The organism is Pantoea sp. Pa-EAmG (genome assembly GCF_030024295.1).
Taxonomy (GTDB): Bacteria; Pseudomonadota; Gammaproteobacteria; order Enterobacterales; family Enterobacteriaceae; genus Pantoea; species Pantoea dispersa.
Genome location: NZ_JASEWO010000005.1, coordinates 1 through 55715 on the forward strand (window position 1 = coordinate 1; position 55715 = coordinate 55715).

56 protein-coding genes and 1 pseudogene (1 of these 57 running past the window's edge) are annotated in these 55715 nt (G+C 59.0%); 36 read left to right on the forward strand and 21 right to left on the reverse strand.

The annotated features are described in order from the left end of the window. On the forward strand, positions 1 to 451 hold a 451-nt coding region (locus QMM04_RS01465), incomplete at its 5' end, for a hypothetical protein (RefSeq protein WP_282995509.1). A gap of 19 nt (positions 452 to 470) precedes the next feature. Further along, positions 471 to 1760, forward strand: coding sequence for an HAAAP family serine/threonine permease (locus QMM04_RS01470; RefSeq protein ID WP_282995510.1), 1290 nt, complete (start codon positions 471 to 473; stop codon positions 1758 to 1760). 99 nt (positions 1761 to 1859) lie between these two features. Here QMM04_RS01470 and QMM04_RS01475 read toward each other — a convergent pair whose 3' ends face one another. The 3 genes from QMM04_RS01475 to dbpA all read right to left on the reverse strand — a co-directional run bounded on the left by QMM04_RS01475 (position 1860) and on the right by dbpA (position 6472). After that, complete coding sequence (locus QMM04_RS01475) at positions 1860 to 3416, reverse strand: methyl-accepting chemotaxis protein (protein WP_058758001.1); 1557 nt, start codon at positions 3414 to 3416, stop codon at positions 1860 to 1862. A gap of 572 nt (positions 3417 to 3988) precedes the next feature. Continuing rightward, a complete protein-coding gene (locus QMM04_RS01480) occupies positions 3989 to 4951 on the reverse strand; it encodes a chemotaxis protein (RefSeq protein WP_021507259.1) in 963 nt (320 codons plus the stop codon). Positions 4952 to 5092: 141 nt separating this feature from the next. Further along, positions 5093 to 6472: an ATP-dependent RNA helicase DbpA gene (dbpA, locus tag QMM04_RS01485; RefSeq protein WP_058758000.1), complete on the reverse strand. Its 1380-nt coding sequence runs from the start codon at positions 6470 to 6472 to the stop codon at positions 5093 to 5095. A gap of 391 nt (positions 6473 to 6863) precedes the next feature. Between dbpA and QMM04_RS01490 the strand changes: the two genes are divergently transcribed. Further along, positions 6864 to 7061: a hypothetical protein gene (locus QMM04_RS01490; protein WP_010618157.1), complete on the forward strand. Its 198-nt coding sequence runs from the start codon at positions 6864 to 6866 to the stop codon at positions 7059 to 7061. 109 nt (positions 7062 to 7170) lie between these two features. On the opposite strand, the gene QMM04_RS01495 is transcribed toward QMM04_RS01490, so the two are convergent. Then, positions 7171 to 8532 carry an amidohydrolase family protein gene (locus QMM04_RS01495; RefSeq protein ID WP_058775189.1) on the reverse strand — a complete coding sequence of 454 codons (1362 nt, stop codon included), beginning with the start codon at positions 8530 to 8532 and terminating at the stop codon, positions 7171 to 7173. Between the two features lie 89 nt (positions 8533 to 8621). Then, positions 8622 to 9482: a LysR substrate-binding domain-containing protein gene (locus QMM04_RS01500; RefSeq protein ID WP_031279666.1), complete on the reverse strand. Its 861-nt coding sequence runs from the start codon at positions 9480 to 9482 to the stop codon at positions 8622 to 8624. An 87-nt stretch (positions 9483 to 9569) separates the two neighbouring features. Here QMM04_RS01500 and QMM04_RS01505 point away from each other — a divergent pair, with 87 nt between their 5' ends. From QMM04_RS01505 to yniD, 6 genes are all read left to right on the forward strand, one after another. Then, positions 9570 to 10742: a cyanate transporter gene (locus QMM04_RS01505; RefSeq protein ID WP_282995511.1), complete on the forward strand. Its 1173-nt coding sequence runs from the start codon at positions 9570 to 9572 to the stop codon at positions 10740 to 10742. Between the two features lie 227 nt (positions 10743 to 10969). Next, a complete protein-coding gene (gene lldP, locus QMM04_RS01510; protein ID WP_282995512.1) occupies positions 10970 to 12619 on the forward strand; it encodes an L-lactate permease in 1650 nt (549 codons plus the stop codon). Further along, positions 12616 to 13401 carry a transcriptional regulator LldR gene (lldR, locus tag QMM04_RS01515; RefSeq protein WP_282995513.1) on the forward strand — a complete coding sequence of 262 codons (786 nt, stop codon included), beginning with the start codon at positions 12616 to 12618 and terminating at the stop codon, positions 13399 to 13401. Before lldP ends, lldR begins: the two co-directional genes overlap by 4 nt. Then, on the forward strand, positions 13401 to 14591 hold the full coding sequence (gene lldD / locus QMM04_RS01520; protein ID WP_088516211.1) for an FMN-dependent L-lactate dehydrogenase LldD: 1191 nt from the start codon (positions 13401 to 13403) through the stop codon (positions 14589 to 14591). Before lldR ends, lldD begins: the two co-directional genes overlap by 1 nt. A 62-nt stretch (positions 14592 to 14653) precedes the next feature. Next, the gene (locus tag QMM04_RS01525; RefSeq protein ID WP_141496676.1) at positions 14654 to 15082 is read left to right on the forward strand and encodes an OsmC family protein; all 429 of its coding nucleotides are present in this window, start codon (positions 14654 to 14656) and stop codon (positions 15080 to 15082) included. A 79-nt stretch (positions 15083 to 15161) separates the two neighbouring features. Continuing rightward, entirely contained in the window at positions 15162 to 15269 is a 108-nt protein-coding gene (gene yniD / locus QMM04_RS01530; protein ID WP_021507251.1) for a small membrane protein YniD, read from the forward strand. Between the two features lie 111 nt (positions 15270 to 15380). Here the strand turns inward: yniD and QMM04_RS01535 are convergent, their stop codons facing one another. Next, positions 15381 to 15620, reverse strand: a complete 240-nt coding sequence (locus QMM04_RS01535; RefSeq protein ID WP_021507249.1) for a hypothetical protein — start codon at positions 15618 to 15620, stop codon at positions 15381 to 15383. 111 nt (positions 15621 to 15731) lie between these two features. Then, positions 15732 to 16055, reverse strand: a complete 324-nt coding sequence (locus QMM04_RS01540; RefSeq protein ID WP_127833729.1) for a hypothetical protein — start codon at positions 16053 to 16055, stop codon at positions 15732 to 15734. 58 nt (positions 16056 to 16113) lie between these two features. Here QMM04_RS01540 and QMM04_RS01545 point away from each other — a divergent pair, with 58 nt between their 5' ends. From QMM04_RS01545 to QMM04_RS01565, 5 genes are all read left to right on the forward strand, one after another. Then, positions 16114 to 16299 (forward strand): hypothetical protein, encoded by a 186-nt coding sequence (locus QMM04_RS01545; RefSeq protein ID WP_021507248.1) that lies wholly within the window; start codon positions 16114 to 16116, stop codon positions 16297 to 16299. Positions 16300 to 16506: 207 nt separating this feature from the next. After that, complete coding sequence (locus QMM04_RS01550) at positions 16507 to 16815, forward strand: PTS sugar transporter subunit IIB (RefSeq protein WP_031279665.1); 309 nt, start codon at positions 16507 to 16509, stop codon at positions 16813 to 16815. An 88-nt stretch (positions 16816 to 16903) separates the two neighbouring features. Beyond that, the gene (locus QMM04_RS01555) at positions 16904 to 18220 is read left to right on the forward strand and encodes a PTS sugar transporter subunit IIC (RefSeq protein ID WP_021507246.1); all 1317 of its coding nucleotides are present in this window, start codon (positions 16904 to 16906) and stop codon (positions 18218 to 18220) included. Continuing rightward, a complete protein-coding gene (locus QMM04_RS01560) occupies positions 18220 to 18534 on the forward strand; it encodes a PTS lactose/cellobiose transporter subunit IIA (protein WP_010618140.1) in 315 nt (104 codons plus the stop codon). Before QMM04_RS01555 ends, QMM04_RS01560 begins: the two co-directional genes overlap by 1 nt. Positions 18535 to 18546: 12 nt before the next feature. Continuing rightward, complete coding sequence (locus tag QMM04_RS01565; protein WP_215480055.1) at positions 18547 to 19986, forward strand: glycoside hydrolase family 1 protein; 1440 nt, start codon at positions 18547 to 18549, stop codon at positions 19984 to 19986. A gap of 51 nt (positions 19987 to 20037) precedes the next feature. On the opposite strand, the gene QMM04_RS01570 is transcribed toward QMM04_RS01565, so the two are convergent. Further along, entirely contained in the window at positions 20038 to 21417 is a 1380-nt protein-coding gene (locus tag QMM04_RS01570) for an NAD-dependent succinate-semialdehyde dehydrogenase (RefSeq protein ID WP_021507244.1), read from the reverse strand. A 152-nt stretch (positions 21418 to 21569) separates the two neighbouring features. On the opposite strand from QMM04_RS01570, the gene QMM04_RS01575 reads away from it, so the two are divergent. Next, complete coding sequence (locus QMM04_RS01575; protein ID WP_127833733.1) at positions 21570 to 22457, forward strand: LysR substrate-binding domain-containing protein; 888 nt, start codon at positions 21570 to 21572, stop codon at positions 22455 to 22457. Here QMM04_RS01575 and QMM04_RS01580 read toward each other — a convergent pair. Both QMM04_RS01580 and QMM04_RS01585 read right to left on the reverse strand, forming a co-directional pair. Further along, complete coding sequence (locus QMM04_RS01580; RefSeq protein ID WP_262258096.1) at positions 22452 to 23471, reverse strand: LacI family DNA-binding transcriptional regulator; 1020 nt, start codon at positions 23469 to 23471, stop codon at positions 22452 to 22454. The genes QMM04_RS01575 and QMM04_RS01580 overlap by 6 nt on opposite strands. 93 nt (positions 23472 to 23564) lie before the next feature. Next, the gene (locus QMM04_RS01585; protein ID WP_021507241.1) at positions 23565 to 24212 is read right to left on the reverse strand and encodes a type II CAAX endopeptidase family protein; all 648 of its coding nucleotides are present in this window, start codon (positions 24210 to 24212) and stop codon (positions 23565 to 23567) included. A gap of 535 nt (positions 24213 to 24747) precedes the next feature. On the opposite strand from QMM04_RS01585, the gene QMM04_RS01590 reads away from it, so the two are divergent. Together QMM04_RS01590 and QMM04_RS01595 are read left to right on the forward strand one after the other, a co-directional pair. Continuing rightward, positions 24748 to 25047 (forward strand): I78 family peptidase inhibitor, encoded by a 300-nt coding sequence (locus QMM04_RS01590; RefSeq protein ID WP_211726364.1) that lies wholly within the window; start codon positions 24748 to 24750, stop codon positions 25045 to 25047. 250 nt (positions 25048 to 25297) lie between these two features. Continuing rightward, a complete protein-coding gene (locus QMM04_RS01595) occupies positions 25298 to 25615 on the forward strand; it encodes a hypothetical protein (protein WP_021507239.1) in 318 nt (105 codons plus the stop codon). A 12-nt stretch (positions 25616 to 25627) separates the two neighbouring features. Here the strand turns inward: QMM04_RS01595 and QMM04_RS01600 are convergent, their stop codons facing one another. Then, positions 25628 to 25879: a biofilm development regulator YmgB/AriR family protein gene (locus tag QMM04_RS01600; protein WP_021313231.1), complete on the reverse strand. Its 252-nt coding sequence runs from the start codon at positions 25877 to 25879 to the stop codon at positions 25628 to 25630. A 393-nt stretch (positions 25880 to 26272) separates the two neighbouring features. Here QMM04_RS01600 and QMM04_RS01605 point away from each other — a divergent pair, with 393 nt between their 5' ends. Further along, entirely contained in the window at positions 26273 to 27571 is a 1299-nt protein-coding gene (locus QMM04_RS01605) for a multidrug efflux MFS transporter (protein ID WP_058757990.1), read from the forward strand. Here QMM04_RS01605 and QMM04_RS01610 read toward each other — a convergent pair. Next, positions 27504 to 30590, reverse strand: a complete 3087-nt coding sequence (locus tag QMM04_RS01610) for a beta-galactosidase (RefSeq protein WP_282995515.1) — start codon at positions 30588 to 30590, stop codon at positions 27504 to 27506. The two genes, QMM04_RS01605 and QMM04_RS01610, sit on opposite strands and share 68 nt — an antisense overlap. Positions 30591 to 31079: 489 nt before the next feature. Continuing rightward, entirely contained in the window at positions 31080 to 31232 is a 153-nt protein-coding gene (locus QMM04_RS01615; RefSeq protein ID WP_193750246.1) for a hypothetical protein, read from the reverse strand. Positions 31233 to 31250: 18 nt separating this feature from the next. On the opposite strand from QMM04_RS01615, the gene iraP reads away from it, so the two are divergent. The 4 genes from iraP (at position 31251) to QMM04_RS01635 (ending at position 34680) form a co-directional block, all read left to right on the forward strand. Beyond that, entirely contained in the window at positions 31251 to 31505 is a 255-nt protein-coding gene (gene iraP, locus QMM04_RS01620) for an anti-adapter protein IraP (protein WP_021507236.1), read from the forward strand. Positions 31506 to 31590: 85 nt separating this feature from the next. Then, positions 31591 to 31896 (forward strand): PsiF family protein, encoded by a 306-nt coding sequence (locus tag QMM04_RS01625; protein ID WP_058757988.1) that lies wholly within the window; start codon positions 31591 to 31593, stop codon positions 31894 to 31896. A 199-nt stretch (positions 31897 to 32095) separates the two neighbouring features. Further along, positions 32096 to 33007, forward strand: a complete 912-nt coding sequence (gene lpxO, locus QMM04_RS01630) for a lipid A hydroxylase LpxO (RefSeq protein WP_282995516.1) — start codon at positions 32096 to 32098, stop codon at positions 33005 to 33007. A 146-nt stretch (positions 33008 to 33153) separates the two neighbouring features. Then, the gene (locus tag QMM04_RS01635) at positions 33154 to 34680 is read left to right on the forward strand and encodes an FAD-dependent oxidoreductase (RefSeq protein WP_282995517.1); all 1527 of its coding nucleotides are present in this window, start codon (positions 33154 to 33156) and stop codon (positions 34678 to 34680) included. 73 nt (positions 34681 to 34753) lie between these two features. Here the strand turns inward: QMM04_RS01635 and proC are convergent, their stop codons facing one another. Next, a complete protein-coding gene (proC, locus tag QMM04_RS01640) occupies positions 34754 to 35566 on the reverse strand; it encodes a pyrroline-5-carboxylate reductase (RefSeq protein WP_021507232.1) in 813 nt (270 codons plus the stop codon). 144 nt (positions 35567 to 35710) lie between these two features. Between proC and QMM04_RS01645 the strand changes: the two genes are divergently transcribed. Further along, positions 35711 to 36154, forward strand: a complete 444-nt coding sequence (locus QMM04_RS01645; protein ID WP_010616571.1) for a YaiI/YqxD family protein — start codon at positions 35711 to 35713, stop codon at positions 36152 to 36154. On the opposite strand, the gene QMM04_RS01650 is transcribed toward QMM04_RS01645, so the two are convergent. Next, the gene (locus QMM04_RS01650; protein ID WP_058775202.1) at positions 36155 to 36841 is read right to left on the reverse strand and encodes a DUF2076 domain-containing protein; all 687 of its coding nucleotides are present in this window, start codon (positions 36839 to 36841) and stop codon (positions 36155 to 36157) included. A 332-nt stretch (positions 36842 to 37173) separates the two neighbouring features. On the opposite strand from QMM04_RS01650, the gene aroL reads away from it, so the two are divergent. The 7 genes and pseudogenes from aroL (at position 37174) to ppnP (ending at position 42805) form a co-directional block, all read left to right on the forward strand. Beyond that, on the forward strand, positions 37174 to 37698 hold the full coding sequence (aroL, locus tag QMM04_RS01655) for a shikimate kinase AroL (protein WP_021507230.1): 525 nt from the start codon (positions 37174 to 37176) through the stop codon (positions 37696 to 37698). Positions 37699 to 37808: 110 nt separating this feature from the next. Further along, positions 37809 to 38000, forward strand: coding sequence for a YaiA family protein (locus tag QMM04_RS01660; protein ID WP_021507229.1), 192 nt, complete (start codon positions 37809 to 37811; stop codon positions 37998 to 38000). Positions 38001 to 38288: 288 nt separating this feature from the next. Next, on the forward strand, positions 38289 to 39047 hold the full coding sequence (locus QMM04_RS01665) for an IclR family transcriptional regulator (protein ID WP_058757986.1): 759 nt from the start codon (positions 38289 to 38291) through the stop codon (positions 39045 to 39047). A gap of 182 nt (positions 39048 to 39229) precedes the next feature. After that, entirely contained in the window at positions 39230 to 40789 is a 1560-nt protein-coding gene (locus QMM04_RS01670; RefSeq protein ID WP_282995518.1) for an OPT/YSL family transporter, read from the forward strand. Positions 40790 to 40804: 15 nt separating this feature from the next. Then, positions 40805 to 41737: a DUF1177 domain-containing protein gene (locus QMM04_RS01675; protein WP_021507226.1), complete on the forward strand. Its 933-nt coding sequence runs from the start codon at positions 40805 to 40807 to the stop codon at positions 41735 to 41737. A gap of 2 nt (positions 41738 to 41739) precedes the next feature. Continuing rightward, positions 41740 to 42416, forward strand: a pseudogene (locus tag QMM04_RS01680) (AroM family protein). A 104-nt stretch (positions 42417 to 42520) separates the two neighbouring features. Beyond that, positions 42521 to 42805 (forward strand): pyrimidine/purine nucleoside phosphorylase, encoded by a 285-nt coding sequence (ppnP, locus tag QMM04_RS01685; RefSeq protein ID WP_010616577.1) that lies wholly within the window; start codon positions 42521 to 42523, stop codon positions 42803 to 42805. Positions 42806 to 42969: 164 nt separating this feature from the next. Here ppnP and rdgC read toward each other — a convergent pair whose 3' ends face one another. Next, positions 42970 to 43881 (reverse strand): recombination-associated protein RdgC, encoded by a 912-nt coding sequence (gene rdgC, locus QMM04_RS01690; protein WP_021507129.1) that lies wholly within the window; start codon positions 43879 to 43881, stop codon positions 42970 to 42972. Between the two features lie 147 nt (positions 43882 to 44028). On the opposite strand from rdgC, the gene mak reads away from it, so the two are divergent. Next, positions 44029 to 44940, forward strand: a complete 912-nt coding sequence (mak, locus tag QMM04_RS01695) for a fructokinase (RefSeq protein ID WP_058781197.1) — start codon at positions 44029 to 44031, stop codon at positions 44938 to 44940. A gap of 60 nt (positions 44941 to 45000) precedes the next feature. On the opposite strand, the gene QMM04_RS01700 is transcribed toward mak, so the two are convergent. The 3 genes from QMM04_RS01700 to eat form a co-directional block, all read right to left on the reverse strand. Next, a complete protein-coding gene (locus QMM04_RS01700) occupies positions 45001 to 45933 on the reverse strand; it encodes a LysR family transcriptional regulator (RefSeq protein ID WP_282995519.1) in 933 nt (310 codons plus the stop codon). Positions 45934 to 46070: 137 nt separating this feature from the next. Next, complete coding sequence (locus QMM04_RS01705; protein ID WP_282995520.1) at positions 46071 to 47069, reverse strand: aldo/keto reductase; 999 nt, start codon at positions 47067 to 47069, stop codon at positions 46071 to 46073. 210 nt (positions 47070 to 47279) lie between these two features. Then, positions 47280 to 48644 carry an ethanolamine permease gene (eat, locus tag QMM04_RS01710; RefSeq protein WP_058758051.1) on the reverse strand — a complete coding sequence of 455 codons (1365 nt, stop codon included), beginning with the start codon at positions 48642 to 48644 and terminating at the stop codon, positions 47280 to 47282. Positions 48645 to 48911: 267 nt separating this feature from the next. Here eat and QMM04_RS01715 point away from each other — a divergent pair, with 267 nt between their 5' ends. Both QMM04_RS01715 and QMM04_RS01720 read left to right on the forward strand, forming a co-directional pair. Further along, the gene (locus tag QMM04_RS01715) at positions 48912 to 49916 is read left to right on the forward strand and encodes a phosphotransferase (protein WP_058775209.1); all 1005 of its coding nucleotides are present in this window, start codon (positions 48912 to 48914) and stop codon (positions 49914 to 49916) included. 164 nt (positions 49917 to 50080) lie between these two features. Then, a complete protein-coding gene (locus QMM04_RS01720; protein WP_282995521.1) occupies positions 50081 to 51151 on the forward strand; it encodes an AraC family transcriptional regulator in 1071 nt (356 codons plus the stop codon). Here the strand turns inward: QMM04_RS01720 and QMM04_RS01725 are convergent. After that, on the reverse strand, positions 51102 to 51482 hold the full coding sequence (locus tag QMM04_RS01725; protein WP_282995522.1) for a cell envelope integrity TolA C-terminal domain-containing protein: 381 nt from the start codon (positions 51480 to 51482) through the stop codon (positions 51102 to 51104). The two genes, QMM04_RS01720 and QMM04_RS01725, sit on opposite strands and share 50 nt — an antisense overlap. A 200-nt stretch (positions 51483 to 51682) precedes the next feature. On the opposite strand from QMM04_RS01725, the gene QMM04_RS01730 reads away from it, so the two are divergent. From QMM04_RS01730 to QMM04_RS01740, 3 genes are read left to right on the forward strand one after another with little or no spacing between them, the layout of a single operon-like run. Then, positions 51683 to 52360, forward strand: coding sequence for a CsgG/HfaB family protein (locus tag QMM04_RS01730; RefSeq protein WP_021507138.1), 678 nt, complete (start codon positions 51683 to 51685; stop codon positions 52358 to 52360). Positions 52361 to 52371: 11 nt separating this feature from the next. Then, a complete protein-coding gene (locus QMM04_RS01735; RefSeq protein ID WP_021507139.1) occupies positions 52372 to 52728 on the forward strand; it encodes a DUF4810 domain-containing protein in 357 nt (118 codons plus the stop codon). After that, positions 52725 to 53381: a DUF799 domain-containing protein gene (locus QMM04_RS01740; protein ID WP_021507140.1), complete on the forward strand. Its 657-nt coding sequence runs from the start codon at positions 52725 to 52727 to the stop codon at positions 53379 to 53381. Before QMM04_RS01735 ends, QMM04_RS01740 begins: the two co-directional genes overlap by 4 nt. Positions 53382 to 53426: 45 nt before the next feature. Here the strand turns inward: QMM04_RS01740 and QMM04_RS01745 are convergent, their stop codons facing one another. Then, positions 53427 to 55715, reverse strand: partial view of an AAA family ATPase gene (locus tag QMM04_RS01745; RefSeq protein WP_282995523.1) — the 3' portion only. The gene runs 1389 nt beyond the window's last position; only the last 2289 of its 3678 coding nucleotides appear in the window; its start codon lies off the right edge, out of view — the gene reads right to left on this strand; the stop codon is at positions 53427 to 53429.

Below are 55715 nucleotides of genomic sequence, written 5' to 3' on the forward strand. Positions count from 1 at the left end.
TGATTATGAATTTAAATACTATCACAGCGTACTATTTCCTTTATGCCCTCTACAGAATGCGGGCGTTCTGATTTTCAATTCTCCCGGCGTTATCCTCTGGCGACGTGCTGCGTTGCCCGAGGCTAGCTGCCGGGGGAGTTTCCTCCTCAGCGCTCTGCTGCTGGCAACATCCCCGCGCTTCATTCTCCCGCTCACGTCCACTTCGCGCTGTGTCTTGCACTCCTGGCGCTTCTCAGGTCAAATAGCGCCCCAGGCAATCGATTGCGTGCGTGTTTCGTGCGTTATTGTTGCTTTTATCGCCATCTCGCGCATTTTTACCGCCTTTGTGATGCATGTCTTGCGTTGCGGCAATCCACGCCGGGCAAAAACGGGTAGCATAGGCGCGTTTTGTGAAGCGACCGCACGCTGCAGGCCGCCGCGAATTTTTAGCCGTCGTTCCGGCTGCATTTGAGACAATTTTGGAGAGACAGATGGATAACTCACAAACCGGTACCCTCGGTACGGTGGAGGCGGCAGCTACCGGCTGGCGCAAGAGTGATACGGTGTGGATGCTGGGCCTGTACGGCACCGCGATTGGCGCAGGGGTGCTGTTTCTGCCGATTAACGCCGGCGCGGGCGGGTTGATTCCATTACTCATCATGGCGATTCTCGCCTTCCCGATGACCTTCTTTGCGCACCGTGCGCTGACGCGTTTTGTGCTCTCCGGCAAAAATCCCAATGCGGATATCACGGACGTAGTGGAAGAGCATTTCGGTGTCGGCGCCGGTAAGATCATCACGCTGCTCTACTTCTTTGCCATCTACCCGATCCTGCTGATGTACAGCGTAGCGATCACCAATACCGTGGACAGCTTTATTGTGCACCAGCTCGGGCTGGTATCGCCGCCGCGTGCGCTGCTGTCGCTGATTTTGATCGCTGGCATGATGACGGTGGTGCGCTTCGGCGAGCAGATGATTGTCAAAGCGATGAGCGTGCTGGTGTTTCCGTTTGTGGCAGTGCTGATGTTGCTGGCTGCGTATCTGGTGCCGCACTGGCACGGTGCGGCGCTGGAGACCTTATCGTTTGCGCAAAGCGGTAGCGACAGCAGTATCTGGATGACGCTGTGGCTGGCGATTCCGGTGATGGTGTTCTCCTTCAACCATTCGCCGATTATCTCGTCTTTTGCCGTGGCGAAACGCGCCGAGTACGGTGCCGGCGCGGAGAAGAAGTGTTCACGCATTCTCGCCAGCGCCCATCTGATGATGGTGGTGACCGTGATGTTCTTTGTGTTCAGCTGCGTGCTGAGCCTGTCGCCCGCCGATTTACAGGCAGCAAAGGCGCAGAACATCACCATTCTCTCCTATCTGGCGAACCACTTTAACGTGCCGATGATTGCCTGGATGGGGCCGATTGTCGCCATCGTGGCGATCACCAAATCGTTCCTCGGCCACTATCTGGGCGCGCGTGAAGGCTTTAACGGCATGGTGGCGAAGTCGCTGCGCAGCCGCGGCAAAACCATCACACCGCAGAAAATGAATCGCCTGACCACGCTGTTTATGCTGCTGACCACCTGGCTGGTTGCCACTCTGAACCCGAGCATTCTCGGCATGATTGAGACGCTGGGCGGGCCGGTGATTGCGATGATTCTGTTCCTGATGCCGATGTACGCTATTCATAAAGTCCCGGCGATGCGCCAGTACAGCGGCAAAATCAGCAACCTGTTTGTGGTGCTGGTGGGGATTCTGGCGATTTCATCCATCGCTTATTCGCTGATGAATTAACAGCAGGACGCGGTGCGCCGGACCCGATGCGCACCGCCATGACAACGCCAGCGACACTGAACGGCCCCGTCTGACGCATGCAGAACGGGGCTGTCTGTTTTAAACCGCAGCGGTTTTAAACACGCTCATCGACTGCGCCAGACGGTCGGCCTGCTCCTGCAGCGCCTGAGACGCAGCAGACGCTTCCTGCACCAGCGCGGCGTTCTGCTGCGTCACCGCTTCCATCTGCGTAATGGCCTGATTGATTTCACTGATGCCGCTGCTCTGTTCGCTGCTGGCAATGGTGATTTCGCTCATGATCTCCGCCACGCTGCTTACGCTATTGACCACTTCACCAATGGTTGAACCGGCGTGCGTCACCAGACGGCTGCCTTCATCCACCTTCGCCACCGAGTCTTCAATCAGCACTTTGATCTCTTTCGCCGCGGAGGCAGAACGCTGCGCCAGGTTACGCACTTCGGTAGCGACGACGGCAAATCCGCGACCCTGTTCACCGGCGCGCGCCGCTTCCACCGCCGCGTTGAGCGACAGGATGTTGGTCTGGAAGGCGATAGAGTCGATCACGCTGATGATGTCGACAATCTTCTTCGAGGAGAGGGCAATCGCCTCCATCTTCACAATCACCTGCTCCATCACTTCACCGCCTTCTTTGGCGACGCCGGAGGTTTTCGCCACCAGCGAGTTGGCTTCGCGCGCATTGTCGGCGTTGTGCTTCACGGTAGCGGTCATTTGCTCCATCGCGGACGCCGTCTCTTCCAGCGAGCTGGCCTGCTGTTCAGTGCGCGAAGAGAGATCGATGTTGCCGCTGGAGATCTGGTTGGACGCCACGGCGATGGTGTCGGATCCAGCGCGTACGTCGGAAACAATGGTCAGCAGGTTATCGTTCATCGCCTGCAGCGCCTGCATCAGCGCGCCAGTTTCATCTTTGCTGCGTATTTCAATGCGCGAGCTGAGATCGCCGGCAGCCACTTTGCTGGCGATGGTCACCGCTTCATTCAGCGGATGCACAATCGAACGGGTTAGCAGCCAGCCCATCACCACGGCAGCGAGAATGGCGAGCGCGGAGAACACCAGCGTGACTTCAATCGCCGTGGTGCCATCGTCGATAATGCCGGCGCCTTCCTGCTGGAGCTGTGAGGACTGGGAATCAGCAAACGCCACCGCCAGGTCGAGGTAGGCATTCTGCACGGCGGTAATTTTTTTCAGCACGTAGTAGCTGGCGTCATCGGCTTTACCGGCCCGCACCAGATCCAGCACCTCATTTTTCTGCTGTTCAAACTGCTGACTGGCAGCCAGCAGGCTGGCAATTTTCTTCTTGCCTACGGCGGTAATCTGAATTGCTTCGATCTTCTTCATCGCCGCGTTGGTACGGGCGGTGGCGTCTGCCAGCTGCTGAAAGCGCTGCACGTTGAACTGCGGTCGGGTGGTATCGATGACGATGCCGCGCAGGTATTTGATCTGATCGTTGACGCCATCGCGCACGTCAAAGCCGAGCCGCACTTTTACATAGCGATCTTCCACAATCGAAGTAATGCCGCTCTTGATGTTGTTGATCTTCATGATTGAGGTAATACCAATCACCACCAGTAGTGCCACCACTAAACCAAAGGCGATGCCCAGGCGGACGCCGACCTTCATATTCTTTAAGCTCAACATTGGATCTCCCCGCAATGCCAGAATGCTGTTGTATTAAAACGGAAACGCAGACGATGGGCCTGCAATATGTCGATGATGTGTAAAGGAAAGATTTTTTGCCATTGCGACGAGACGGGTCTGGCGCCACCAGCGCAGGCGCTAAAGTTATCGGTTGCTAATGTTTTAACTTTAATTTTTTAGGGATTTGTCACAAAACGGTTAAGAGGGCTTAAGGTTGATTAATCACTGGTCGTAATTAGCTGGCATCACGGCCTGTGCCGGTGCGCAAAATTGCGCACCCTACAAAAACGCGCAGAGGCGGATGCGATATCTGCATTATCCCGTCGCACAAACCGTAGCGGCGCGATTCATCGCGCATTTCATTTTCCGCACCGTGGCGGAATGCGCAATAAACTGCACCCTGCAAAAAACACGCAGAGGCCCTGTAGGGTCACCATTCATGGTGACCTCAGACGATTAATAGATCAGTAAGACAGGATAAATACGCCGTTACGGTAATGCTGCTGAAGGCAGGCGAGCGGGCACAAAAAAGGCGCGAACATCGCGCCTGAAGGGATAATCGGGGTAAGCGCTTAGCGCTTCTTCTCCAGCACGCGATAAATCACGCTGGAAAGCTCGTTGATTTCAAACTTAGCGACGTAACCGTCAGCGCCCACTTTGCGCACGTGATCTTCGTTGGCGCTGCCGGACAGCGAAGAGTGAATCACCACCGGAATCTGCCGCAGCGCGTCGTCGCGCTTGATGTTGCGCGTCAGGGTAAAGCCGTCCATCTCCGGCATTTCGAGGTCGGTCAGCACCAGCGCGATTTTGTCGTGAATCGACTCGCCGTTAGCCTGCGCTTCTTTCTGCATCTCGCTGATTTTAATCCACGCTTCAAGCCCGGTATTGTGCATGATGGCCGGAATGCCCATGCTTTTCAGCCCCTGTTCCAGCAGCTGACGCGCCACTTTGGAGTCTTCAGCAACAATCGCTACCTGGCCGGGTTTAAGGTTGAAATTCTTCGCCGTCTCTTCGCTCGGCTCAACACCACGCACCGACGGAATGATGTCATACAGAATCTGCTCGACGTCGAGCACCAGTGCCAGATTGTTGCTCTGACCGTCGGTGTCCAGACAGGCGATGCTGGTGATGTTACGGCTGCCGATGCCCGCTTCCGCCGTGTGCACCTGATTCCAGTCGAGACGCACAATGTTCTCCACCGATTCCACGGCAAATGCCTGGGTGCTGCGCGCGTACTCGGTCACCAGCAGCAGGTTGAGGCCGGTTTCCGGTTTGCAGCCAGTTACTGCCGGCAGGTCGATCACCGGAATAAACTGGCCGCGAATACTGGCCATGCCGAGCAGCGGTGAATTCATGCCGGCGGCGCGGGTAATCGTCGGCATCGGCACAATTTCACGCAGTTTAAATACGTTGATGCCGTACAGCTCAGACTTGCCTTTCAGCCGATCGGAACCCAGCCGGAACAGCAGCAGTTCGAATTTGTTAGAAAGCGCAAGGTTGGCGCGTTCATCGATCTCTTTCTGAAAATTATCCATTGTGGCCTCGGGGCAGAATCTGGGCGGAGTAAAGGGCAGGGCAATAGCGCCATGATTAACTTATCGGCAGCGGAGGAAAAAAATGAAGGGAAGGGCGATGAAAATTTAGCGTAAGGGCGATCGCCCTCACGCTCACGACAGTTACTTCAGCAGAATCGCGCGCACGCTTTTGCCTTTGATCTTGCCCTCTTTCAGCTTGATCAGCGCTTTCTTCGCCTGTGCGGCGTCAATGGCGACATACGCATGGGTCGGCGTAAGATCGATTTTACCGATCTGATCGCCGCTGAAGCCGGCTTCACCGGTCAGGGCGCCCAGAATATCGCCGGGACGCATCTTGGCTTTACGCCCACCGTCAATGCACAGCGTCATCATCGCCGCCGGCAGCGGCTGTGCGCCTTTGCCTTTCAGCGTGCTGGCCGGCTGCCAGTTGAGCTTCTGCTGCAGGTAATCTTCCAGCGCATGAGCGCGCACCATTTCGTCGGCCGCCACAAAGCTGACCGCCAGCCCCTGTTCGCCGGCGCGGCCGGTACGGCCAATGCGGTGAATGTGCACTTCCGGATCCCACGCCAGCTGGAAGTTAACCACCAGCGCCAGCGATTTAATGTCGAGGCCGCGCGCGGCGACGTCGGTGGCGATCAGCACGCGGATGCTGCCGTTGGCAAAGCGAATCAGCACGCGTTCGCGATCGCGCTGTTCCAGATCGCCGTGCAGCGCCAGCGCGCTGATCTGGCGATCGTTGAGCGCGGCCGCAATCTCATCGCATTCCCGTTTGGTGTTACAGAACACCACGCAGGAAGCCGGTTGCTGCTGGCTGAGCAGGGCGCTGAGCAGGTTGATACGCTCGCTGGCGCTGGCTTCAATAAACTGCTGCTCAATTGCCGGCAGTTCCGACTGCGCTTCGGTCGCTACTGCCAGCGCATCGCGCTGAAAGCGCTGACTCAGGCTGGCAATGGTATCGGGCCAGGTGGCGGAGAACAGCAGCGTCTGACGCGAATCCGGCGTAAAGCCAATGATGGCTTCCATATCGTCGCGGAAACCCATCTCCAGCATGCGATCGGCTTCGTCCAGCACCAGGCTCTGCAACTGACTTAAATCGAGATTGTCACGCTTGAGATGATCGAGGATGCGCCCCGGCGTGCCGACCACAATATGCGGCGCATGCACCAGCGAGTCGCGCTGCGCACTCATTGGCTGGCCGCCGCACAGCGTCAGGATCTTGATATTGCGGGTAAAGCGCGCCAGCTGACGCAGCACGTTGCTGACCTGGTCGGCCAGTTCACGCGTCGGGCACAGCACCAGCGCCTGGGTATGAAAACGCCCGCTGTCGATGCGGTTCAGCACGCCAATACCGAAGGCGGCGGTTTTGCCGCTGCCGGTTTGCGCCTGCGCCCGCACATCGCGTCCGCTAAGGATGGCCGGCAGGGAAGCGGCCTGAATCGGCGTCATGGCGTCGAAGCCCATCTCGCGCAGGTTGTCGAGCTGGCTGGCAGGCAGTTGCGTCAGGGTAGAAAAAGCAGTCACAGGAGCATCTCAGGTAGTAGCAGGAATAGCGGCGGCCAGTCTGGCAGAAAGGCGGGCTATCGGCAACGGCAATTGCGGTAATAATCACGCAGAGAAATTAGTCAGCCGTTGCGCTTTGTCAGGTCAATGATGAGGTGCAACTATCGCAAAGTTTTAATGAATGTTCCGAATTTCACACGAGGCAGCACGAACGGTAAAAACGCTTTTTCGAGGGAAAAAATGATATTAGCGGCAGGTAAGCGGCAATATCGCGGCATGTTACGGCTATTTTCAGTAAGATTTCGCTTATATGTTACCTGTTATGCGGAAAATCTGAGTAAAAATCCTAACCGCTTTGCTTTATATTTAGCGCGCCATTTGGCAATTAATAATTACTTCAGAGGTCACCTCATTGAGTCACTATGTCCAGGGACAAAACGAAGACGTTCTGAAAATCGTCGGCCGCGCCGTGCTAACGCTGCATCTGCATGGAGAGACGTTATCCTCCGATAAAGTCAGCTCCATGATTGCCTGTTATGCGGAAGAAGAGCCTGTTAATGACGATGAGCACCAGCGCCTGTATGCGCTGGCGATTCAGATGTTGTCTTAAATCCAGCATTATCATCGGGCTTGCCGCGCCGGTGTCATCTTCCAAAGCCTCCTGCGGGAGGCTTTTTTGTGGCCGGAACTGGCGTGCTGATGCTGGCTGCAATGCGCCTTCAGGCGCTGAATACCGGCGTGCCGCGCTGGAACGTAGCGCGCACCGGCGCAATGCGCGCCACGGCTTCCGCCGAGCAGCTGGCGTCGACCAGCATCATACTGGCTTCATCCTGCAGCTGCGGCCACTGGCGCTCACCGCTATTGGCGAGCGGCAGAATGCCGCCGGTGGCGATATGCAGCGCGCGGCTCAGGCCAAACTCATCCGATCCGCGATACAGCTGGGCATACAGATTGGCTTTCTCCAGCATGCTGCCGGTGCCGAATGGCGACCAGTGATCGATCACGCTGTCGGTGCCGGTCATCACCGTCACGCCCGCTGCCTGCAGCTGCGGCAATGGCATCGTCAGCTTGCCAATCGGAATCGTTGACGCCACGCTCATCTGCTGTTCGGCCATGCCGGCGATAATCTCATCCAGCGCCTTACCTTCCAGCGTGGCGAGCGCGAAACCGTGGCTCAGCGTCACTTTGCCTTTCAGCTGCGGGTTACGGGCGATAGTGGCGATCATGTACTGAATGGCTGCCACGCCGGCGGCGCTGGTCTCATGCAGGTGAATATCCACGCCGCGATCGTAATCCAGCGCGATGCGGAACATCGCATCAAGTGAAGCCTGCATGGCACCGTCCACGTTAGTGGGATCCAGCCCACCGACATACTGCACGCCGAGCTGCATCGCCTCACGCATCAGACCATCGACCTGCGAATGCAGCAAACCATGCTGCGGAAAGGCGACGATCTCACAGCGAAACGCCGGATGGTTGGCCAGCGCCAGCTGCAGATGTTCGAGACTTTTCAGGCCACTGACTGGATCGATGTTGCAGTGGCTGCGCGCTTCGGTGCTGCCTTTACTTTGCAGCAGGCCAATCAGCGCTTCGGCGCGCGCCTGCGAGGTTGGCAGCAGCTGGGGAATCAGCACCTGCTCGCGCGCAATCATATCCATGATGGTCTTGCCCTGCCGCGGGCGCGGTGCCTGCCACGGTCCGCCGTAGAAGGTTTTATCCAGATGGATGTGCATGTCCCGCGTGCGCGGTAACAGCAGCGCACCGCCGGCATCCCACTGCGGCAGGGCAGGCTGGCGCGCCTGGCCGGCGGCGCTAATGGCGCTGAACTTGCCTTCTTTAATGGTGATGTCGTACAGCGCAGTGCGGGTGGCGACTATCTCCGCGCCGTCGCGCTCAAATCCCTCTTCGAGGCGCACATTCAGCAGCTGATAGTGCGCCACGGCAGGCGGCGGGGTGGACGAGACCGGTGGTGTGTCGGGACGGGCGGCGCTGCTCATGCCAGCCATCATCAGGCTGCCTGCGGCAGTAAGGCGCACGCCGTGGCTGAGGAAATCACGGCGGCTGGAAGCGGTCAGAGGCATCGGAAACTCCAGGCAAAAGGAAAAAACCTAATCTGGCAAAACCGACGCCGCCGCGCTGCGATATTTCCCACTGCCAGGCAGTGGAAAAATCACTGCCACTGTAGCTGGCAGAATTGCACCAGCGCAGCGGCCAGCGCCTGTTGCAGCGCATCCTGCGGCTTACGGCAGAACAGCGCCAGCTCAAAATGGCTGATCACCGGTAAACCCTCAGCGCTGCCCAGCACGCGGTGACCGGGCAGGCGGCAGCTGGCGGGCAGCAGCGTCAGGCCGAGACCAGCGGCGCTGGCGCTGGCGAGGGCCACGAGACTGGCGCTGCTGTAGCTGATGCGCCAGCTGCGGCCGAGCGCATCCAGTGTCTGACACATCTCTTCGCGATACAGCCCCTGCTGCGGAAACACCACCAGCGGCAGCGGCGTCTGGTCAAAGCAGGGGTGTTCGGCACTGTCCAGCCACAGCAGTGGCTCGGGCCGGGCGGCCAGCGGGCGATCGCCGCCCGGCTGCTTGATCAGCATCAGATCCAGCTCTTCGCGCTGCCATGCGCGATGCAGATCGACGTACATGCCGCTCATCACGTCAAGACGCAGTTGCGGATGCTGTCGGCTGAATCCGGCCAGCAGGCTGGCGGTCGGGGCGGCAAAATCCTCCGGCACGCCAATGCGCACAATGCCGTCGCGCCACTTATCGCTCAGCACATCGTGCGCTTCGCCGTTAAGGGCGATGATGCGCCGCGCGTAGCCGAGCAATTTTTCTCCCTCTTCGGTCAGCGCCACCTGATGTGAGGTGCGCTGTAACAGCGCTTTACCCACCATCTCTTCCAGCCGCCGCACCTGCTGACTGACCGTCGACTGCGACAGGTGCACACGCTCGGCGGCGCGGGTAAAGCTGGCGGTCTCGCACACCGCCACAAAGCTTAATAGCTGCTGCGGCGTAAACATTGGCTGACGATTCATTTATCCACTGCCCATCATGGTGTTATTTCATTTCCAAATAGTACTGTCTGCTGCGATGCTGACAACCTTTTCACTGCAGGATGGGTTATGAACCGACATGCCAATACGTTAACGCTGGCTGCGCTGGTGCTGGCCGGGCTGAACATGCGCCCGCTGCTGACCTCGGTCAGTCCACTGCTGGGCCAGCTGCGCCACAGCCTGCATCTGTCAGGGCTGGCCGCCTCGCTGCTGCCGGCGGTGCCGATGGTAATGATGGGCGCGGTGGCGCTGTTCAGCGCCACGCTGATGCAGCGCGTGGCCTTAAAGCCCTTACTGCTGGCCGGGCTGACGCTGCTGCTGCTGGCGCTGGCGGCGCGCGGCGTAATCGACAGCGGCAGCGGGCTGGTGCTCAGCGCGCTGTTTGCTGGCATCGGCGTCGGCGTGGTGCAGATGGCGATGCCGGGACTGATTCGTCAGCGTTTTAGCCGGCGCAGCGCGGCGGTCACCGGGCTGTGGGCGGGCGCGCTGATGGGCGGCGGCGGACTGGGCGCGACGCTGTCGCCATGGCTCAGCGCGCAGCTTGGCGTACCGCTGGCGCTCAGCGGCTGGGCGCTGCCGGTGCTGCTGGCTATCCTGCTGTGGCTACTGGTGCGCGTGCCTGTCGCGCCGGATGCCGCGCAGGTAACGCTGCCGCCGCTGTGGCGTAAGCCGCGCGCCTGGTCGCTGGCGCTGAGCTTTGGCCTGGTCAATGGCGGCTATGCCACCTGCGTGGCCTGGCTGCCGGATGCGTATCACCGGCTGGGCTGGTCGGCGCAGGCCGGCGGCTCGCTGCTGGGCGTGATGATTCTGAGCCAGGTTGCCGGCGCGCTGCTGATGCCGCTGCTGGCGCGCGGTGCCGATCGCCGTCCGCAGCTGATTGTCAGTCTGCTGTGCCAGCTGGCCGGGATGAGCGGGTTTCTTTTTGCGCCACTGCTGGCGCCGTGGCTGTGGGCCGCCATCGCCGGCTTCGGTCTCGGTGCCGCGTTCCCGCTGGCGATGGTGCTGGCGCTCGATCATCTGCCGCAGCCGCAGGCAGGCGCGCGGCTGGTGGCCTTCATGCAGGGCGCAGGATTCATCATCGCTGGCTGCATGCCGTTTATTGCCGGTCAGTTGCAGGTGCTCACCCACAGCTTTGCCAGCGTATGGCTGATGCAGGGCGTCGTGACGCTGGGGCTGATCGGACTCAATCTGCGTTTTCATCCGCGCAGCTATGCGCGCGCCTTTGGTGCGGCTGCGCGCTGATTGGTCCTACCAATGTTATAAAAATGTAGCCACATGGTCACATAACACGAAAAATCACGCCTGCCGCGTTGCTTTGGGTTAACAATGCATTAACTATCTGGAGCCAGAAAGCCCGTCAGCCGCAATTTGGTCCTACCAATTGTGGTGCGGAACCGGGCAACAATCTGCGGCGCACGCCTGCTTTTGCCGATGCGCCGCATCCCTCTGGTGACCTCTGGAGAAACGGCATGCAGGTGTGGCAACAAGACTACGATCCGCTCAACAATTTGTGGCTATCCAGCCTGGTGGCGGTGATCCCGATTGTTTTTTTCTTCTTCGCGCTGATTAAGCTCAAGCTGAAGGGCTATCAGGCCGGTACGATCACCGTGGTGCTGGCGCTGCTGGTGGCGCTGTTGCTGTACGGCATGCCTGTGCCCCAGGCGCTGGCGTCGGTGGCGTATGGTTTTTTATACGGTCTATGGCCGATTGCCTGGATCATCGTGGCGGCGGTGTTTGTCTACAAGATCTCGGTGAAAACCGGCCAGTTCGATATCATTCGCGCCTCGATTCTCTCCATCACGCCAGATCAGCGTTTGCAGATGCTGATCGTCGGCTTTTCGTTTGGCGCGTTTTTAGAGGGCGCGGCAGGCTTTGGGGCACCGGTGGCGATCACCGCCGCACTGCTGGTCGGGCTGGGCTTTAATCCGCTCTATGCCGCCGGCCTGTGCCTGATCGTCAACACCGCGCCGGTGGCATTCGGCGCGATGGGAATTCCGATCATCGTCGCCGGTCAGGTCACCGGGCTGGACAGCTTCCAGATTGGCCAGATGGCGGGACGCCAGCTGCCGTTTCTCACCCTCATCGTGCTGTTCTGGATCATGGCGATCATGGATGGCTGGCGCGGCATCAAAGAGACCTGGCCGGCGGTGATGGTGGCCGGCGGCTCGTTTGCCATCGCCCAGTACCTCAGCTCTAACTTCCTTGGCCCGGAGCTGCCGGATATCATTTCGTCGCTGGCTTCGCTGATCTGCCTGACGCTGTTTCTGCGCCGCTGGCAGCCGGTGCGCATCTTCCGCTTTAAAGAGCCCGCGCCAGAGGCTGCGCCCTCAGAGACACAACGCTACACGCTGGGGCAGATTGTGCGTGCCTGGATGCCGTTCCTGTTCCTGACCGCGACCGTTACGCTGTGGAGTATTCCGCCGTTTAAAGCGCTGTTCGCCAAAGGCGGCGCGCTGTATGAGTGGGTATTTAGCGTACCGGTGCCGCTGCTGCACGAGCTGGTGGCACGCATGCCGCCGGTGGTGAGCGCAGCAACGCCGTATGCGGCGCTGTTCAAATTTGACGTGGTTTCCGCTACCGGCACTGCGATTTTGCTGGCGGCGGTGATTTCGGTGATTTTCCTGCGTATGAAGCCGGCGGCGACGCTGCGCACCTTTGGCGAAACCCTGAAGGAACTGGCGCTGCCGATCTATTCCATCGGCATGGTGCTGGCCTTTGCGTTCATCTCAAACTACTCCGGGCTGTCGGCCACGCTGGCCCTGGCGCTGGCGCACACCGGCCAGGCCTTCACCTTCTTCTCGCCGTTCCTCGGCTGGCTGGGCGTCTTTCTGACCGGCTCCGATACCTCTTCTAACGCGCTGTTCGCCGCGCTGCAGGCGACCACCGCGCAGCAGATTGGTGTGTCGGATGTGCTGCTGGTGGCCGCCAATACCACCGGTGGCGTCACCGGTAAAATGATTTCGCCGCAGTCGATCGCCATCGCCTGCGCCGCCGTGGGGCTGGTGGGGCGCGAGTCCGATCTGTTCCGGTTTACCGTTAAACACAGCCTGATTTTTACCTGTATGGTCGGCGTGATCACCACGCTGCAGGCGTATGTCTTTACCTGGATGATTCCATGACTGAACCCACACCGCGGCTGGCGGATACGCTGCGCGCGCGTCTTAGCGCCTGGATTGAAGAGCATCAGCTGAAACCCGGCATGCGTTTACCTTCGGAGCGTGCGCTGGCCGCCAGCTTCGGTGCGTCGCGCTCGTCGGTGCGTGAGGCCATCCAGCAGCTGATCAGCAGTGGCGTGCTGATCAGTAAACGCGGCGGTGGCACCTGGCTGTGCGAGCCGCAGGAGCCGTGGTCAGAACAGCGCATCGTCGAGCCGATTCGCCAGCTGCTGGCCGCCGATCCTGACTACCGCTGGGATATTCTTGAGGCGCGCCACGCGATTGAGGCCAGCACCGCCTGGCACGCCGCGCAGCGCGCCACCGAGGCGGATAAAGAGCGGCTGCGCTATGCCTTTGACGCGCTGATACAAATGAACGACTGCGACGATCCCGAACTGGCCGCGCAGGCGGATCTGCGCTTCCACCTCGCCATTGCCGAAGCCTCGCATAATCTGGTGCTGCTGCAGACCATGCGCGGATTTTTCGATCTGCTGCAATCCTCCGTGCTGCACAGCCGCCAGCGTATGTACACCCAGCCGGTGATTTTCAACCAGCTCAACGCCCAGCATCAGGCGATGTTCGATGCGGTGATGGCGGGCGACGCCGACGCGGCGCGCCAGGCGGCGATGGATCACCTCGGCTTTGTTCACACCACCATGAAAACGCTGCATGAAGACGAAGCGCGCCAGGCCCGCATCACGCGGTTACCGGGCGCCACGCAGGCTACCCGTAAGGAAGACAACTGATGATTATTTCTGCTGCCAGTGACTATCGCGCCGCGGCGCAACGTATCCTGCCGCCATTCCTGTTTCACTATCTGGACGGCGGGGCCTACGCAGAACATACCCTGAAGCGCAACGTGGCCGATCTCTCTGACGTGGCGCTGCGTCAGCGCGTGCTGAAAAACATGGCTGAGCTGAGCCTGGAAACGCGGCTGTTCAATGAAACGCTGTCGATGCCGGTGGCGCTGGCGCCGGTCGGCCTGTGCGGCATGTACGCGCGACGCGGTGAAGTGCAGGCGGCGCGTGCGGCAGCGAATCGCGGCATTCCGTTTACCCTGTCGACCGTGTCGCTGTGCCCGATAGAAGAGGTGGCACCGGCGATTAACCGTCCGATGTGGTTTCAGTTGTATGTGCTGCGCGATCGCGGCTTTATGCGCAACGCGCTGGAGCGGGCCAAAGCGGCAGGCTGTTCGACGCTGGTGTTTACCGTCGATATGCCGACGCCGGGCGCGCGCTACCGCGATGCGCACTCCGGCATGAGCGGCCCGCATGCCGCGCTGCGCCGTTACTGGCAGGCGGTCACCCATCCGCAGTGGGCGTGGGATGTCGGGCTGCACGGGCGTCCGCACGATCTCGGCAATATCTCCACGTACCTCGGTAACCCTACCGGGCTGGAAGATTATATCGGCTGGCTGGCGAAAAATTTCGACCCGTCGATCTCGTGGCAGGATCTGGAGTGGATTCGCGAATTCTGGGAAGGGCCGATGGTGATCAAAGGCATTCTCGACCCGGAAGATGCGCGCGATGCGGTGCGTTTTGGCGCCGATGGCATCGTGGTCTCCAACCACGGCGGACGTCAGCTGGATGGCGTGCTGTCGTCGGCGCGCGCGCTGCCGGCCATCGCCGACGCGGTAAAGGGCGACATCACCATTCTGGCCGACAGCGGCATTCGTAACGGGCTGGATGTGGTGCGCATGATTGCGCTGGGGGCTGACAGCGTGCTGCTGGGACGCGCGTTTATCTATGCGCTGGCGACGCACGGCCAGCGCGGCGTGGAGAATCTGCTGAGCCTGGTTGAGAAAGAGATGAGGGTGGCGATGACGCTGACCGGCGCGAAAACCATTGCGGACATCACGCAGGATTCGCTGGTGCAGGCGAATGCGCTGCTGAGCGAAGCCGGGCTCAGCCCGGCGCGCCCGCACGCGGTGCGCTAAGCCAGGCAAAGCGCCGGCTCTTGTCTATACTGAATAGCTGTCTGACTAACAGGAGGAATGACATGACCATTCATAAGAAAGGATCGGCCCATTGGGAAGGCGACATCAAAGGCAAAGGCACGGTTAGCACTGAAAGCGGCGTGCTCAGCAACCAGCCATACGGTTTTAACACCCGTTTTGAAGGCGAGAAGGGCACCAATCCGGAAGAGCTGATTGGCGCGGCACACGCCGCCTGCTTCTCCATGGCGCTGTCGCTGATGCTGGGCCAGGCCGGTCATCCACCGAAAAGCATCGACACCACCGCCGATGTTTCACTGGACAAAAAGGGCGACGGCTTCGCCATCACCAAAATTGCCCTCAACAGCACCATTGCGCTGCCGGGCATCGATAATGCCAAATTTGATGAAATCATTCAGAAAGCCAAAGCCGGCTGCCCGGTGTCTCAGGTGCTGAATGCCGAAATCACCCTCGACTATACGCTGAATAATTAATCGCCCTCACGGGTGACCAGCGGTAGACTATGCGATGCGCCTGCGGGCGCATCGTTGCTTTCTGCTGTCTGGAGGAGACGTGGCAAAAAAACTGGCTGCGACAAAACACTGGAAGATGATTGTGGTGTTGCTGTGCATCTGCGGCGCGCTGATGCTGATTCGCTGGGCGGCGATGATATGGGGCTAAAGGATTGGGTATGCCGCCACAAGCTCGGGGTGCTGGTGATGATTATTCTGGTGCTGGAACTGGTGCACTACCTGCTGACAGCCTCGTGGCTGCCGTGGCAGTTCTGACGCCTCAGGCATATTCGCCGTCATGCTCATGCTGGCGCAGATTGCGCACGCTGCTGCGCGCAATGCGGTAGGCCTTGCGCGGATCGCCCGCGACAAATTCAAAGGTGGGCGAATAGTAAAACGGCAGCCAGCCGCCGAAGCCGCTCTCCCACTCCCAGCGCACCGGACAGGGCCAGAGAATGCCGTCATACAAAATGTAATAAACCCAGCGTCCGTTGGGACGACGGGGGCGAGTTTTTTTCATGGGATTCACAACTGTAATAGTGTAAAGCAGCTTATATTTTGAACGCTGCGGGCCCAGGTTGCAATGCCGTCTGGCTGTTTTTTATGCAATTGATGACGCACTGGCACCGAATTAACGGTGCACTTCCCCACAAAGCAGCACCACGTTCGGCCGGACTTTATGGATGCGATCGGCCATCTGTTCGCAGGCCACTTTCGTGGGGTAAATCCGCTCCGACACCGGCAGGGCATCACAGGCATCGTGGCCGCAGGCGCTCACTAACAAGACAAAACCAATCAACATAACCGCCTCCTTCTGCACCATTCCCGTGGTACGGAATGCGTGGCTGTGTGTTCCTTTTTTTGATCCAGTATAGCTAAACGCCTCAGGCGTCAATGAACAGCCTGAGCGGCTTTTTTGTCCGAACAGGATGATGATAACCAGCGCCGCGCCCATTAGCAGCACAATCTGGGCTAAACTGTGCGGCACTGACAACAATAAGGAGTGATATCTGATGTCTCATGAAATTGCCCATCCGGCCAGCAGCCCAAAACAGGCCGCCCTGCAACTGGTCATCGAACTGGTGCGCGCCGGTAAACTGAGCCCGCTGCACGGCGATGCCTCCAATATGATCTCCATCTACGAACAGTTCAAGGCACACTTCGAAGCCGACAAGCAAAAAGATTCCGCCATCTCCTGACGTTCTGCCCCGGTGGCGCGCTGTGTCTGGCCGCGCCACTGTTCCCCGACTTTCACATAATCTCTTCCGTTTATTATTGCATCCCGATTAAATTTGCAGCGCGCTTTTTGATATTTCTCACAGATCCGTAACGCAAATCTGAAACCGGTTGCAGAAAATCTTTAGCGCGGGTATTCGTTAATTAAACCCCACACTGAGGATTGAATGATGCCAAAGATTTTACTCTGCTGCGCCGCCGGGATGTCCACCAGCATGGTGGTGCAGAAAATGGAGAAGGCCGCCAAAGAGAAGGGCGTCGAGGTTGAGATAAAAGCCGTTGGCATTGAAGAGTTTAACGATCAGATCGCGAACTTTGACTGTTGCCTGCTCGGGCCGCAGATTAAATACAAACTGGCGGACTTCCAGCCGCTGGCGCAGCAGCTAAATAAGCCTATCACTGTGATTAATAGCATGGATTACGGCATGATGAATGGCGCGAAAATATTAGATGATTCGCTAAAGCTGATTCACGCCTGACGATTGTTGCGAAAATAAAATAATTGTTTACGCCTGTGCGCCAATGCACAGGCTTATTCTGTTGTTGCCTGATGCAAGGAGCTCGCCGATGAGCAGCATAAGCGAATCGTTATTTGGTGTGATTGAAAACCGCATCAGCCCGCTGGCCGGACGCCTCTCCAGCCAGCGCCATGTGATTGCCATCCGCGATGGATTTATTGCCTCGATGCCGTTTCTGATTGTGGGCTCGTTTATGCTGCTGTTTGCCCATCCGCCGTTCTCAGCTGACAGCTCATGGGCGTTTGCCCAGTGGTGGCTCGGTATGGTGCGCGCGCATGAAGCGCAAATCATGATGCCATATAACATGACCATGGGCATCATGGCGCTATATATCGCCAGCGCCATCGCCTATAACCTGGCGAACAGCTACAAAATGAACGGCTTTATGGCGGCCAGCCTGGCGCTGATGGCGTTTCTGGTGGTGGCCGCGCCACAGAGCAACGGCACGCTGCCGGTTGGCTCACTCGGCGGCGAGGGCATTTTCACCGCGATTCTGGTGGCGCTGTTCGCCACTGAGCTGATGCACTTCCTGCAAAAGCACAACATCGGCTTTAAGCTGCCGGAGCAGGTGCCGCCCAAAATTCGTCAGTCGTTCGATCTGCTGATCCCGATCATCGCCATCTTCATCACGCTGTTTCCGCTCAGCCTGTGGGTGCAGGCGCAGTTTGGCCTGCTGCTGCCGCAGGCGATCATGGCGCTGTTCGCACCGATTATCTCCGCCTCGGATTCGTTACCGGCGGTGCTGGTGGCGGTGCTGCTGTGCCACATGCTGTGGTTCGCTGGCATTCACGGTGCGGTGATTGTCGGCGGCATTCTGCAGGCGTTCTGGCTGACTAACCTTGGCCTCAACCAGCAGGCGCTCAACGCCGGTGAGCCGATCACGCACGTGTTTATCGAGCCGTTCTGGCAGTTTTTCATCGTTATTGGCGGCTCCGGTTCCACCATGGGACTGGTGCTGCTCTACCTGCGCAGCCGCTCGGCGCATCTGCGCTCGATTGGCAAGCTGAGCATTGTGCCCAGCATGTTCAACATCAACGAGCCGGTCATCTTCGGTTCGCCGGTGGTGATGAATCCGATTCTGTTCATTCCGTTTATCTGCGCGCCGTTAGTCAACGCCACGCTCGCCTGGACAGCCACCAAAACCCACCTGATTAACCACGTGGTGTCGCTGGCCCCCTGGACCACGCCGGCACCGATCGGGGCGGCCTGGTCGACCGGCTGGGACTGGCGCGTCATCGTGCTGATTGCCGTGCTGGTAACCATCGCCACGCTGATTTACTACCCGTTTTTCAAAATTTATGAGCGGCAACTGCTGCAGCAGGAGCTTGAGCAGGCCGCCGCAGCGCAACCGGTTAAGGAGGCATGATGGAAATTGATGAGAGCACGGTCATGGAACTGATTATTCAGGCGGGAGAAGCGCGCTCCTGCTCGATGGAAGCGCTGCGCGCGGCGCGGCGCAAAGAGTGGCCACGCGCCGATGCGTTGCTGAGCGAAGCCAGCGAGGCGGCCAGAGCCGCGCACCGTATCCAGACCGAATTGATCGGTGCTGACGAAGGCTGCGGCAAAATTCCGGTCAATCTGATCATGGTGCATGCGCAGGATCACCTGATGAACGCCATGCTGTGCCGTGAACTGGCGGAAGAGATCATCCAGCTGCGGCGCGAGCTGGCTGCAGACTAACAAGGAGGCAGTATGCAACATCCTAACCCCGGTGCGTTTCCGCACGGCTTTCTGTGGGGCGCTTCAACCTCGGCGTATCAGGTTGAGGGCGCCTGGAACGTAGACGGCAAAGGGCCGTCGGTGATCGATAAAGGCCATTTTCCTGAGGGGATGACGGATTTCACCGTCACCAGCGATCACTATCATCGCTTCCGGGAAGATATCGCGCTGCTGGCGGAGCTGGGCCTGAAAACCTATCGATTCTCCATCGCCTGGAGCCGCATCTATCCGCAGGGTGACGGCGAGCTGAATCCGGCGGGCATTGCGTTTTATCAGCAGCTGATTGATGAAATTTGCCGCCACGGCATTGAGCCGCTGGTCACGCTCTATCACTTCGACCTGCCGTGGGCGCTGCAGCAGGATGGCGGCTGGTCAAACCGGCGCACCGTGGCCGCCTTTGAGCGCTTCGCCATCACCTGTTTCGAGCACTATGGCGACCGGGTGAAATACTGGCTGACCATCAATGAACAAAACATGATGATCCTCAAAGGCGAGGTGATTGGCACGCTGCCGGCCGGCACGGTGGATGCGCAGAAGACGCTGTATCAGCAGAACCACCATATGATGCTGGCGCAGGCCAAAGCGATGATTGCCTGTCACCAGCGCTTGCCGCAGGCCAAAATTGGCCCGGCACCGAACATCTCCTGTATCTATGCCGCCAGCGCCAGACCGGAAGATGTGCTGGCCGCTGATAACTTTTCAGCGATCCGCAACTGGCTCTACCTCGACCTGGCGGTACACGGCCATTACAACAACGTGGTGTGGGCGTTTCTGCAGCAGCGCGGCTGGCTGCCGCACATTGAGGCGGAGGATATGGCGACCATCGCCGCCGGTCAGCCGGACTTTATCGCCTTCAACTATTATGCATCGGCCACCGTCAGTGCTGACATGCCTGAGGTCGCGCGCGGTGAGCTGAACAGCAAGCAGCAGGCCGACCAGCAGATGGCCGGCATCGACAAATCGGTGTACGTCGGCTGCAACAATCCGCATCTGCAGCAGAATCAGTTTGGCTGGTATATCGATCCGGTCGGTTTCCGCATTACCGCGCGCGAGATCTACGCACGCTATCGCCTGCCGCTGATTGTGACAGAAAACGGTCTGGGTGCGTTCGACACGCTGGAGGCGGGCAACAAAGTGTATGACGACTATCGCATTGCCTATCTGCGCGAGCATATCACTCAGCTGCGGCTGGCAATTGCCGATGGCGTCGAGCTGTTTGGCTACTGTCCGTGGTCGGCCATCGATCTGGTCAGCACTCATCAGGGCATCAGCAAACGTTACGGCTTTATCTATGTTAACCGCGATGAACACGATCTGCGCGATCTGGCGCGCTATCGCAAGAAGAGCTTTTTCTGGTATCAGCAGTTGATCCGCAATAACGGCGCACAGCCTGATGCGGAGGTGGAATACTAACGCGCGGCACGGCGGCATCCCGGCTGGGTCGCCGCCGCGCCAGCAGCGTGATTAGCGGTGTTGTCCCGCCATCAGCACATATTTTACCTGCACATACTCCTCAATACCGTAATGGCCGCCCTCGCGGCCGTAGCCGGAGTGCTTGATACCGCCAAACGGCACTGACGCCGTACCGACTGAGCCGGAATTGAGGATCACCATGCCGGCTTCCAGTTTTTTCGACAGGCGGAAAGCGCGGCCAACGTCCCGCGTCCACGCATAGGCCACCAGACCGTATTCGGTGTCGTTAGCGCAGCGAATCACCTGCTCTTCATCACTGAAACGGTACAGGGCAAATACCGGTCCGAAAATCTCGGTGTTGTGCACGGCAAACGAGGCGTCCAGATCGCACAGGATGGTCGGCTCATAGAACAGCCCGCCCTTCGCGTGTGGCTTGCCGCCGAGGCGCAGCGTCGCCCCCTGTGCTACCGCATCATCCACCAGCGCGGTGACTTTATCGAGCGCCATGCGGTTAATCAGCGGGCCAACCACAAATTCCTGCTGCATACCCTGATCGACGCGGATCTCACTGACTGTTTTCACCAGTTGCTGCACAAAGGCATCGTAAATCGCGTCATGCACAAAGATGCGGTTAGGCGAAATACACACCTGGCCGGAGTTACGCAGTTTGGCGCTGACCAGCCCGGCCACGCTCTCTTCCAGTGGGCTGTCGGCGAACACGATAAAGGGCGCGTTGCCGCCCAGCTCCATAGTCATCTTTTTCAGCGTGGCCCCGCACTGCTGCGCCAGCAGCTTGCCGACGCGGGTAGACCCGGTGAAGGAGATTTTGTGGATGCGCGTATCGCTGGTAAAAGCTTCGCCGATGGCTTGCGGATCGCCGGTTACCATCTCAAACACGCCAGCGGGAATACCGGCCTGACGGGCATACTCCAGCAGTTTATACGCGGTAAGCGGCGTCTCTTCTGCCGGTTTGATGATCATGGTGCAGCCTGCGGCCAGCGCGGTAGCAATTTTGCGGGTGATCATCATAAACGGGAAGTTCCACGGTGTGATGGCCGCGGTCGGGCCGACCGGCTCTTTTACCACCAGCACGGAGGCGTTAGCATCGTGCGACGGCAGGGTATCACCGTTGACGCGTTTGGCCTCTTCCGCATACCACTCAATAAAGCCGAGACCGTACTCGATTTCGCCCAGCGCTTCGCTCAGGCATTTGCCGTTCTCCCTGACCATCAGTTCAGCAAACAGGTGCTTATCGGCGCGTACCAGATCGTACCAGCCACGCAGCAGGTCGCTGCGCTGTTTCGCGCTTTTTGCCGCCCATGCCGGAAACGCGGCACAGGTGCGATCGATAGCGGCCGCGACCTCGTCGTGGCGCATGAACGGTGCTTCGCCGACGAGGCTGCCGTCGGCAGGATTGGTGACTTTAATCATTCCAGTGTGCTCCAGTGTCAGAATCAATGTGACAACCTGGCAGTCAGCGTTATCGGGCTGGCTGCCGCTGTGCAGAAATGATGCGCGTCTGGCCTTTTCGCCACAATCGATTAAAATTGCTCCATCATTGAGAAAAACTGAACGGTTAACTGATGCGTGATTTGCCACCCCTGAATGCCTTGCTGGCGTTTGAATATGTCGCCCGTAGTGGCAGCGTGCGGGCAGCGGCTGATGGCCTGTCGGTGACGCCAGGCGCGGTGAGTCGTCAGATTCGTCTGCTGGAAGAGTACTTTGGCACGGCGCTGTTTCAGCGTCAGGGGCGCGGGCTGGTACTGACGCTGCCCGGCAATGCCTATTTTCTGCAAATCAGCCAGCACCTCGACGGTATTCGCCAGGCGAGCGCCACGCTGCAGCGCAATGCCGGCCGCACGGTCATCCGGCTGCACTCCTTCACCACGTTCGCCACCCGCTGGCTGATTCCGCGGCTGGCACAGTTTCAGCTGGCGCATCCGGCGATTGACGTGCGCCTGACGACCGCGTCGGAATGGGACGATACGGTGGATTGCGACGCGGCGATTCGGCTTGGTGACGGTACGTGGCCGCAGCAGCACGCCACGCCGCTGGTGAAAAACGTGCTGGTGCCGGTGTGCCGTCCGACGGCTGACCGGCGCGCCAGCATGCATCTGGCCGGGCTGGCGCAGCATACCCTGCTGCTGGTGCGCGGACGTCCTGATGACTGGCAGCGCTGGTGCGAAGCATTTGGCGTGGAAATGGACGCGCTGCCGCACCGGCGGCAGATGGAAAGTTCGGCGCTGGCCTATCAGGCCGCCATTGAAGGGCAGGGGATTGCGCTGGCGCAGCGCGTGCTGGTGGAAGCGGAGCTGAAGGCGGGCACGCTGATCGCCATGGAGGATTACCAGCTGGACTGTGGCCGGCACACCTATTACCTGGTGCGCCCGCAGGAGAGTGTTAAGGCTGCTACGCTACAGCAGCTGGAGCAGTGGCTGGTCACGCAGGATGACGGCGATCAGGCGTTATGAACGGCGAAATGGTCCATCTGCCACGGAGGCGCGCTCAATCAGCCGTCCGCTGAACGGCGGCAGGGGCGCAATCGCTTCGCCCTCCAGCATCGCCACCAGCTGCGCCAGCGTGTGCTGAATCATCTCCGCCACCGGCACGTGAACCGTCGTGAGCGGCGGCAGGAAAAATTCGGCCATGCGAATATCATCAAAGCCCATCAGCGATACATCCTGCGGCAGCCGTTTGCCCGCCGCATTCAGCGCCAGCGCGGCACCAATCGCCATATCGTCATTGCTGGCCATCAGCGCACTGAAGGGTACGCCGGCACTCAGCAGCTGGCGTGCCGCCGCCTGACCACTCTCCGGCGTCCACGCGCCCGGCAGTACGCGCGCCGCTTCATACGGCAACTGATGATCGGCCAGCGCCTGCTGATAGCCAGCCAGACGCGCGGCGGCGGTGGGCGATCCCGCCAGTCCGGTGATAAACGCGATGTCATGGTGACCGCGCGCAATCAGGTAGTTCACCGCATCACGGGTATTTTGCTGGTGCGAAGCCCAGACGCAGTTCGCCGCGTGCTGCGTCAGACGGCGGTTAACCACCATGATCGGGATATCGTGCTGGTCGATGATCGCTTCCAGCGCGGCGGTGTCGAGAAAACGCGGGTAGATAATGATGGCGTCGCAGCGCAGATCGAGCAGAAACTCAATTGCCGCGCGCTCATCATCAGCGCTGGTTTTGCCATCGGCGAGGATCAGCTGGCGGCCATAGTTATTGGTCAGCGTGGCCGTCTGGTACAGCAGCTCGCTGAAATAGGGGCCGTTAAACAGCGAATGGGTGACGATCAGGCCGATATTCTGCGATTTTTGCGTCGCCAGACTGCGCGCCAGCAGATTCGGGCGGTAGCCGGTTTCCTCAATCGCCTGAAACACTTTCTGCTGCGTGGATTTGCTGACATAGCGGTTGCCCGCCAGCACGCGCGACACGGTGGCTTTAGAAACGCCCGCTTTGCGGGCCACATCCAGCATAGTAATCATCAGCGCTTCGACCATCATTCCTGCAGGCTAAAAAGCGATAGTACCTGAAAATGCAGGGAAATTAATGGCATCGTTAGCAAACAGTGAGGGGGATCAGGCGTAGAACCAGGCGGGCAGGATGGCGATCAGGTTATTCAGCGTATGCAGAAAAATCGGCAACGCCAGGCTGTTGCTGCGCAGACGCGCGTAGCACAGCAGCAGCGAGAACAGCGTCAGCGCAACGATGGTTTCCCAGTGCACGTACTGCGTGTGCAACGCGGCGAACAGCAGCGATGTGAGCAACATGCAGGCAAAACGGCTTTTGGGCGCCCACAGCAAAAACGCCTGCAGCAGAAAGCCGCGGAACAGCACCTCTTCAAACACCGGCGCCAGCAGCACGGCGGTGAGCAGCAGAATCAGCATTGAACTGCGTCCCTGCTGGCTCTGTTCAATCAGCCAGCCTTCCGGCTGCAGGAACTGCGTTTGCGCCACCATCAGCACAAACAGCGCGCCGATAAACAGCAGTGCCTGGCCGGGGCGCAGAAAGCCCAGAGGAATGTCGCTGCGGCGCTGGCAGTAGAAACGGTACAGGGGATAGATCACGGCAAATTCAAACAGGCACAGCACCGGCACCAGCAAGCCGTTATTGCGCAGCGTCCCGTAATTGGGAAACAGCGTAATCAGCATGGTCACGAGGTAATAAACCACAAAGCTACCCACGTAAAACAGGGTCAACGTAACTTTGTCGGATTGGGTGTCCATAGGCGACTCAGCGGGCAGAGGAAGACGCATAGTAGCAACGGCGATCGGTGCTGTCGAGGTGCGTTTGCGGAGATTTTCGCCGGTTCAGATACGCCACAATCGCGCCGCTAACCGACCGCCTCATCGCAGGCGATGCGCGGCATGGTAGCTTACGCTTTCATCTGGCGAGCAGCAGGCGGAGAGGGAATCGAATCACTTATCTGGCGCGGAGGATGCCGCTGGCACCGTTTGGTGCGCAACGGCAGAGAGAAAATTAACGAGGCTTAACGCACCCGGACGGCCACGAAGGTCATCACGATGGCGAAGCCGATAAAAATAGCCAGTTCCATCATTATCTCCTCAGAAAAGTCTTAGATAATTGTAGCGTCTGCGCGGGTGATTTTTAGACACAGCGTGCGATTAATCCGAAAATGTGAGCAGAAAATCGCGCCTTTTGTCACGCAATGCGACCAGTCTGCTGGAAAAATTTTCGCATCGGCGGCACGCTTTGTTACTCTCAGGAACCCGCTTGTTCATTATCCAGGAGGAGAAAATTGTGAACCATTATGGAAAAGCGCTGCTGCTGACGGCGATGCTCGCCTTAACGGCCTGTCAGTCAGCCAGTAAAACTGACAGCAGTAACGCCGTCAGCCACGATCCGGAAACCGACCAGTGCGGTGCCTCGCAGTATCAGAACTACCTCGGTCAGCCGCTGAGCGCGCTTGATACCCAGCGCTTTGCCGTACCGGTGCGCGCGATTCCGTGGAACGGCGCCGCCACCATGGACTTCAATCTGCGCCGCCTGAATTTCCTCGGCGATCAGAACGGGAAAATTTCCCGGGTTTACTGCGGGTAACACCAAACGGACACGGCATTGTCATCGGGCTGTCACGGCGGCGGGCGAGGATAGCTGCGCATTACGGAGATTTCCTCGTCACTCTCGAATATGCAATGCTCGTCTTGTTTCTTCCCGCTACGGCGGGAATTTTTTTCGCTATAACCTGCCTGCTGCGCCATATTGCCTCCGCCATAGCGCGCGATGAATCGCGGTTTTGCGGCGCCTGGCGTACAGGCAGCAATAACAGACTGACCTTACAGGAGTGACGATGAAATACCTGACCCGAACGCTGTGTTTGACGCTGCTGCTCAGCCCGCTGGCGCAGGCCTCAAGCGAGGCGGCATGGCAGCAACACGATAAAAACCTGCAGCAGGCATGTGTGCAGGCCAGCGGTCTGAAAGCGGTGAAAGTGGTGGGCAAGCCGATCATGTACGACGACAGCGTTGGCTACGATGCGCTGTTGCTCGAAGGCCGCTATCCGCAAAAGCACATGAAAAATCAGCTGGGGCGGGAACTGTGCCTGTATCAGCGTCAGAGCGGTAAAGCAGTGGTCAGCGAAGCCGACCAGCTGCGGGTGGTGAAATAATCTCCGGGGCCGCTATTTTTGCGGCCCTGCTTCTAACAGCTGCGCCAGCAGGTTGCGGTAACTCTGCAGGCGCTGTTCATCGCCTTCCACTTCCAGCCGGGTAATCACGCGGGCAATCACCGCTTTATTGGTGGCGGGCTGGCCATCATCCATCAGCTCGCGCATGATGGCGGCCAGCAAATCGCTCTCGTGTGGCGCGTGCCAGGCGGGGCTGTTGAAATAGTCGGTAATCGCCCGACTGGCGCTGTCATGGTGCGTTCTCATAGCCGACCTCCGCAGAGACAACGAAGCCTGCCACCCACGACGGGCAGCAACTGAAAACCTGAATTAAGCATGCGGACTGTCCAGGACGGGCAGCGCCTCGCCAGTGATAACTGGTGATTTTTTAAACATAGATGCGGTGTGGAATATTGTCAGTAACGAATCGTCATATTTTTTCACGTTTGCCGTCTCTCGCGATGCGCTTATCGGGTCTTATGCCAGGTAACCGCACATAAAGACACTACAAAAGTGAGGCATTGCCCTATTTGCTGTGAGCAGAATCACGCCCGGCAGCGAAAAACTGCGTTTTCATCCGCATGCCATGTTTTGCCGTCCGGTAATGTTACGAGGTTGTTAGACTGAACCCTCGTTTCATTTTTTCTGACATCTGCGCTCATGCTACGCTCCATCGAATCCTGGAAGATCAATCTGATATCCGTCTGGTTTGGCTGCTTTTTTACCGGCCTGGCCATTAGTCAGATCATTCCTTTCCTGCCGCTTTACGTGGAAGAGCTGGGTATCCGTGGCGGCAACGCGCTCAGTATCTGGTCAGGCCTGACCTTCAGTGTCACCTTTATTGTTTCTGCCGCCGTGGCGCCGCTGTGGGGCAGCCTTGCCGATCGCAAAGGGCGCAAGCTGATGCTGCTGCGCGCTTCGTTTGGCATGGGCGCGGTGATTCTGCTGCAGGCGTTTGTCACTCAGGCGTGGCAGCTGTTGCTGCTGCGCGCGCTGATGGGACTGACGTCCGGTTATATTCCCAACGCCATGGCGCTGGTGGCCGCGCAGGTGCCGCGTGAGCGCAGCGGCTGGGCGCTGAGCTGCGTGTCGACCGGACAAATTGGCGGCGTGATCCTCGGGCCGATGATTGGTGGTCTGCTGGCCGACTGGCTGGGCCTGCGCATGGTGTTTATCGTTACCGCGGTGCTGCTGATGGTCAGCTTTCTGGTGACGCTGTTTCTGATTAAGGAGACCGGCTACACGCCGGTGAGCAAGCAGGACAAACTGAGCGGGCGTGAGGTGATGCGCAGCCTCGATAATCCACGCCTGATGTTCTGCCTGTTCGTCACCACCATGGTGATTCAGATGTGTAACGGCTCGGTGAATCCTATCCTGACGCTGTTCGTGCGTGAGCTGGCGCCGGATGCGCAGAATATCGCGTTTCTCAGTGGTGTGATTGCCGCGCTGCCCGGCGTGTCGGCACTCATCGCCGCACCGCGTCTCGGCAAACTCGGCGATCGCATCGGTACCCAGCGTATTTTGCTGGCGACCATGATCGCCTCGCTGCTGCTGCTGATTGCCATGTCGTTTGTCACCAGCGCCACGCAGCTGGGCGTCCTGCGCTTTCTGCTCGGCTTTGCCGATGGCGCGATGATGCCGGCGGTGCAAACCCTGCTGGTGCGTCACTCACGCGATAACGTCACCGGCCGTATTTTTGGTTATAACCAGTCGTTCATGTACCTCGGTAACGTCGCCGGACCGCTGCTGGGCGCAGCGGTCTCAGCCGCCACCGGTTACCGCTGGGTATTCTTCGCTACCGCGGTCGTCGTCCTGCTCAATGTGCTGTTGCTGCAGCGCTTCTATCGCCGGCCAAAAACCGAGCTGAAACCCCTTAGCCCGGCGGCCGCCGCTAAACCGGCTGACGCAGCGTCAGCGCATAGTGCCAGCGCCGCTGAGAAAGCAAAAACTCCGGGCTGACGCTCGGGCTCCACGAATCGTCGCCGCCGACGCCCATATGGAAGCCGTCGAGATGCAGCCAGCAGCCGGGTTCGTCCTGCAGCAAATGGCGGTGCGAGGTGGCGCGCAGCTGCTCAAGGCTGTGGCGGCTGAGCGAGAAGGCAAAGTCGCCGCTGATCTGCCAGCTGCCGCTATCCAGCTGGCGCGTGCCGCAGCGCAAGCCATTCTCACCCGGAAAGACGTAGCCGGTGCTGAGCGCCGCCAGCGGCAGCTGCCAGCGTGAAAACTGCGCCGCCAGCTGGCGATCCGGATAGTTTTCATGAGGCCCCAGTCCCAGCCAGCTCACCTGGTGCGGGACCTGAGCCAGCTGGCAGCGCAGGCCGATGCGCGCGGGCGGCGGCAGACCGGCGGCCTGTTGTACATCGACGCTGATAGTCAGTTCGCCATCGCCGCTAATGCCATAACGCTTATGGCTGGTAAACAGGTGCTGACCCTCACCCAGTACGCGATGCCAGGTTTCAATCTGCACGCCGTGCTGCAGGCTGTCGACCTGCATCGTCAGCAACTCTGTTTGCAGCCGATCATAGCCCGCGCGTTTCCAGCGCTCGACCCAGGCGTTAGGGTCGATATTGGCAGCTTCGCTGGTGCCGATATCATTATCGATCGGTGCGCGAATAAAGCACTCCTCCAGCGGTGTCAGCATGGTTTCACGATCGTTCACCCACCACTGCAGCAGCGCGCCGCTGCGGCGACAGAAGTGCCAGCGCTGCGTGGGCAGCACCACCGCCACCAGATTGTGATTGGTTTCCAGCTGGGGCGCGCAGGCGCTGAGCGGCGGCAACGTAACCGGCAGTGCGGCCGGCAGCGCCCACTGATCCCAGGCCACGCGATGATCCGCCTCAGACCAGGGCGTGGCGGCGATCTGATGCACCGCGAGGTTGAGCCACGCTTCACCCTGCAGCGCTTCAGGCGCGGGCACGGTAAAGGTGTGGCTGCCTTCGGCATCGAGATCCAGCACCCATTCACCGCGCGCGAGGGGTACACCGTCCTGCTCAATCCACCAGCGCAGCCGTTCGTTGTCGCTGCGGCGGAATAAATATTCGCTGGTGACGGTCACGCGATACGCATCGCCGGGATCGCGCGTAAACCGGAAAAACTGCTGGGCGCGCTGTGCTTCAAACAGCGCCGGATGCGGCGTGCGATCGGCAAACACCAGCCCGTTCATGCAGAACTGGCGATCGTTGGGCGTGTCACCGAAATCGCCGCCGTACGCCTGCCACGGCTGGCCGTGTTCGTCATAGCGCGTCAGGCTTTGATCGACCCAGTCCCAGACGAAGCCACCCTGCAGCCGCGGAAACTGGCGAAATGCCTGCCAGTATTTGGCAAAGCCGCCAAAGCTGTTTCCCATCGCATGGGCGTATTCACACAGGATCAGCGGACGCGCTTCATCCGGCAGGCTGATCCATTTTTTCAGTGACCACTTCGGCACCGCCGGGAAGGGCTGGTCCTGATCGACGCGCGCATACATCGGGCACAGAATATCGGTGGCCGCCGTGTTGGCACCGCCGCCCTCATACTGTACCGGGCGCGTGCTATCGCTGCTTTTCACCCAGCGGTACAGCGCATCGTGCGTGCTGCCGTGGCCGGACTCATTGCCCAGCGACCAGATGATAATGCAGGCATGATTACGATCGCGCTGCACCATGCGCGTTACGCGTTCGCTATAGGCGGCAAACCAGCGCGGGTCGTCGGAGAGGCGGTTCATCGGCTGCATGCCGTGCGTTTCGATATTGGCTTCGTCAACCACGTACAGGCCGTACTCATCGCACAGCCGATACCACAGCGGATGGTTAGGATAGTGAGCGCAGCGCACCGCGTTAAAGTTGTGGCGCTTCATCAGTTCAATGTCCTGACGCATGCTGGCTTCATCCACCACCTGACCGCGCTCGGGATGGTGCTCATGACGATTAACGCCGCGTATCAGCAGCGGCTTGCCGTTGAGGCACAGCTGGCCGTGCTCAATGCTGACGCGTCGGAAACCCACATCATAAGCTTCGGCTTCGATCACCTCGCCGGCATCATCAAGCAGCGTAACGACCGCGCGGTAGAGATGAGGCGTTTCGGCGCTCCACAACAGCGGTTGCAGTACCGGCAACACCAGCAGGGTGCGTTCCGGATAGTGGCCACGTTCATCAATGATGACGCTGCCCGGCGGCTGTTCGTGCTGCGCAATACAGTCGCCGTTGCGCCATAGCGTGACGCGCACCCGACACTGACTGAGCGGGCGCGCGCCGGCATGGATTTTGACACTCACCCGTAAATCGCCGCGCAGATATTCCGGGCTGAGCGCAGTTTCGATCTGCACATCGCTCAGGCGGGTGTCCGGTTTGTGCAGCAGCGTCACGTCGCGGAAAATACCGCTCATGCGCCACATGTCCTGATCTTCCAGATAGCTGCCGTCGCTCCAGCGCAGCACCATGACCGCCAGACGATTGTTTCCCGGCTGCAGCACGTGGCTGAGATCAAACTCGGCGGGTAAGCGGCTATCCTGCGAATAGCCCATCCACTGTCCGTTGCACCACAAATAAAAGGCCGAGCTGACACCATCGAAGATGATGCGCGTCTGTCCCTGGCTTAACCAGCCGTCATCAACTTTAAATGTGAGCGAGTAACATCCGGTGGGGTTCTCGCGTGGCACTAAAGGGGGATTGACCGGAATGGGATACTGCACGTTGGTATAAATGGGCGCGTCGTAGCCGTGCAACTGCCAGTTGGCAGGCACCGGCAGCGTTGCGGCGTCCGGTAAATCCTGTAGCAGCCAGTTGTGCGGCACCGCTTCCGGCGCGGTAAAATAGCTGAAGGCCCACTGACCATTCAGCCGCTGCTGCGCAGGTGAGGGATGGCCATCGCGCGCGCTGACTTCATCGCGCCAGCTGGCAAACGGTGGATGCGCGTCCAGGCGATGCAGGCTGGTGATAACCGGGTTTTCCCAGTCACGGCGCGCCAGCACTTCACTCAGAGAAACAGCCGCTAAGGTCATAGTGAGATCTCATTAATTGTATTGCGCTCACATTGCGTGAAATGGCGTTAGCTGTAAAGACGCAGCGCGCAATTTTGTTACTGCGCGCACAGCGAGCAGCACTGACGTTTGCGGCACAGCGTTCGCTGTAACTTAAGCTGGTGTATTGCGCGGTCTGTGAGGCTTTTTTAGCGGTTTCTTGCCACTAAAACGTTAAGCGTGGTGAGGAGGCATGAATAGCGCCGGGTTGCGGAGCATTCTGTATTGTCGTGTTAACTGCCGCTTCATACACTCAGCGCAATTTCAGCAACCTGAGGTCAATATGATCCGTATCGTTAAGCTCGCTGCCGTTGTGGCGCTGGTGTCCGCGTTAAGCGGTTGTCTTTTTCCCCCGCCGGGCGGCGGCGGAGGAGGTTGGGGTGGTCCTGGCGGTGGCGGTCCCGGCCATGGGTATCAGGGGCCGCGTTAATTTAGCGCCAGCGCATAATTAATGCAGCGATGCGAAACGTTTTATCTGCGGCGTATTTTGTCAGTGAAACGTTTCGCCGTTATATATTGAATTTCAGCCACTTTTTTTACGCTTCGGCTAACCATTATTTTTCCTTTGCCCGGCAAAAATTCTTGTTGTTTTAATCCTGCCAATGCTAATTTTTGTTTTCCCATTCTGACTGAGTCCATCGCATGAAAAACCTGATTGCGGAACTCCTGCTCAAGCTGGCAGAAAAAGAAGAAGAGTCTAAAGAATTAGTGGTCCAGGTTGAGGCGCTGGAAATCGTGCTCACCGCCATGCTGCGCAGACTGGATGCCGCCCAGGTTAGCGACATCGCGGCGGGTATTGATCGCGCGATGCCGCCCGCCGCTTCCGTGCAGGAAAATCCGGACGCGCTGATGCTGCGCAATTACGTCGAAAAGTTGCTCAACCACCCGCGCGAATAATCCCGCCGTACGCGCATAGATTTTTTTCCGCTTTGCTTATTCCGTGCCATGCTTAACAGGCAATAATCACACGGAGAAACCGGCAATGAAATCGTGTCTTGTGGCAATAATGGCAGCAGGCCTGCTGCTGGCTGGCGGTGCGGGCGCGGCGGAGAAAACCGCGCAGCAGGAAAAAATGACGCTGTGTAATCAGCATGCAGGCGCGCAAAATCTGAAAGGCGATGCGCGTAAAAGCTTTATGAGCGAATGCCTGAAGAAAGACAGCAAAATGGGCAATATGACGCCGCAGCAGATGAAAATGAAAAGCTGTAATAGCGAAGCAGGAGAGAAAAAACTCAGCGGCGATGCGCGTAAAACCTTTATGAGCAGCTGTCTGAAGAAGAGTGCTTAAACCTCTGGCGGCCTGCGGGCCGCTTTTTTGTGTCCGCACTCGCAGGGTTAATGCGCGGGGTATTTTTTCTGTCATAAACGGCACGCGTTGCCAAAACTTTACAAAATCCTTACATAAAATTCCATTTCTCCTCATCCAGTCTCTCTGACGCTTAACCGTGGCCAGAGCGGCTTTACGTGCAACATAAGGAACCTGTTGTATGGTCGCTGCGATCATTATTGGTGTATTTATTGTTAGTGTGCTTTACGCCCACTCACGCGGCGTGGAAAAGCAAAAGTTTTCCCGTCAGTTATTTGATCACTCCACTTTTATGGCGCCGATCAATATGTTTATGACCGGGCTGTCGCGACTGCCGGCTAAACAGCCCTATTTTCCGGTTGAGGATTTTCCTGAGCTGCGTCAGCTGACCGATAACTGGCAGGTGATTCGCGATGAAGCCATTCGCCTGCAGGATCACATTAAAGCGGCGCAGACGCATAACGATGCCGGATTTAATACCTTCTTCAGGCGTGGCTGGAAGCGTTTCTATTTAAAATGGTATAGCGATGCGCATCCGTCAGCGCGCGAACTCTGTCCGGTAACCACCGAACTGGTGAGCAACATTCCCGGCGTTAAAGCGGCCATGTTTGCTGAACTGCCGCCGGGCAGCCATCTGGGCAAACACCGCGATCCTTATGCCGGTTCGGTGCGCTATCACCTCGGGCTGCAAACGCCCAACGACGATCGCTGCTTTATTGAAGTGGATCGTCAGCGCCACAGCTGGCGCGACGGTCAGGCGGTGATCTTCGACGAAACTTACGTGCACTGGGCGCAGAATGAAAGCGAGCAGACGCGTATCATCCTGTTTTGCGATATCGAGCGGCCAATGAAATGGCGCTGGGCGCAGGCGGTCAACCACTGGGTGGGCTCGACGCTAATGTCAGCAGCGGCATCGCCCAACGACGAAAACGATCGTACCGGCTTTCTCAACCGCATCTTCAAATACGTTTATGCGCTGCGCGATGCCGGTCAGAACCTGAAGAAACGTAATCGCCGGTTGTATTACTGGGTCAAACATGGACTGATTGTGGCGATTTTCGCGCTGATCATCGTGCCCAGCGTCTTCTTGTGATCCTTTCGTGCCGCTTAAAACGGCGGTTTAACAGTCAGTTAACCGCCGTTTCGCTTTGTTTCTCCTGCTAAATCCTCACGCTTTGCCACACTTACTCTTTGTAAGGAATTGTCGTATCAGACGAACAACCCCGAAGGAGGCGAACCGTGAGCTATCAATCTGTCGTGGAACTCAAGGCGCTGGCGCAGCGTAAACCCACTAAAGTGACCGTCGGCGAAACGGATATGGTGCTGATTCGCGACGGCGAGCGCGTGCAGGCGCTGCAGGCAAAATGTCCGCACGCGGGCGCACCGCTGGAGCAGGGCGCAGTGTGCGGCGACAAACTGGTGTGTCCGTGGCATAAGGCGGTGTTTGAGCTGCGCGATGGCAAAATGTGCGAGCCGCTGGCGCTGGCCAATCTCAAACGCTATCCGGTGCGCATTGAACAGGGGCAGGTGCTGATCAATCCGCAGGCGATGTCGCCGGCCAGTGCGCCGGTAGCTCAGGGTGAAGCGCCGGTGTGCGTGATTCTCGGCTCTGGCGCGGCGGGCAGTGCTGCGATCTGGACGCTGCGCGATGAAGGCTTTAGCGGCCGTATTGTGCGTATCGAGCGTGAAAGCGACGCACCTTACGATCGCACCACGCTGAGTAAATTTGTCCCTTCCGGCAAGATGGCCATCGATGAGGTACCAAAGCTGCTGAAACAGGATGTGCTGGGCCCGGTGGTGTGGCTGCAGGGGGAGGTGGTGCAGCTGAAAGCGCAGGAGCAGACGCTGGTGCTGAAAGACGGGCAGCAGGTGAAGTTTGACCAGTTGCTGATCGCGACCGGCGGCGTGCCGCAGCCGCTTGATATCCCGGGCAAGGATCTGGATGGCGTGCACCTGCTGCGTTCACTGCGCCAGGCCGACACGCTGATTTCGCAGGTGGATGAGGCGCAGCAGCTGGTGATTATCGGCAACAGTTTTATCGGTATGGAAGTGGCCGGTGCGCTGCGTAACCGCGACATAGATGTCACGGTGGTGGCGCGTCATCCGCTGCCGTTTGCCAGCCAGTTCGGCGAAGAGATTGGCCGTCATTTTTATGAGCTGCACCGCAGCAACGGCGTGAAGTTTGTCGAGGGTGAACCGGAAGCGCTGACCGGTGAAGGCGCAGTGAGTGGCGTGCGGCTCAAAGGTGGCAAAACCGTGCCAGCCAGCCAGGTGCTGTTTGCCACCGGCATTGTGCCGGCCACCCATTTTATTCACGACCTGCCCTTACAGAAGGATGGCAGCCTGCTGGCCGACAGTCAGCTGCGGGTCAGTGAAAACATCTGGGTCGCGGGAGATATTGCCAGCTATCTCACGCCGCGTGGCGTGCAGCGCATTGAGCACTATCGCGTGGCGCATCAGCAGGGGCGCATTGCTGCGCTGAATATGCTGGGCAAACGCATCATGTACGATCGCGTCCCGTTCTTCTGGACTGCGCATTACGGCACCCGCTATGAGTATCTGGGGCATACAGAAGAGTGGGATGATTATCGCCTGCTGGGATCGCTGCAGGACAAACGCTTTATCGCTTTTTACTGCCAGCAGGGCATGATTGCGGCAGTGTGTTCAGCCGGCATGTATACGCTCACCGCCGCGCTGGTGCATGAGATGCAGCAGCCAATGACGCTGGAACAAGGCCTGGCGCTGTTTGAAGCGTATCAGGGTTAAGGTTCAAGTCCGCACCCAACAGTCCCCTCTCCCGCCTGCGGGAGAGGGTTAGGGTGAGGGGAAATCCGCACCATCACTGCTTACTCAGCGCCTCGGACTTCGCCATGCACTGCTGCATCGCGCCCATCACCGCAGCGCGGAAGCCTTTTTCTTCCAGCACCTTCACCGCTTCAATGGTGGTGCCGCCCGGTGAGCACACCATATCTTTCAGTTCGCCAGGATGTTTGCCGGTCTCCAGCACCATCTGGGCGGAACCTTTTACCGCCTGCGCCGCAAACTGATAAGCCTGCGCCCGCGGCATGCCGCCCAGCACGGCGGCATCAGCCATCGCTTCGATAAACATAAACACGTAAGCCGGTGCCGAGCCGCTGACACCCACCACGGCATGAATCAGATACTCGTTCACCACCGCCGCTTTGCCGAAGCTCTCAAAAATGGTCACCACCTCGTCCACTTCCTGCGGTTCCACCAGCACGTTCGGCGTAATAGAGGTCATGCCTTCATTGACCAGCGACGGCGTATTCGGCATCACGCGGATGATTTTACGATCGTGACCGAGCACCGCCGCCAGCGAATCCAGCGTCACACCTGCGGCAATCGACACCACCAGCGCATCTTTCTTCAGCTGGCCGGCCAGATCCTTGAGCACTTTGAGAATCACGTTGGGTTTCACCGCGCCAAACAGAATGTCCACTTCACGTGCCAGACTCTCGACGCTTTCCGCCGCCGTCACGCCATACTGCTGCGCCATCGCCTGGTTGGTGTCGGGTTTTCGATCGTGCACCCAGATATTGGCCGGGGCGATCTGCCCGCTGTTCACCAGGCCGCTGATGATGGCTTTCGCCATATTGCCGCAGCCGACAAACCCGATTTTCTTCTCCAGCATCGCTTTATCCTTTACGTGGTTCGGTTTTCTCAGTGGGTTAGCTTACGTCAGCGGCGGTGAATAACAAGTCGCGCACAAATAACATTTGCCATTCGCGGTCAGCGCGGCAAGATCGCAGGCATTGCCCGTTAATAAGGATTAAACATGTCGATTTGGGTGGATGCCGATGCGTGTCCCAATGTCATCAAAGAGGTGCTGTATCGCGCCGCTGAGCGCACCAAAGTCACCGTGACCTTCGTCGCTAACCAACCGCTGCGCGTACCGCCGTCGCCGTTTCTGAAAACGCTGCAGGTAGCTGCCGGCTTTGACGTGGCCGATAACGAGATTGTGAAACGCGTGCAGCCGGGCGAGCTGGTGATTACCGGCGATATTCCGCTGGCAGCAGAAGTGCTGGAGAAAGGGGCGGCAGCGCTAAATCCGCGCGGGGAGCGTTACAGCAGCGATACCATTCGCCAGCGTCTGACCATGCGCGATTTTATGGAAACGATGCGCGCCAGCGGCATTCAGAGCGGCGGCCCGTCGGCATTAAGCCCACGTGACCGCCAGCAGTTTGCCAACGAACTGGATAAATGGTTACGTCAGCGTTAATCAGACGAAGCTGTCGTCATCGTCAAAATCACCGCCGCTGCCGAAATCGTTAAAATCATTGTTATCGGCAAAGCTGTTGTTGTCCCAGCCTGAATTGTCATTCAGGAAGGCATTGTTGCTGTCATTGCCGTTGAAGGTGTCCAGATTATCATCCACCTGCGGCAGCGCCGGTTCGTTGATGATATTGACGATCTCTTCCGGCTGCGAATGGTGGAACAGGCTGGTGAGCATGTCCGCCATCACCACACCGCCGGCCACGCCGACAGCCGTTTGCAGTGCGCCACCCAGGAAACCGGTACCGCGCGCCGGTGCAGCATACTGCTGCTGAGGCGGTGCGGCATATTGTGGCTGTTGCGGTGCGCTGTTCCATGCCGGCTGTTGCGGCTGCGCCGGGCGTGAACCGCCGCCGAACAGGCTCGACAGGAAACCGCCGCTGCTTTGCTGCGGGGCCTGCTGCTGCGCCTGCGCCAGACGGCTCTCCAGCTCCGATACCTGCGCGTTGAGCTTTTTCATCGCCGCTTCCTGAATCAGGATCGCCTGCGCCATGTAGTAGGGCGCACCGGGCTGGCTCTGTAAATGCTGATTGATTAACTGTTCGGCACCGGCATCACGCGGGCCGCTCTGGCTTTCTGCCTGTTTCAGACGGCTGAACAGGCTTTCAATAAGTTGTTGTTCCTGGCTCTGCATGGTGAACCTCCGGTTAGGCATAGCGTGTTGTTCTTCAGGCGACCAACAGGACGTCCGTTGCCTGAACTATAAAGCGTATATGCGGGCTGCGTGACAGAAAGTAAATCAGCGGCCTGGTAAGCAAATGTTGCCCCGCGCTTACAAATCACCTGATGCACGAAATGCGCATCGTTTTTCCTTTTAAAATCATGAAAATGGCACTGGCTATCGCTGAAATACGCGTAATTCGTGCTTCGCGGCTGGCTGATAAAATAAAATCCAGGTATCATGCGACGCATTATTGACCTGATGACGTTGCCCGCGCGGCAGACTACGGCGGAGGATGAGCCCGGATGTCATTACCCATCTATCTGATCGGCGCACGCGGTTGCGGTAAAACCACCATTGGCCAGGCGTTGTCGCAAGCGCTGGGCTATGCCTTTCGTGACACCGACCACCACCTGCAGCTCACCACACAGCGCAGCGTGGCAGAGATTGTGGCGACGGAAGGCTGGGACAGCTTTCGCGCGCGTGAAAGTGAATCGCTGCGGGCGGTTACCGCGCCTGCCAGCGTAATCGCCACCGGCGGCGGCATGGTGCTGGCTGACGTCAATCGTCACTTCATGCGTGAGCATGGCCAGGTCATCTGGCTCAACGCACCCTCTGGCGTGCTGGCCGATCGGCTGGAGCGTCAGCCAGAAGCGGCACAGCGTCCGACCCTGACCGGCCGGCCCATCGCGGAAGAGATGGAAGATATCCTGCGCGAACGCGCGCAGCTCTATCGTCAGGCCGCGCACCATGAAGTCAATGCGATGCAGGCACCGGAGCAGGTGGTGGAACATATTCTGCAATCGCTGTCTCTCGCCCGCGCCAGCTAACTGCCTAAGAATTCTCCCTCTTTTTTACAGCGATCCTCGATTGTCTATACTCAATAGCAGGCAGAGGATCACCGCTGTCTGTGTGGAAACCTGACATAAGAGGGAAAACGATGCCAACCAGACCACCCTATCCGCGAGAAGCGCGCATTGTTGCCGTTGAAAAAGGGCAGGCGGGCAATACCGTCACCTGGTATGAATTACGGGCTGACCATCCACGTCCGGATACCTTAATTAGCGAACATAAATCGGAAGCGGAAGCGCAGGATGCCAAAGACCGCTATGAAGATGTGGAAAAAGAATAATCCCGGTGGGCAGGGATGCCCGCTTTAGCGTAATTACGTCCGGTCGCTAAATAGATTTTTTATTTTCCCTGATGCGCTAATTACGGCGATAAAAGCTGCCGTCTTTTCTGTTTAATCGCTCTCCTGCCTGATAACGTCTTTTTATTTTGCCTTTAGCCCTTATTTTCTGCTGCCTTAAATAGCCTGCGTTTTGTCCGGTGCAAAATTTGCGCTTGACCGATAAACCGTCGCGTTTTATTTTCGGGTTATCGATACAGGAACTCAGTTCCATATAGTGAAACCAGCGCCATGACCACACTCGAAAATGCCGCCGCCGTGCTTAAGCTGTTTCAGCGCTTTGGCGTGGCGCAGGGCCATCCCGGCCTGACCTTTACCGAGGTGGTGGAGGCGCTGGGGCTGCCGAAAAGTACCGTGTCGCGCCTGCTGGCGACCATGGAAAGCGAAGGTTTACTGGAGCGCGATCCCGACAGCCGCTGTTTTCAGATTGGCCGCGTGCTGTTGTCCGTTGCCGGGCATTATCTTTCGACACCGCTGATTGACAGCGCATCGGCGCCGATGGCGCGCCTGGCGGCCAGCAGCGGCTGCATGGGCTATATCTCGGTGCTGGACGGTGACGATGTGCTGGTGATGCGCATGTACCACGGTCGCTTCTTTACCCAGCTGGTGACGCCGCCTGGTACACGGGTGTCGGTTACCGGCACGTCGACCGGCCGCGTGCTGTTAGCGCAGCTGAGCGATGACGAGGTGCGCGCGCGCTTCAGCGATAACTGGCAAACCGCGTCGATCAATTCACCGCTGAATATCGATGCGCTGTGCAAAGAGCTGGCGCTGATTCGTCAGCAGGGCTGGGCACTGGCCCGCAATGAAACGCTGCCTGGCATTAGCTCGCTTGCCGTAGCGGTAACCAATAAACACCGCGGTGAAAGTGCCGCACTGTGTCTCTCATTTCTTTCGCAGGAAGCGGCCCCGGGTTATCCGGAAGCGCTGCTCAGCGAATTGCGCGCAACGGCTGCACTGATGGCCGAAAAATACGGCGCAGCGTCCTGAATAAAACAGGACAACCCTAATTTGATTTCAAGGCGTAATACTTCGCGCCACACCGGGGAAATAGCAGGTCTTCGGACCTGCTTATTTCAATAATCAGGGAACGATGAATAAAACGTTGAGGTTCCGCGTGTCGGGCACAATGTCATTGCGCGTTTTCTACAGGGTGAAAATACGGGGATAATATGCGTCTGGATAATCCAATAAAAAATATTGGCGTGGGTCTGATGCTGGTTCTGCTGTCAGTTGCAGGGGCCATCATTGGGGTACAGCTGATCACAACTATTGGGGTAACGCCCAATACTTCTATTATCGGCGCGCTATTTGCCATGCTGCTGGCGCGCATTCCACTGCAGTGGTTTCGCCGCTACCGTTCGGTTGAAGTGCAAAACCTTGCACAGACCGCTATCTCTTCCGCCACCTTCGGCGCTGCCAATAGCCTGCTGATGCCGATTGCCGTGCCGTGGGCGCTGGGTGAGCCGCAGCTGGTGCTGCCGCTGTTTGTCGGCGTCAGCGCGGCAATGCTGCTGGATGCGTGGCTGCTGTATCGTCTGTTCGACACGCGCGTGTTTCCGGCCAGCAATGCATGGCCACCGGGCGTGGCAGCGGCAGAAGCGATTAAAGCCGGTGATAAAGGCGGTCGCCAGGCATGGCTGCTGGTGGCTGGAATCGTGGGCGGCGTCGCGGGCTCAATGCTGAAAATCCCGATGTCCGCCTTTGGTACGGCATTCATTGGCAATATCTGGGCGCTGACCATGCTCGGCATCGGCTTCCTGCTGCGTGCCTATGCGCAACCGGTTGCCGGTATTGATATTAATGCGCTGTACATTCCGCACGGCGTAATGGTTGGAGCCGGTCTGGTGGCGCTGATTCAGGTGGTGCAGGTGATTCGCAGCCGCCGTCACGACAACCTCAACGTCAGCCGCAGCGACACCGAAGTTAAACGCGCGCTCGGCCTGGGGACCGTTGGCTATATCGTGATCTCGGCACTGCTGGCGCTGGGTGGCGGGCTGTGGAGCGAAATGGGCCTGCCGATGCTGCTGCTGTTTATTATCTACGCGGCCTTTGCCGCCTTTGTGCATGAGCTGATTGTTGGTATCGCCGCTATGCACTCGGGCTGGTTCCCGGCCTTCGCGGTGGCGCTGATCACCCTGATCCTCGGCATCCTGCTCGGCTTCCCGCCGCTGGCGTTGTGCCTGCTGTGCGGCTTCACCGCGGCCACCGGTCCGGCCTTCGCTGATATGGGCTATGACCTGAAGGCCGGCTTTATTCTGCGCGGCAACGGGGCCGATGTGCAGCAGGAGCTGTGGGGCCGCCGCATCCAGCTGATCGCCGCGATGATCGCTTTCGTCATCGCAATTCCGGTGGTGTGGTATGCGCATAACCTGTTCTTTGTCGACAACCTGCTGCCGCCGGTGGCGCGCGTTTACGCCAAAACCATTCAGGCCGGCGCGGAGCCGGGCATTGCCGGTAGCCTGCAGATGTGGGCGATTCCGGGGGCGATTATTCAGCTGATCGGCGGGCCTAAGCGCCAGCTCGGCGTGCTGTTAGCCACCGGTCTGTTAATCAACAACGCCGCCGCAGGCTGGGCGGTGCTGGTCGGGATTGCGTTACGTGTCCTGATCCTGCGCGTATGGGGCGAGCGTGGACGTTCACCGATGGAGGTGATGGCCGCTGGATTCATTGCGGGCGACGCGCTGTACAGCTTCTTCCACTCACTTTTTGCCAGTAGCAGTAAGAAATAATCCAGGGATTTAGCGATGAGTTTACAGCAGACACTACAGGTTTTTGAGTTACTCGACAGCGCCTACGTGGATGGCCAGCAGGTGGTCGATCTGTTCGCCGCCTATCCGGGCGTGCAAGCCAGCTTTAAGCGCGTCAGCGGGCCTAAAGGGCGCACCGATTTTGTGCGCATCGACATTCCGGGCGCCCAGGGCAAAAGCCGGGGCGGCAGCGCGCCGACGCTGGGGATCATTGGCCGTCTCGGCGGCATCGGTGCGCGCCCGACGCGCATCGGCATGGTGTCCGACGCCGACGGTGCGGTTGCTGCGGTGAGCAGCGCGCTGAAGCTGGCACAGATGCAGACCAAAGGCGACGTGCTGGCCGGCGACGTGATCGTAACCACGCATATTTGTCCGGATGCGCCGACCCGGCCGCACGAGCCGGTGGACTTCATGGATTCGCCGTGCGACGACATCACCATGAATGACAACGAAGTGGTTGCGGGCGTCGACGCGATTCTCTCTATCGATACCACTAAAGGAAACCGCATCCTCAACCATAAGGGCTATGCGCTGTCTCCCACGGTGAAAGAGGGCTACATCCTGCGCGTGTCGGAAGATCTGCTGCGCATTATGGAGATGACCAGCGGTCAGCCTGCGGTGACCTTCCCGATCACCACGCAGGACATCACCCCTTACGGCAACGGCGTGTATCATCTCAACAGCATCCTGCAACCGTCCACCGCCACTGATGTGCCAGTGGTGGGCGTCGCGATTTGTGCGCAATCCGTGGTGCCTGGCTGCGGCACCGGCGCCAGCCATGAAGTGGACATCGCGGCGACCGTGCGCTTTGCGGTGGAAGTGGCCAAAGAGTTTGGCCGTGAGACCTGCCAGTTTTATGACCCGCAGGAGTACGCGCTGCTGCTATCTTTGTATGGTAGCCTCAGCCACCTGCGCAGCCGGAAAGCCTGATGATGAAACCGTCGCTAGTAACCTTAACCATTGGCCAGTCACCGCGTAGCGATATTTTGCCGCTGCTGCAGGAGCATTTGCCCGCCGACGCCGTCGCGCATGCCGGTCTGCTGGATGGCCTGACGCTGGCTGAAGTGGAGCAGTTATACGCTCCCGCGCCGGGCGATAAAGTGCTGGTTTCGCGCATGAGCAGCGGCGAACAGGTACGGCTGGCGGCGGCACTGTCGAACAGGGACTGCAGCGTAAAATTACCGCGCTGGAGCAGCAGGGTTACGACACCATTCTGCTGCTGTGTACCGGTGAGTTCGGCGCGCTAAAAACCACGTCGGCGCTGCTGCTGGAGCCGGATCGCATCATTCCGCCGCTGGTCAGCGCCATCGTACAGGCGCACAAAATCGGCATCGTGGTGCCGGTTGAGGAGCAGATCGCTGAGCAGGCCAGCAAATGGCGTAACCTGCAAAGCACGCCCTGTTTTGCCGTCGCCAGTCCATACCTGGCGCAGCAGAGCGAACTGATGGAAGCCGGACTGACCCTGCAGGAGCAGGGCGCTGATGTGGTGGTGCTCGACTGTATCGGTTATCACCAGAAACACCGCGATTTCCTGCAGAACATGCTGGGCATTCCGGTGCTGCTGTCGAATGTGCTGGTGGCGAAACTGGCGGCTGAACTGATCGTCTGATCGAGGCCGATCACAACTTGCGACGGGCGGCGCTAATTCGCGTGACAGATCAGCGAGTTCCCTTGTAATCTGCCGGTAACCCTAATGTGCTGTGAGGAAGTAACATGCTCAACGTAAGTGAGTATTTCGACGGAAAAGTGAAATCCATTGGTTTCGACAGCGTCACCATTGGCCGGGCCAGCGTTGGCGTGATGGCGGAAGGCGAATACACCTTTGGTACCGGCCAGCCGGAAGAGATGACGGTAGTGAGCGGCGCGCTGAAAGTGCTGCTGCCGGGCGAAGCCGAGTGGAAATGGTACGAAGCCGGATCGGTATTTAACGTGCCGGGCCACAGCGAATTCCATCTGCAGGTGGCAGAGCCAACGTCTTACCTGTGCCGCTATCTTTAAGCGTTAAAGCAGCATCCATTATCAACCGGTAATGCCTGTGCGGCGTTACCGGTTTTTTTATGCGCCAGCATGGGGTGTGGCCTGCGGTCAGCATATTTGCAGGGGCGCCATTCATGGCGACCGTTAAACATACCCGTACTATCCTTCCAGCCGGCGATGCCCGCTTAACGCTGCGCTTCGCCGCCTAACGCTTCCACCAGATTGCTGATCAATGCCGCCAGCTCGCTGGTCATCAGAATGAAATCGGCATCAAAACGCTGGGCGAAATCATCGCGATCGATATCGTCATTCTGCTCGCGCAGCGTGTCGCTGAACTTCAGACGCTTCACCGACGCATCATCGGCGATCACCAGCTGAATACGCTCCTGCCAGTCGAGCGCCAGTTTGGTGACCACTTTACCGGCTTCGATGTGGGTGGCGATCTCGTCGGAAACCAGATCCTGCTTTTTACAGCGGATCACGCCGCCATCTTCCAGTATCGCCTTCAGCTCAGCCTCATCCATCAGGGTGAACCCCGCCGGCAATTCACCGGAGCGCACCCATTCGGTCAGCGTCAGCTCGATCGGATTTTCCAGCGTCAGCGGCACCACCGGTAGCGAGCCGAGGCTCTTACGCAGTAACGCCAGCGTATCTTCCGCTTTCTTCGCGCTGGCGCAGTCGACGATGATCAGATTATTGACGGTGTCGATCCACATAAAGGTCTGACTGAAACGGCTGAAGGCGCGCGGCAGCAGGCTGTGCAGCACTTCATCTTTCAGCGAATCCTTTTCGGTCTTTTTCAGCTTGCGGCTCTGTTCCGCTTCCAGCTTCTCAATTTTGGCTTCCAGCGCCTGCTTCACCACCGGCGACGGCAGAATTTTCTGCTCGGTGCGGGCGCAGATCACTATCTGACCGTTAATCACATGCGTCAGCGCTTCGCTGCGGTTGCCCATCGGCGAGACCCAGCCGGTTTTGGCCATGTCCTGGCTGCCGCACGGCGTGAAGGTGAAGGCGTCGAGCTGTTTTTCCAGATCGTCTGCGGACAGCGGGATGTCCCGATTCAGACGATAAACCATCATATTTTTAAACCACAACATCAGGATTCCTTACCGTGGGTGCGATCGGGCGCACAAGTCTAAAACAGTCAGCGCGCATGATAGCGAAACATCGGAGTGGTTTCATTGCCTTTCCCGATTCAGCCTTCTACTGTATCTGTCACCTGAACGAATAATGAGGAATAAATCGTGCGTATTGGTATTGATTTAGGCGGCACCAAGATTGAAGTGATTGCGCTGTCTGACCAGGGCGAGGAGCTGTTTCGCCACCGCGTGAATACCCCGCGTGACGACTACACCGCCACGGTGCAGGCGATTGTCGATTTAGTCCTGCTGGCGGAAGCGCAGACCGGGCAGCAGGGGACGGTCGGCATCGGCATTCCCGGCACGATTTCTCCTTATACCCAGCGGGTAAAAAATGCTAACTCGACGTGGCTCAACGGCCAGCCGCTGGACAAAGATTTGGCGCGTGCGCTGAATCGTGACGTGCGCATCGCCAACGACGCGAATTGCCTGGCAGTTTCCGAAGCGGTGGATGGCGCAGGCGCAGGCCAGCCGCTGGTGTTTGCGGTGATCATTGGCACCGGTTCCGGCGCAGGCGTGGCCATCAACGGTGAATCACGCATTGGCGGTAACGGTAACGCAGGCGAGTGGGGGCATAATCCGCTGCCGTGGATGGACGAAGACGAACTGCGCTATCGCGCGGAAGTGCCGTGCTACTGCGGGCTGCAGGGCTGTATTGAGACGTTTGTCTCCGGCACTGGCTTCGCCATTGATTATCAGCGTCTCAGCGGACAGGCGCTGAAGGGCGCGGAGATCATCCGGCTGATCGAACAGCAGGATCCGGTGGCCGAGCTGGCGATGAGCCGTTATGAAACGCGGCTGGCCAAATCGCTGGCGCAGGTGGTTAACCTGCTCGATCCGGATGTGATTGTGCTCGGCGGCGGCATGAGCAACAACGATCGGCTGTACCAGACGGTGCCGACGCTGATGAAGCAGTGGGTGTTTGGCCGCGAGTGCGAAACGCCGGTGCTGAAAGCGGTGCACGGTGACTCCAGCGGCGTGCGCGGTGCCGCCTGGCTGTGGCCGGTGAAAGGGTAGCATCACGGCGCTTTATGCGTGCTTAACCCCTCTTCCAGCGGAAGAGGGGGCCGAAGCGGGTCAGTGTTGGCTTAACTGACCGGCGTGACACACGATATCGTGCGCATGCAGCACGGCTGGCCGGTTTTCATTCAGTCTGATGGCGGCATAAATATCGATATGCAGTTTTTGCGCTTCATCGTCAGCCAGTGCGCGATAACACAATCCTTCCTGATGAAAGGTACATTTCGACTGCGGCATCAGGGCAAAGCCTTTTCCTCGGGCAATGTGTGTCAGCATAACCAGTGAATCATCGGGCTCTTTAACTCTTTTAAGCGGGGTGTGGAGCTGTGAAAACAAGCGTTCACATTTATCGTAGAATGACGGATTGGCGCTTCTGGCAAACCAGAACAGCGGTAAATCACCGATCGCTTCCAGCGAGACTTTTTCTTTCAGGCTGGCCGGATGTCTGGCCGGCATTGCTACCAGCAAAGGCTCACGACCGATCCACTGGTACTGCACGGTATCTTCGTGGCCGGTTGCCCTTTCGCCCGTCAGTACCAGGTCCAGGCGGTTTTTTGCCAGACACTGCAGCAACTGCGCAGACGTCAGATCGGGCGTTTCCACATCGTCGGCGGCGTCCAGTTTCAGCAGTTGCTGGCGAATGGGCGCAATCAGTGCAAAATTCAGCGTGCGGGTGAGGCCGATACGCAGGCGCTTTTCTGAAGAAAGCGAGCCAGGCTTGAGTTCATTCAGCGCCTGAAGGATCTTCTCCGCTTTGATTACCAGCGCCCGGCCAGCGTCCGTCAGACTGACGTCATGGGTGCTGCGGCTAAACAACGGCTGCTCCAGCACGGCCTCAAGGCGCTTAATCTGTCGGGTTAGCGGAGGCTGAGTCATTCTGAGCCGTTCGGCGGCCCGGCGAAAGTTCAGCTCGTGCGCAACCGCAAGAAAGCATTGAAGCTGTTTCACGCTGGGGAGATGGTTGCTGATCAGGTGCTCTGCCGTCGCCATAGAGTCCATCCGGGTAATCAAAGACGTTATTCTACCCCGCTAAAGATCAGCAGGATATGGGGTTAATCGGTCTGGACGCGCAGCAGGCTGGCGGCGCGACGTCAGAAAAAATAACCGGGCGTTACCCGGTTATGGCTTCAGGCATTAATGCTTTTCATCCCTTCCTGAGAATAGCGCTCGCCCCTGATCTCAATATGCTGGTGGATAGCGTTCAGTAAGGCGATATCTGCCTGCTCCAGCACGATATCGGCGGCCTGCGCATTTTCCGCCAGATAGCGGGTCTGTTTCGTTCCCGGAATGGGGATCAGCTTGTCGTACTGCGCCAGCAGCCAGGCCAGCGCAATCTGCCCTGGCGTGCAGCTGTACTTTTCAGCAAGCGGGTGCACCGCGTCAAGAAGCTGGGCATTATGGTCGAGGCTGGACTGGCTGAAGCGTTCATTATTTTTGCGGAAATCACCCTCAGCGAAGTCGCTGTTATGACGATACTTTCCGGTCAGAAACCCTCTGCCCAGCGGAGAGTAGGGAACTAAACCTATACCCAGCTCTTTCACCACCGGCAGAATCTCAGCTTCGATATCGCGCGTCCACAGTGAATATTCGGTTTGCAGGGCAGTGAGCGGGTGAATGGCATGGGCCCGGCGCAGGGTTGAAGCAGAAACTTCACACAGGCCAATGTGGTTGATCTTACCCGCTTTAACGAGGCGGCTCAGGCATTCCATGCTCTCTTCAATCGGCGTAACCTGGCTCACGCGGTGAAGATAGAACAGATCGATGCGCTCAACGCCAAGCCTTTTAAGCGATTCATTACAGCAGCGGGTGATGTAGTCAGGTTGGTTGTTAATCGTCCGGGCATAAGCCTGGTCCGCAGGGCGAACGATTCCGCACTTGGTGGCAATGTTAAACTGCTCACGCGTCGCGTTATCCAGACCGGCAAGAAAGTGGCCGATCAGCCGCTCATTATGGCCCCGACCGTACATATCCGCGGTGTCGATAAACGTGATATTCAGGTCGATAAGCGTGTGTAACAGCTGCAGTGAAGCGGTGTCGTCTGTCTGGCCATAAAATTCGCTCAGTCCCATGGCACCATAGCCGATCGAACTGACAGTCAGGGTTTGCGATAAATGTCGGGTGTGCATAGTGGCTCCTTTTGCGGGTTTTTTTGATTGTTGCACCCCGATTACGCGTAATGAATTGTCATTTTCGTCATGCAAAAAAGGTATCACAGCAGCAAGACCGGAGCGGTGCTGTGGTGGGATGGATTTATCACGTGGGGCAGAAAGAGACGGGTACACAAAGGGCTCTGTGTACCCGTCTCCGTTGCCTGAAGGGCAGGGGCAATGCGTTGCTTACTCGCCGACCAGCATGGAATCCTGCGGTGCGCGCTCGCGCTGGGCTTTGGTGGCGAGGAAGTAAAGGTAGCCGAGCACCATAATCGCCACAAACAATCCGCCGATTACCGGGTTGAACCACAGCATCGCCACCAGACACACCAGCGACAGCACCAGTGCGATGCCCGGAACCAACGGATAGCCCGGCGCACGGAAGCTGCGCTCCAGGTCCGGTGCGCTGCGGCGCAGCTTAAACAGGCTCAGCATACTCATCAGGTACATCACGATCGCGCCGAACACTGCCATGGTGATCATCGCCGCCGTCAGCGTCATGCCCTGCAGGTTGATCAGTCCGTCGCTGTAAATGGCGGCGATACCGATGACACCGCCGGCGATGATGGCGCGGTGCGGCGTCTGGAAGCGCGACAGCTTCGCCAGGCTGGGCGGCAGATAGCCCGCGCGCGCCAGGGCAAAGAACTGACGCGAGTAGCCAAGGATGATGCCGTGGAAGCTGGCAACCAGGCCAAACAGGCCGATCCACACCAGCATATGCATCCAGTTAGAGTGCTCGCCGACGATCATCTTCATCGCCTGCGGCAGCGGATCGTTGATGTCCGACAGCTTGCGCCAGTCGCCCGCGCCGCCGGCCAGCAGCATCACGCCAATCGCCAGCACCACCAGGGTAAGAATGCCGCTGATGTAGGCTTTCGGGATGGTGCGCTTCGGATCTTTGGCTTCTTCGGCCGCCATGGCCGCGCCTTCAATGGCGAGGAAAAACCAGATAGCGAACGGGATGGCGGCAAAGATGCCGGACAGCGCTGGCATGCCAAAATGATCGCTGCCAGCCCAGCCGTTGGCGGCGAAGTTAGCGACGCTGAAACCCGGCGATACCACGCCCATGAACACCAGCAGCTCCAGCACTGCCAGCACCGTCACCACCAGTTCGAACATCGCGGCCAGCTTCACGCCGAGAATATTCAGTGCCATAAACAATAAATAAGCCCCGACTGCCGCCGTTTTGGGGTTGAGATCGGGATACTGCACGTTGAGGTAGGCGCCAATCGCCATGGCGATGGCCGGCGGGGCGAACACGAACTCAATCAGCGTCGCCAGACCGGCAATCAGACCACCGGTTTCGCCAAATGCCCGACGGCTGTAAGCGAACGGCCCGCCAGCGTGCGGAATCGCCGTGGTCAGTTCGGTAAAGCTAAAAATAAAGCAGGTATAAAGTGTGGCGATCAGCGCGGTGGTGATCAGGAATCCCAGCGTCCCGGCCACGCCCCAGCCATAGCTCCAGCCGAAATACTCACCGGAAATCACCAGTCCAACCGCAATACCCCATAAATGCAGGGTGCCCAGCGTGGGTTTTAGTTTGCCTGTCATCTTCATCTCCCCGTCATGCTTGTTGTGCGGCGTTGGCACCGCGCTATTGTGGGTTTGCGCTACAGTGAAGGGATAATGCCGCTGCCCGGGACGGGAAAACTTGACGCCGGCGCAGTGAGTTTTGTCCTCTGCGGTCAACTCGCTGCGAGAAAAAGCGCTGGCTGTACGCTGCGGTCAACTTTTGCTGTTCTGCGGTCAGGCAGTCAGGACGACCTCATCCCATGCTGATAACACTGGTTTTAAGAGACTAATGCTGGAGAGTGATGAATGAGCGCCAAACAAGCCGAATCCCTGACCGATGCCGAGATCACCCTGCTGGCGCAACGTGCGCTGGCCTGCTATCCCGCCGCGCTGCACGGTGAGCTGCAATTGCTGTGCCGTTCGGAGAACGCCACCTTTTTGCTGCGTGCTGGCGGCAAACGCTACGCGCTGCGCCTGCACCGGCCGGATTACCACAGCAAAGCGGATATTCTCAGTGAACTGATGTGGCTCGATGCGCTGCGCGAGACCGGCATCATGGTGCCGCAGGCGATTCCGGCGCGCGACGGTGAAAGCGTACTGACGCTGACGCTGGCGGACGGCAGCTCGCGTCATGCGGTGCTGTTCCACTGGATTGACGGCGAGATGCCGACCACCGACGTCGATCCCAAAGCCTTTCAGCAGCTCGGGACCATCACCGCGCGCCTGCATCAGCACAGCCGCAGCTGGCAGAAACCCGAAGGTTTTCAGCGTATTATCTGGGATCATCACACCATGGTCAGCGAGCACAGCCACTGGGGGCGCTGGCAGGATGCGCCCCATCTTGATCCGGCCGATCACGGCATTATCGCAGCGGCGGTGGAGCGCGCCGGGCAGGCGCTGGCGGAATTTGGTAAAGAGCGCGATCGCTACGGCCTGATCCACGCCGATCTGCGCCTGACCAACCTGCTGCTGCACAAAGGCGAAACCCGGGTGATCGACTTCGATGACTGCGGCATGGGCTGGTATCTGCATGATCTGGCGGCCGCGATCAGTTTCGTCGAGCACCATCCGCGTGCGGCGGAGTGGGTGGATAACTGGATCCTCGGCTATGAACGCGTGGCGCACATCAGTGATGCTGAGATGGCGCTGGTGCCGACGCTGCTGATTCAGCGTCGTATTCAGATGACGGCGTGGATGGGCACGCACGCCGATACCGAGATGGCGCTCAGCCTCGGGCCGCACTGGGCCAGCCATTCGGTGCGGCTGTGCCGTCGCTATCTTGAGAGCAGCCAGCTGCCGGTAGGCGCGTGACCTGCACCAGCAGAGGGCAGCGGCGCGCGCTGATGTGCTGATCGGGTGCCTGCGGATAGCGCGCGCTGGCGTTTATAGGCGCGCTGACGCGGGCGCGGTGACGCTGGTATGAAAATTGCTGGATCCCTTCATTCTGTTATCCGCGCGATCCCTGAGAGGTTTCCATGCAATCACTCATCTCTGCTGCTGATGCCTTCAGCGCGTTTGCCACACCCGCCAGCAACCGTGGCGTTCTGGCCGCGGCGGCGACCGGTCTGAGCGCCTTCATCACGGATAAAGGCGGCGATGTCGATCGCATCTTTGGCATCAGCGGTATCGATTCCGAACTGCTGGCCAGCCCGACACTGAGCCTCGGGCTGGTGAACTATTGCCGCGTGATGGAAGAAGCGGCGCGCCACTCCGGCTTTGATAACTTCGGTTTGCATTACGGCAGGCAGTTCAAACCGCAGTCATTAGGGTTAATTGGCTACATCGGACTGTGCTCGCCGACGCTGGAGCAGGCGCTGCACAATGTGGTGAACGCGTTTCCCTGGCACCAGCACGATACGCTGACGCGGCTGGTGGACAAGGGCGACTGCTGGCGGCTCGATTATCAGGTGCGCCACGGGGCGATCCTGGCACGCCGTCAGGATGCGGAGCTGACGCTCGGCATGTTCCTCAACCTGATTCGCCACGTGGCGGGCAAAAACTGGGCGCCGCGCGAGGTGCACTTTGAACATCCGCGTCCGGAGCAGTGGCACGAGCACTGCAAAGTGTTTGATGCGCCGGTCTGGTTCGATCAGCCGTTTAACTCGCTGCTGATCGCCAAACGCGACCTGCAGCGCGCCATGCCGGAGCAGGATGCGATGCTGCTGATGGTGATGCAGGATGCCATTCGCCGCCTCAACAGCAGCGCCAGCGTGCAGAGCATGGTCGAACTGGCGCGTTCGCAGGTCAGCCTGACGCTGATTCAGGGCGAACCGGTGCTGGAAGAGGTTGCCGGCAAAATGGGGTTGTCGAGCTGGTCGCTGCAGCGGCGTCTGCGTGAAGAGGGCATCAGTTTTAGTGCGCTGGTGGACAAGGTGCGCTGCGAAATGGCCACCCATTACCTGCAGCAGAAGCAGCTGCCCATCTCGGAGATGGCGCTGCTGCTGGGCTATTCTGAGGTCAGCGCCTTTTCCCGCGCTTTTCGCCGCTGGTTCGGCATCAGCCCGCGCCAGTGGCGCCAGGATGGGCTGGCAAGTCAGGCCGGGTAGGCGCAAAGCCAAACCACGCCGGCTGGTCGCGCTGCGGCGGTGGCGGTAAGCCGCGCGACTGACCAATCAACTGCCAGGCGCGCAAACACAGTGCTTCGTCGCCCTGCGTCTGCGTCACCGCGAAGCGTCCGCTGTTCTGCCACTCCAGGCGCACCCAGCACTGCTGTCCGGCATAGCGCACCGCATCGTGAAACTGCTTATTGAGCTGCTGCTGCAGTGCTTCACTCCAGTGGCAGGCGGCGCTATCAGCATCGCCCTGCGGCTGGCACTGATTGGCCAGGCTGGGGGCTGGCGCGGCCACCTGCTGGCAGGCGCTGAGCCCCACCATCATTACTAACCCACCTGATAGTCTCGCTAATCGATTAATTAAATTCATTAATAAGCCTGCATTTTCGCTAAAGATTCCTGGCGCTGCTGCCGACAGTCTACAGACCGCAGCAGGGAATGCTATGGCATTACTCTGACTGTCGGCATAACCAGAATTTGCCGCCTGGTGGCGGTGTTATCCCTTCCTTTATTCATGGACCAGAAATGCAGAAGAAATATGCCTTTGCGGCACTCTCCTTGTTAAGCGCCGCGCTGCTCAGTGGCTGTGCCACCGAGTCGTCGCGCGCCATCGACGCACCTCAGGTTCGCGCCGCAAGCCAGCCGGCTTATCAGGGCGTGCGCAGCCCAATCGCGGTGGGACAGTTTGATAACCGTTCGTCATACATGAATGGGATTTTCTCCGACGGCGTTGATCGTCTGGGCAACCAATCCAAAACCATTCTGATTACGCATCTGCAGCAGACCAATCGCTTCAACGTGCTGGATCGCAGCAACCTGAAAGAGTTGCAGCAGGAAGCCGACTTCAAACACAGCCAGCAGAACATCAAGGGCGCTAACTACATCATCACCGGTGACATCACCGAGTTCGGGCGCAAAGAAGTGGGCGACCAGCAGCTGTGGGGCATCCTCGGCCGCGGTAAAAGTCAGATCGCTTACGCCAAAGTGAACCTGAATGTGGTGGATGTGACCACTTCAGAAGTGGTTTATAGCGTGCAGGGCGCGGGTGAATACCAGCTGTCAGCGCGTGAGGTGATCGGCTTTGGCGGCACCGCCAGCTATGACTCTACCCTGAACGGCAAAGTGATGGATCTGGCGATCCGTGAAGCGGTCGACCACCTGGTGGATGGCATCAATAACGGCGCATGGCGCCCGGTGAAATAAGGATATTGACGATGAAATTACTGCAACTGAGCGCCGCGCTGATCGCGGCAGGCGTGCTGGCCGGCTGTGCGCCAAAAGGACCGGAGCCGATCTACTACTGGGGTGATTACCAGCAGCAGGTCTACAGCTATTACCAGAAAGACAGCGATCCGCAGAAGCAGATTGATGCGCTGAATCTGGATATCGAAAAGGCCAAAGCAGTGAACAAGCCGGTAGCACCGGGTCTGCACGCCCAGCTGGGCCTGCTGTACGCCAAAAACGGCAATACGGATAAAGCTTTCAGCCAGTTCGCCCTTGAGAAGCAGCTGTTTCCGGAATCGGCCCCGTACATGGACTTTCTGATGAAGAAAAAAGGAGTGAACCAATGAAAAAACTGATTGCCGTGTGCGGCGTATTCGCGGCGCTGCTGCTGACCGGCTGTGCCCAGAATAAGAAACCGTATGATTACAGCGCCTTCCGTGCCAGTAAGCCGGCGTCAATTCTGGTGCTGCCTGCCGATAACCGTGCGCCGGATATCAACGCGTCGCACAGCTTCACCTCGCTGGTGACCCAGCCGCTGGCGGAAGCGGGTTACTACGTATTCCCGGTGGCGGTGGTGGAAGAGACCTTCCAGCAGAACGGCCTGAGCAACGGGCATGAAATTCAGGCGGTGAGCACGAAGCGCTTGCATGACATCTTCAACGCAGACAGCGCACTGTACATTTCGATTACCGATTATGGCAGCAGCTATCTGGTGGTTGATTCGGTGACCACGGTCTCGGCCACTGCCCGTCTGGTTGATCTGCGCAGCGGTAAAGAGCTGTGGCAGGGCATGGCCACCGCCAATGATTCTGAGAACAGCAACAACAGCAACGGCGGCATCATTGGCATGCTGGTGTCGGCGGCGATCAAACAGATCGCCAGCAACGCGGGCGACAAAGCGCACACCATTGCTGGTGTCACCAGCGCGCGTCTGTTAGCGCAGAACGAGCAGGGTGGTCTGCTGGCCGGTCCGCGCTACAAAGCGCCGGTTACGCGTTAATCTACCTGGCGCGGCGATCAGCTGATCGCCGCGCCACTTCACGCATCACTCGCCCGGCAGCTCCAGTTTACTGTAGCCGAGTCCGTTCATTTTACGCACCCGGATCTGCACCGGGATGCGCTCTTTCATCGCTTCCACATGACTGATCACGCCGATGGTTTTCCCGCTGGCGTTAAGCGCATCGAGCGCATCCAGCGCGGTGTCCAGCGTTTCGGCATCCAGCGTGCCGAAGCCTTCGTCGAGAAACAGTGATTCAATGCGCGTTTTATGGCTGACCAAATCGGACAGCGCCAGCGCCAGCGCGAGGCTGACGAGGAAGCTCTCGCCGCCGGACAGCGTACGCGTGTCGCGCGTGGCATCGGCCTGCCAGGTATCGACCACTTCCAGCTCCAGCTCATCGCTGACGCGGCGCTGCAGTAAATAGCGGCCGTGCAGGCGATCGAGCTGGCGGTTTGCCAGCCACACCAGATGATCGAGGGTTAAGCCCTGAGCAAAGCGGCGGAACTTGTCGCCTTTGGCCGACCCGATCAGATCGTTGAGGCGGCTCAGCTGTGCCAGTTCCGCTTCGTCAGCGGCGATCTGCGCCAGCAGCGTTTGCTGCTGCTGACGCTGCTGCGCATCGCTGTGCAACTGCTGCTGCGCTTCGCCCTGCTGGCGTGCATTGTCACGCAGCGCCACGCGCAGCTGCTCCAGCCGGGCGGCGATGGTGCCAGCATCGGCATCGCTGAGCGCGGCCGGGCGCTGCTGCTGGTGATCGCTCAGCCGCTGCGCCAGTCTGGCATGCAGCGCGGCGTGCTGCTGATGCTGCTGCTCCAGCGTTTGCAGCCGCTGGCGCAGCGTTTGCACCTCATCTTCCGCCAGCAGCGCGGCGCGCAGGGCGCTTTCGTCAGCGAAATCACTGAGCAGCAATGCCTGCCGGAAGGCGCTTTCGGCGTCCGCTGTGCGCTGCGCCAGCGTCTGCTGCTGGCTGACAATCTGTTCATACTGACCTTTCAGGCCGTGCAGCTCGCTTTGCGCCTGCTGCCAGCGCTGCAGCTGTTGCGCCAGCGCCTGGTCATGCTGTTGCAGCGTGGCGTGCTGCTGCTGACGCGCGTCCGCCACGCGCCGGTCGCCAAACAGCTGCTGGCGCTGCTGCTGCTGGGCCTGCTGCTGCTGTTGCAGGTGGTTAAGGGCTTGCTGCAGGCTGGCGACCTGCTGCTGTTCACGCGCCAGCGTGTGCTGCAGGCTGGTGCCTTCCGTTTCGCTTTTCGCCAGCTGCGGCTGTAGCTCAGCAAGTAACCGCTCACTTTCCTGCCACTGCTGCCAGCGCTGCTGCAGGGTTTGCAGCCAGCCGGCGCGCTCGGGCGCGGCAGGCAGGCTAAGCTGATGGGCAGCCAGCTGCTGTTCCAGCTGCTGCAATTGCTGCTGACACGCCTGACGTTCACCACTGATGCGCTGGTCGAGCTCATCGCGCTGCTGTTGGGCGCTGGTGAGCTGCTGCTGCGCCAGCTGTTGCTGCTGCTGATGTTGCTGCCAGCGCTGTTGCTGTTGCAGATGCGCGTCTTTGGCCTGCTGCAACGTGACGGCCGCCTGTTCACGCGCCTGCAACTGCTGCTGCTGGCGGGCTTCGAGCGCATCCTGCTGCTGCTGCCAGGCGCTGAATTCTGCGTGCTGTTCAGCGCTGAAGGTAAGCGCCAGCTCACCGCACAGCGCCTGCCAGCGCTCGCGGGTGGCGGCGATCTGCTGGTCGAGATCGGCGATTTCCTGTTGCAGCGCCTGCTGTTGCTGCTGCGACAGTTTGAGCTGCTCGCCCCGCGCGGTGCCGGCTTCCCTGAGCTGCATCACGCGGCTCTCCAGCGCGGCCAGGCGCTGCTGACTTTCATCCGGCTGTAACTGCTGGTAGCGGTCGATGGCCGGATGCTGGCAGGAGCCGCACAGCGGGCAGGGCTGTTCCGGCTGCAGCCGGGCCCGCTCGTCGGCCAGCTGAATAATCGTGCGCTCCAGCTCGCACAGGCGACGCACATCCAGCAGCGTCTGATGCTCGCGCTTGTACTCCTCGCGCAGCTGCTGCAACGCCAGCGCTTCCTGCGCAGCATGCTGCTGTAATTGCTGCAGTTTAAGCTGGCGCTGCTGGCGCTGCGGCTGGATCGTTTGCCACTGAGCCGCCAGCAGGCTGAGCTGCTGGCGGATGCCGCGCTGCTGCTGATGCTGTGCCAGCGCCGCACGCAGCGCCGGGCTGGCGATCTCCGCTTCGAGCGAAGTCAGCACCTGCTCCGCCTGCTGACGCTGCTGCTGCGCCGCGGTTTCTGCCTGTTGCAGCGGCTGTGCCGCCTGCTCGCGCGCCTGCAGCGCCTG

What these genes read in the sequence shown, in the direction of transcription:
- QMM04_RS01495 (WP_058775189.1), bottom strand. Translation starts at nt 8,532, where the DNA reads ATGCCTCTGACCGCTTCCAGCCGCCGTGATTTCCTCAGCCACGGCGTG.
- QMM04_RS01705 (WP_282995520.1), bottom strand. Translation starts at nt 47,069, where the DNA reads ATGCACACCCGACATTTATCGCAAACCCTGACTGTCAGTTCGATCGGC.
- QMM04_RS01480 (WP_021507259.1), bottom strand. Translation starts at nt 4,951, where the DNA reads ATGGATAATTTTCAGAAAGAGATCGATGAACGCGCCAACCTTGCGCTT.
- eat (WP_058758051.1), bottom strand. Translation starts at nt 48,644, where the DNA reads ATGACAGGCAAACTAAAACCCACGCTGGGCACCCTGCATTTATGGGGT.
- QMM04_RS01740 (WP_021507140.1), top strand. Translation starts at nt 52,725, where the DNA reads ATGAAAAAACTGATTGCCGTGTGCGGCGTATTCGCGGCGCTGCTGCTG.
- QMM04_RS01730 (WP_021507138.1), top strand. Translation starts at nt 51,683, where the DNA reads ATGCAGAAGAAATATGCCTTTGCGGCACTCTCCTTGTTAAGCGCCGCG.
- aroL (WP_021507230.1), top strand. Translation starts at nt 37,174, where the DNA reads ATGTCATTACCCATCTATCTGATCGGCGCACGCGGTTGCGGTAAAACC.
- QMM04_RS01610 (WP_282995515.1), bottom strand. Translation starts at nt 30,590, where the DNA reads ATGACCTTAGCGGCTGTTTCTCTGAGTGAAGTGCTGGCGCGCCGTGAC.
- QMM04_RS01720 (WP_282995521.1), top strand. Translation starts at nt 50,081, where the DNA reads ATGCAATCACTCATCTCTGCTGCTGATGCCTTCAGCGCGTTTGCCACA.
- QMM04_RS01605 (WP_058757990.1), top strand. Translation starts at nt 26,273, where the DNA reads ATGCTACGCTCCATCGAATCCTGGAAGATCAATCTGATATCCGTCTGG.
- lldD (WP_088516211.1), top strand. Translation starts at nt 13,401, where the DNA reads ATGATTATTTCTGCTGCCAGTGACTATCGCGCCGCGGCGCAACGTATC.
- QMM04_RS01475 (WP_058758001.1), bottom strand. Translation starts at nt 3,416, where the DNA reads ATGTTGAGCTTAAAGAATATGAAGGTCGGCGTCCGCCTGGGCATCGCC.
- QMM04_RS01550 (WP_031279665.1), top strand. Translation starts at nt 16,507, where the DNA reads ATGCCAAAGATTTTACTCTGCTGCGCCGCCGGGATGTCCACCAGCATG.
- QMM04_RS01575 (WP_127833733.1), top strand. Translation starts at nt 21,570, where the DNA reads ATGCGTGATTTGCCACCCCTGAATGCCTTGCTGGCGTTTGAATATGTC.
- proC (WP_021507232.1), bottom strand. Translation starts at nt 35,566, where the DNA reads ATGCTGGAGAAGAAAATCGGGTTTGTCGGCTGCGGCAATATGGCGAAA.
- QMM04_RS01555 (WP_021507246.1), top strand. Translation starts at nt 16,904, where the DNA reads ATGAGCAGCATAAGCGAATCGTTATTTGGTGTGATTGAAAACCGCATC.
- QMM04_RS01600 (WP_021313231.1), bottom strand. Translation starts at nt 25,879, where the DNA reads ATGAGAACGCACCATGACAGCGCCAGTCGGGCGATTACCGACTATTTC.
- QMM04_RS01715 (WP_058775209.1), top strand. Translation starts at nt 48,912, where the DNA reads ATGAGCGCCAAACAAGCCGAATCCCTGACCGATGCCGAGATCACCCTG.
- QMM04_RS01580 (WP_262258096.1), bottom strand. Translation starts at nt 23,471, where the DNA reads ATGATTACTATGCTGGATGTGGCCCGCAAAGCGGGCGTTTCTAAAGCC.
- QMM04_RS01735 (WP_021507139.1), top strand. Translation starts at nt 52,372, where the DNA reads ATGAAATTACTGCAACTGAGCGCCGCGCTGATCGCGGCAGGCGTGCTG.
- rdgC (WP_021507129.1), bottom strand. Translation starts at nt 43,881, where the DNA reads ATGTTGTGGTTTAAAAATATGATGGTTTATCGTCTGAATCGGGACATC.
- QMM04_RS01540 (WP_127833729.1), bottom strand. Translation starts at nt 16,055, where the DNA reads ATGGGCGCGGCGCTGGTTATCATCATCCTGTTCGGACAAAAAAGCCGC.
- QMM04_RS01665 (WP_058757986.1), top strand. Translation starts at nt 38,289, where the DNA reads ATGACCACACTCGAAAATGCCGCCGCCGTGCTTAAGCTGTTTCAGCGC.
- QMM04_RS01505 (WP_282995511.1), top strand. Translation starts at nt 9,570, where the DNA reads ATGAACCGACATGCCAATACGTTAACGCTGGCTGCGCTGGTGCTGGCC.
- QMM04_RS01560 (WP_010618140.1), top strand. Translation starts at nt 18,220, where the DNA reads ATGGAAATTGATGAGAGCACGGTCATGGAACTGATTATTCAGGCGGGA.
- QMM04_RS01470 (WP_282995510.1), top strand. Translation starts at nt 471, where the DNA reads ATGGATAACTCACAAACCGGTACCCTCGGTACGGTGGAGGCGGCAGCT.
- QMM04_RS01585 (WP_021507241.1), bottom strand. Translation starts at nt 24,212, where the DNA reads ATGGACACCCAATCCGACAAAGTTACGTTGACCCTGTTTTACGTGGGT.
- QMM04_RS01565 (WP_215480055.1), top strand. Translation starts at nt 18,547, where the DNA reads ATGCAACATCCTAACCCCGGTGCGTTTCCGCACGGCTTTCTGTGGGGC.
- QMM04_RS01725 (WP_282995522.1), bottom strand. Translation starts at nt 51,482, where the DNA reads ATGATGGTGGGGCTCAGCGCCTGCCAGCAGGTGGCCGCGCCAGCCCCC.
- QMM04_RS01525 (WP_141496676.1), top strand. Translation starts at nt 14,654, where the DNA reads ATGACCATTCATAAGAAAGGATCGGCCCATTGGGAAGGCGACATCAAA.
- lldP (WP_282995512.1), top strand. Translation starts at nt 10,970, where the DNA reads ATGCAGGTGTGGCAACAAGACTACGATCCGCTCAACAATTTGTGGCTA.
- QMM04_RS01625 (WP_058757988.1), top strand. Translation starts at nt 31,591, where the DNA reads ATGAAATCGTGTCTTGTGGCAATAATGGCAGCAGGCCTGCTGCTGGCT.
- QMM04_RS01670 (WP_282995518.1), top strand. Translation starts at nt 39,230, where the DNA reads ATGCGTCTGGATAATCCAATAAAAAATATTGGCGTGGGTCTGATGCTG.
- QMM04_RS01615 (WP_193750246.1), bottom strand. Translation starts at nt 31,232, where the DNA reads ATGGGAAAACAAAAATTAGCATTGGCAGGATTAAAACAACAAGAATTT.
- QMM04_RS01535 (WP_021507249.1), bottom strand. Translation starts at nt 15,620, where the DNA reads ATGAAAAAAACTCGCCCCCGTCGTCCCAACGGACGCTGGGTTTATTAC.
- QMM04_RS01675 (WP_021507226.1), top strand. Translation starts at nt 40,805, where the DNA reads ATGAGTTTACAGCAGACACTACAGGTTTTTGAGTTACTCGACAGCGCC.
- QMM04_RS01545 (WP_021507248.1), top strand. Translation starts at nt 16,114, where the DNA reads ATGTCTCATGAAATTGCCCATCCGGCCAGCAGCCCAAAACAGGCCGCC.
- lldR (WP_282995513.1), top strand. Translation starts at nt 12,616, where the DNA reads ATGACTGAACCCACACCGCGGCTGGCGGATACGCTGCGCGCGCGTCTT.
- QMM04_RS01570 (WP_021507244.1), bottom strand. Translation starts at nt 21,417, where the DNA reads ATGATTAAAGTCACCAATCCTGCCGACGGCAGCCTCGTCGGCGAAGCA.
- QMM04_RS01645 (WP_010616571.1), top strand. Translation starts at nt 35,711, where the DNA reads ATGTCGATTTGGGTGGATGCCGATGCGTGTCCCAATGTCATCAAAGAG.
- QMM04_RS01700 (WP_282995519.1), bottom strand. Translation starts at nt 45,933, where the DNA reads ATGGCGACGGCAGAGCACCTGATCAGCAACCATCTCCCCAGCGTGAAA.
- lpxO (WP_282995516.1), top strand. Translation starts at nt 32,096, where the DNA reads ATGGTCGCTGCGATCATTATTGGTGTATTTATTGTTAGTGTGCTTTAC.
- QMM04_RS01500 (WP_031279666.1), bottom strand. Translation starts at nt 9,482, where the DNA reads ATGAATCGTCAGCCAATGTTTACGCCGCAGCAGCTATTAAGCTTTGTG.
- ppnP (WP_010616577.1), top strand. Translation starts at nt 42,521, where the DNA reads ATGCTCAACGTAAGTGAGTATTTCGACGGAAAAGTGAAATCCATTGGT.
- QMM04_RS01660 (WP_021507229.1), top strand. Translation starts at nt 37,809, where the DNA reads ATGCCAACCAGACCACCCTATCCGCGAGAAGCGCGCATTGTTGCCGTT.
- QMM04_RS01650 (WP_058775202.1), bottom strand. Translation starts at nt 36,841, where the DNA reads ATGCAGAGCCAGGAACAACAACTTATTGAAAGCCTGTTCAGCCGTCTG.
- QMM04_RS01595 (WP_021507239.1), top strand. Translation starts at nt 25,298, where the DNA reads ATGAAATACCTGACCCGAACGCTGTGTTTGACGCTGCTGCTCAGCCCG.
- iraP (WP_021507236.1), top strand. Translation starts at nt 31,251, where the DNA reads ATGAAAAACCTGATTGCGGAACTCCTGCTCAAGCTGGCAGAAAAAGAA.